44 protein-coding genes and 1 pseudogene are annotated in these 44,355 nt (G+C 64.5%); 26 read left to right on the forward strand and 19 right to left on the reverse strand.

Going from position 1 to position 44,355, the window contains the following annotated elements:
• Positions 1-100 precede the first annotated feature (100 nt).
• The 4 genes and pseudogenes from ACIQ3Q_RS15290 to ACIQ3Q_RS15305 all read right to left on the reverse strand — a co-directional run.
• Positions 101-370, reverse strand: a pseudogene (locus tag ACIQ3Q_RS15290) (solute carrier family 23 protein); the annotation flags it as partial.
• Between the two features lie 13 nt (positions 371-383).
• Positions 384-2,141, reverse strand: a complete 1,758-nt coding sequence (locus ACIQ3Q_RS15295) for an ABC transporter ATP-binding protein (RefSeq protein WP_396270025.1) — start codon at positions 2,139-2,141, stop codon at positions 384-386.
• A gap of 5 nt (positions 2,142-2,146) precedes the next feature.
• Positions 2,147-3,235 carry an ABC transporter permease gene (locus ACIQ3Q_RS15300; protein ID WP_396270026.1) on the reverse strand — a complete coding sequence of 363 codons (1,089 nt, stop codon included), beginning with the start codon at positions 3,233-3,235 and terminating at the stop codon, positions 2,147-2,149.
• On the reverse strand, positions 3,232-4,170 hold the full coding sequence (locus ACIQ3Q_RS15305; protein ID WP_396270027.1) for an ABC transporter permease: 939 nt from the start codon (positions 4,168-4,170) through the stop codon (positions 3,232-3,234). Before ACIQ3Q_RS15305 ends, ACIQ3Q_RS15300 begins: the two co-directional genes overlap by 4 nt.
• Positions 4,171-4,486: 316 nt before the next feature.
• Here ACIQ3Q_RS15305 and ACIQ3Q_RS15310 point away from each other — a divergent pair, with 316 nt between their 5' ends.
• Genes ACIQ3Q_RS15310 through ACIQ3Q_RS15320 form a run of 3 tightly spaced genes read left to right on the forward strand, consistent with a single transcriptional unit; the run spans position 4,487 to position 9,944 of the window.
• On the forward strand, positions 4,487-6,325 hold the full coding sequence (locus ACIQ3Q_RS15310; RefSeq protein WP_396270028.1) for an ABC transporter substrate-binding protein: 1,839 nt from the start codon (positions 4,487-4,489) through the stop codon (positions 6,323-6,325).
• On the forward strand, positions 6,294-8,117 hold the full coding sequence (locus ACIQ3Q_RS15315) for an ABC transporter substrate-binding protein (protein ID WP_396270029.1): 1,824 nt from the start codon (positions 6,294-6,296) through the stop codon (positions 8,115-8,117). The genes ACIQ3Q_RS15310 and ACIQ3Q_RS15315 overlap by 32 nt, the downstream gene beginning before the upstream one ends.
• A gap of 30 nt (positions 8,118-8,147) precedes the next feature.
• On the forward strand, positions 8,148-9,944 hold the full coding sequence (locus ACIQ3Q_RS15320; protein WP_396270030.1) for an ABC transporter substrate-binding protein: 1,797 nt from the start codon (positions 8,148-8,150) through the stop codon (positions 9,942-9,944).
• Between the two features lie 28 nt (positions 9,945-9,972).
• Here ACIQ3Q_RS15320 and ACIQ3Q_RS15325 read toward each other — a convergent pair whose 3' ends face one another.
• The 6 genes from ACIQ3Q_RS15325 to ACIQ3Q_RS15350 form a co-directional block, all read right to left on the reverse strand.
• On the reverse strand, positions 9,973-10,896 hold the full coding sequence (locus tag ACIQ3Q_RS15325) for a LysR substrate-binding domain-containing protein (protein WP_396270031.1): 924 nt from the start codon (positions 10,894-10,896) through the stop codon (positions 9,973-9,975).
• 300 nt (positions 10,897-11,196) lie between these two features.
• Positions 11,197-13,365: an ATP-dependent DNA helicase RecG gene (recG, locus tag ACIQ3Q_RS15330; protein WP_396270032.1), complete on the reverse strand. Its 2,169-nt coding sequence runs from the start codon at positions 13,363-13,365 to the stop codon at positions 11,197-11,199.
• A gap of 186 nt (positions 13,366-13,551) precedes the next feature.
• On the reverse strand, positions 13,552-14,736 hold the full coding sequence (locus ACIQ3Q_RS15335; protein ID WP_396270033.1) for an esterase/lipase family protein: 1,185 nt from the start codon (positions 14,734-14,736) through the stop codon (positions 13,552-13,554).
• Complete coding sequence (locus ACIQ3Q_RS15340) at positions 14,737-15,066, reverse strand: hypothetical protein (protein WP_396270034.1); 330 nt, start codon at positions 15,064-15,066, stop codon at positions 14,737-14,739.
• Positions 15,067-15,077: 11 nt separating this feature from the next.
• Entirely contained in the window at positions 15,078-16,178 is a 1,101-nt protein-coding gene (locus ACIQ3Q_RS15345; protein WP_396270035.1) for an agmatine/peptidylarginine deiminase, read from the reverse strand.
• 13 nt (positions 16,179-16,191) lie between these two features.
• Positions 16,192-17,301 carry an agmatine/peptidylarginine deiminase gene (locus ACIQ3Q_RS15350; protein WP_396270036.1) on the reverse strand — a complete coding sequence of 370 codons (1,110 nt, stop codon included), beginning with the start codon at positions 17,299-17,301 and terminating at the stop codon, positions 16,192-16,194.
• A gap of 75 nt (positions 17,302-17,376) precedes the next feature.
• Between ACIQ3Q_RS15350 and ACIQ3Q_RS15355 the strand changes: the two genes are divergently transcribed.
• On the forward strand, positions 17,377-18,240 hold the full coding sequence (locus tag ACIQ3Q_RS15355; RefSeq protein ID WP_396270037.1) for a LysR family transcriptional regulator: 864 nt from the start codon (positions 17,377-17,379) through the stop codon (positions 18,238-18,240).
• On the opposite strand, the gene ACIQ3Q_RS15360 is transcribed toward ACIQ3Q_RS15355, so the two are convergent.
• From ACIQ3Q_RS15360 to ACIQ3Q_RS15380, 5 genes are all read right to left on the reverse strand, one after another.
• Complete coding sequence (locus ACIQ3Q_RS15360) at positions 18,224-18,808, reverse strand: cytochrome b/b6 domain-containing protein (protein ID WP_396270038.1); 585 nt, start codon at positions 18,806-18,808, stop codon at positions 18,224-18,226. The genes ACIQ3Q_RS15355 and ACIQ3Q_RS15360 overlap by 17 nt on opposite strands.
• Before the next feature lie 16 nt (positions 18,809-18,824).
• Positions 18,825-19,082: a PepSY domain-containing protein gene (locus ACIQ3Q_RS15365; RefSeq protein ID WP_396270040.1), complete on the reverse strand. Its 258-nt coding sequence runs from the start codon at positions 19,080-19,082 to the stop codon at positions 18,825-18,827.
• A gap of 168 nt (positions 19,083-19,250) precedes the next feature.
• Positions 19,251-21,533: a molybdopterin-dependent oxidoreductase gene (locus ACIQ3Q_RS15370; protein WP_396270042.1), complete on the reverse strand. Its 2,283-nt coding sequence runs from the start codon at positions 21,531-21,533 to the stop codon at positions 19,251-19,253.
• A gap of 79 nt (positions 21,534-21,612) precedes the next feature.
• Positions 21,613-22,257 carry a glutathione S-transferase family protein gene (locus ACIQ3Q_RS15375; RefSeq protein WP_396270043.1) on the reverse strand — a complete coding sequence of 215 codons (645 nt, stop codon included), beginning with the start codon at positions 22,255-22,257 and terminating at the stop codon, positions 21,613-21,615.
• Positions 22,258-22,845: 588 nt separating this feature from the next.
• Positions 22,846-23,268 (reverse strand): hypothetical protein, encoded by a 423-nt coding sequence (locus ACIQ3Q_RS15380; protein WP_396270044.1) that lies wholly within the window; start codon positions 23,266-23,268, stop codon positions 22,846-22,848.
• Positions 23,269-23,559: 291 nt separating this feature from the next.
• On the opposite strand from ACIQ3Q_RS15380, the gene queA reads away from it, so the two are divergent.
• From queA to ACIQ3Q_RS15410, 6 genes are all read left to right on the forward strand, one after another.
• Entirely contained in the window at positions 23,560-24,762 is a 1,203-nt protein-coding gene (gene queA, locus ACIQ3Q_RS15385; protein ID WP_396270045.1) for a tRNA preQ1(34) S-adenosylmethionine ribosyltransferase-isomerase QueA, read from the forward strand.
• Positions 24,755-25,564, forward strand: coding sequence for a 2-keto-4-pentenoate hydratase (locus ACIQ3Q_RS15390; RefSeq protein WP_396270046.1), 810 nt, complete (start codon positions 24,755-24,757; stop codon positions 25,562-25,564). The genes queA and ACIQ3Q_RS15390 overlap by 8 nt, the downstream gene beginning before the upstream one ends.
• Before the next feature lie 20 nt (positions 25,565-25,584).
• Positions 25,585-25,941: a DUF1801 domain-containing protein gene (locus tag ACIQ3Q_RS15395; protein ID WP_396270047.1), complete on the forward strand. Its 357-nt coding sequence runs from the start codon at positions 25,585-25,587 to the stop codon at positions 25,939-25,941.
• A 100-nt stretch (positions 25,942-26,041) separates the two neighbouring features.
• Positions 26,042-26,428: a DUF6249 domain-containing protein gene (locus ACIQ3Q_RS15400; RefSeq protein WP_396270048.1), complete on the forward strand. Its 387-nt coding sequence runs from the start codon at positions 26,042-26,044 to the stop codon at positions 26,426-26,428.
• A 16-nt stretch (positions 26,429-26,444) separates the two neighbouring features.
• Complete coding sequence (locus tag ACIQ3Q_RS15405; protein WP_396270049.1) at positions 26,445-27,035, forward strand: RNA polymerase sigma factor; 591 nt, start codon at positions 26,445-26,447, stop codon at positions 27,033-27,035.
• Positions 27,032-27,436, forward strand: coding sequence for a hypothetical protein (locus ACIQ3Q_RS15410; RefSeq protein WP_396270050.1), 405 nt, complete (start codon positions 27,032-27,034; stop codon positions 27,434-27,436). The genes ACIQ3Q_RS15405 and ACIQ3Q_RS15410 overlap by 4 nt, the downstream gene beginning before the upstream one ends.
• A gap of 120 nt (positions 27,437-27,556) precedes the next feature.
• On the opposite strand, the gene ACIQ3Q_RS15415 is transcribed toward ACIQ3Q_RS15410, so the two are convergent.
• From ACIQ3Q_RS15415 to ACIQ3Q_RS15425, 3 genes are read right to left on the reverse strand one after another with little or no spacing between them, the layout of a single operon-like run.
• On the reverse strand, positions 27,557-27,970 hold the full coding sequence (locus tag ACIQ3Q_RS15415; protein WP_396270051.1) for a PaaI family thioesterase: 414 nt from the start codon (positions 27,968-27,970) through the stop codon (positions 27,557-27,559).
• Complete coding sequence (locus ACIQ3Q_RS15420) at positions 27,945-28,826, reverse strand: alpha/beta fold hydrolase (protein ID WP_396270052.1); 882 nt, start codon at positions 28,824-28,826, stop codon at positions 27,945-27,947. Before ACIQ3Q_RS15420 ends, ACIQ3Q_RS15415 begins: the two co-directional genes overlap by 26 nt.
• Positions 28,823-29,413 carry a TetR/AcrR family transcriptional regulator gene (locus tag ACIQ3Q_RS15425; RefSeq protein ID WP_396270053.1) on the reverse strand — a complete coding sequence of 197 codons (591 nt, stop codon included), beginning with the start codon at positions 29,411-29,413 and terminating at the stop codon, positions 28,823-28,825. Before ACIQ3Q_RS15425 ends, ACIQ3Q_RS15420 begins: the two co-directional genes overlap by 4 nt.
• 85 nt (positions 29,414-29,498) lie before the next feature.
• Between ACIQ3Q_RS15425 and ACIQ3Q_RS15430 the strand changes: the two genes are divergently transcribed.
• The 16 genes from ACIQ3Q_RS15430 to tgt all read left to right on the forward strand — a co-directional run bounded on the left by ACIQ3Q_RS15430 (position 29,499) and on the right by tgt (position 43,221).
• On the forward strand, positions 29,499-30,719 hold the full coding sequence (locus ACIQ3Q_RS15430) for a PQQ-dependent sugar dehydrogenase (protein ID WP_396270054.1): 1,221 nt from the start codon (positions 29,499-29,501) through the stop codon (positions 30,717-30,719).
• Between the two features lie 12 nt (positions 30,720-30,731).
• Positions 30,732-31,169, forward strand: coding sequence for an SRPBCC domain-containing protein (locus ACIQ3Q_RS15435; RefSeq protein WP_396270055.1), 438 nt, complete (start codon positions 30,732-30,734; stop codon positions 31,167-31,169).
• Positions 31,157-31,489 (forward strand): DnaJ family domain-containing protein, encoded by a 333-nt coding sequence (locus tag ACIQ3Q_RS15440; RefSeq protein ID WP_396270056.1) that lies wholly within the window; start codon positions 31,157-31,159, stop codon positions 31,487-31,489. Before ACIQ3Q_RS15435 ends, ACIQ3Q_RS15440 begins: the two co-directional genes overlap by 13 nt.
• 161 nt (positions 31,490-31,650) lie before the next feature.
• Entirely contained in the window at positions 31,651-32,043 is a 393-nt protein-coding gene (locus tag ACIQ3Q_RS15445; protein ID WP_396270057.1) for a c-type cytochrome, read from the forward strand.
• A 208-nt stretch (positions 32,044-32,251) separates the two neighbouring features.
• Positions 32,252-32,920 carry an SDR family NAD(P)-dependent oxidoreductase gene (locus tag ACIQ3Q_RS15450; RefSeq protein ID WP_396270058.1) on the forward strand — a complete coding sequence of 223 codons (669 nt, stop codon included), beginning with the start codon at positions 32,252-32,254 and terminating at the stop codon, positions 32,918-32,920.
• A 12-nt stretch (positions 32,921-32,932) separates the two neighbouring features.
• Positions 32,933-34,072, forward strand: a complete 1,140-nt coding sequence (locus ACIQ3Q_RS15455; protein WP_396270059.1) for a flavin monoamine oxidase family protein — start codon at positions 32,933-32,935, stop codon at positions 34,070-34,072.
• Complete coding sequence (locus ACIQ3Q_RS15460) at positions 34,069-34,764, forward strand: cupin domain-containing protein (RefSeq protein WP_396270060.1); 696 nt, start codon at positions 34,069-34,071, stop codon at positions 34,762-34,764. Before ACIQ3Q_RS15455 ends, ACIQ3Q_RS15460 begins: the two co-directional genes overlap by 4 nt.
• Positions 34,761-36,134: a tetratricopeptide repeat protein gene (locus ACIQ3Q_RS15465; RefSeq protein ID WP_396270061.1), complete on the forward strand. Its 1,374-nt coding sequence runs from the start codon at positions 34,761-34,763 to the stop codon at positions 36,132-36,134. The genes ACIQ3Q_RS15460 and ACIQ3Q_RS15465 overlap by 4 nt, the downstream gene beginning before the upstream one ends.
• A 251-nt stretch (positions 36,135-36,385) precedes the next feature.
• Complete coding sequence (locus ACIQ3Q_RS15470) at positions 36,386-37,090, forward strand: type 1 glutamine amidotransferase domain-containing protein (protein ID WP_396270062.1); 705 nt, start codon at positions 36,386-36,388, stop codon at positions 37,088-37,090.
• 92 nt (positions 37,091-37,182) lie between these two features.
• Positions 37,183-39,288, forward strand: a complete 2,106-nt coding sequence (fusA, locus tag ACIQ3Q_RS15475; RefSeq protein WP_396270063.1) for an elongation factor G — start codon at positions 37,183-37,185, stop codon at positions 39,286-39,288.
• Complete coding sequence (locus ACIQ3Q_RS15480) at positions 39,288-39,881, forward strand: hypothetical protein (protein ID WP_396270069.1); 594 nt, start codon at positions 39,288-39,290, stop codon at positions 39,879-39,881. The genes fusA and ACIQ3Q_RS15480 overlap by 1 nt, the downstream gene beginning before the upstream one ends.
• Positions 39,763-40,308 carry a hypothetical protein gene (locus ACIQ3Q_RS15485; RefSeq protein ID WP_396270071.1) on the forward strand — a complete coding sequence of 182 codons (546 nt, stop codon included), beginning with the start codon at positions 39,763-39,765 and terminating at the stop codon, positions 40,306-40,308. Before ACIQ3Q_RS15480 ends, ACIQ3Q_RS15485 begins: the two co-directional genes overlap by 119 nt.
• Before the next feature lie 31 nt (positions 40,309-40,339).
• On the forward strand, positions 40,340-40,801 hold the full coding sequence (locus ACIQ3Q_RS15490; protein ID WP_396270064.1) for a DUF4437 domain-containing protein: 462 nt from the start codon (positions 40,340-40,342) through the stop codon (positions 40,799-40,801).
• 141 nt (positions 40,802-40,942) lie between these two features.
• The gene (locus ACIQ3Q_RS15495) at positions 40,943-41,527 is read left to right on the forward strand and encodes a TetR/AcrR family transcriptional regulator (RefSeq protein WP_396270065.1); all 585 of its coding nucleotides are present in this window, start codon (positions 40,943-40,945) and stop codon (positions 41,525-41,527) included.
• Between the two features lie 44 nt (positions 41,528-41,571).
• Positions 41,572-41,934, forward strand: a complete 363-nt coding sequence (locus tag ACIQ3Q_RS15500; protein ID WP_396270066.1) for a DUF1622 domain-containing protein — start codon at positions 41,572-41,574, stop codon at positions 41,932-41,934.
• Between the two features lie 141 nt (positions 41,935-42,075).
• Positions 42,076-43,221, forward strand: coding sequence for a tRNA guanosine(34) transglycosylase Tgt (gene tgt / locus ACIQ3Q_RS15505; RefSeq protein ID WP_396270067.1), 1,146 nt, complete (start codon positions 42,076-42,078; stop codon positions 43,219-43,221).
• A gap of 94 nt (positions 43,222-43,315) precedes the next feature.
• On the opposite strand, the gene ACIQ3Q_RS15510 is transcribed toward tgt, so the two are convergent.
• On the reverse strand, positions 43,316-44,212 hold the full coding sequence (locus tag ACIQ3Q_RS15510; RefSeq protein ID WP_396270068.1) for a hypothetical protein: 897 nt from the start codon (positions 44,210-44,212) through the stop codon (positions 43,316-43,318).
• Positions 44,213-44,355 lie beyond the last annotated feature (143 nt).

The raw sequence follows: 44,355 nt of genomic DNA on the forward strand, positions 1-44,355 counted from the left end.
ATATGGCTCATGCGATCTGGCTATGATGAACTCTCTGGGATCGAAGCCAGCAACTCGCTCAGGACAGCTCTGGCCTGAAGTAGCGGCCAGCTTCGAATCGGCCAATGATCACATGAGACGTGACACCCAGATAGCTGGGCACCCGGCCCCCCACCACCACAAAGAACAGCAGGGTGCCGATGCCCGACATCAAGATGGCGATGTTGGGGTTGAAGCCCATCAAGATGGGGGCCAGCACCGTCGCGCCAAACATGGCGATCACGTGTTGTACGCCCATGGCGGCGGTCTGCGGCCAGGGCAGGCGCTCGTCCGGAGCCACCACGCGGCCGGGTTCGGCCGTCACTTCGCGCCACGATGTCAACAGTCCCATCCTCAACTCCTGTTTATGCCGCGGCCTGCCAACCCTTGGGCACCGCGCCGATCAGGCGGCGCGTGTAGTCCTGCTTGGGGTTATGCAGGATCTCTTCAGCGCTGGCTTGCTCGACCACTTCGCCGTCTTTCATCACCAGCACTTCGTCGGAGATGAAGCGCACCACGGCCAGGTCGTGGCTGATGAAGATATAGGCCAAGCCCAGCTCGTCTTGCAGGTCTTTGAGCAGGTTCAGCACCTGGGCCTGCACCGACACGTCCAGCGCGCTCACGGCTTCGTCCAGCACCAGCACTTCGGGGTTGAGCGTCAGGCAGCGGGCAATGGCCACGCGCTGGCGCTGGCCGCCGGAGAACTCGTGCGGGTACTTCTGCATCACGGAAGGGTCCAGCCCCACCTTGATCAGCAGCGCTTTGGCACGCTCTTCGCGCTCGGTGTCATTGGCGCCAATGCCGTGGATCTGCATGGGCTCCAACAGCGTTTGGCCGATGGTGAAGCGCGGGTTCAGCGAGGCATAGGGGTTTTGGAACACCACCTGGATGCGCCGCCGCATGGGCAGCCAGCCTTGCTTGCTCAAGGTCATCAAGTCCGTGGCGCCTTCCGCGCCGTGGAAGACGGCCTGGCCGCCGGTGGGGCCGCCGTTAGGCTCATGCAGGCGCAACAGCGCCAAGCCCATGGTGGTTTTGCCCGAGCCCGACTCGCCCACCACGCCCAGGGTGTGGCCCTTGCGCAGCTTGAAGCTCACGCCCCGGCCTTCGCGGCCCACGGCCTTGAACTCTTTGCGGCCAAACACCCCACTCTTGAGCCAGAAGCTCTTGGTCAGGGCGGTGGCTTCGATCACCACCGGGGCGTTCGGATCTTTGGCTTTGGCGACGGCTTCCACGCGCTGCTCACCGCGTTCGGCGGCGGCTTGGGCGGCAATGTGGTCGTCGATCACCATCAGGCGCACCGGGTTCTCGGTGAGGCTGGGGCGGCAGGCCAACAAGGCCTTGGTGTACGGGTCTTGCGGGGCCTGGAAGATTTGGCTGACGGGGCCTTGCTCGCGCACCAAGCCGTGGCGCATCACCACCACGCGGTCGGAGATCTCGCCCACCACGCCCAGGTCATGGCTGATGAACAGCATGCTCATGTGGTGGGTGTCTTTGAGCTTGGCCATCAACTCCATGATCTGGCGTTGAATGGTCACGTCCAGCGCTGTGGTCGGCTCGTCGGCAATCAAGAGCTTGGGCGAGCAAGACAGCGCCATCGCAATCATCACCCGCTGCTGCTGGCCGCCCGACATCTCGTGTGGATAGACACTCAGGCGGCGCTTGGGCTCGGGCATGCCCACCTCGGCCAGCAGCTCTTCAGCGCGGGTCCAGGCCTGGCGCGGGCTCATGCCCATGTGCTTGATCAGCGGCTCGCACAATTGCTGGCCCACGGTGAAGACCGGGTTGAGCGAGGTCATCGGGTCTTGGAAGACGCAGGCGATCTCTTTGCCGCGAATGCCTTGCAGCTCGGGCAGCGAGGCCGCCAGCAGGTCGCGCCCCTGGAAGCTGATGGCGCCATGCCGCTCGGCATTGCTGGGCAGCAGGTTCAAGATGGACATGGCCGTCACGCTCTTGCCCGAGCCCGATTCGCCCACCAGGGCGACGGTGGTGTTCTCGGGCACGTCAAAGCTGACGCCGACTTGTTGGCCATTCACCTCGCGGCCCACGGCCAGCGAGCGTTGCATCACGCCAGCCACAGCGCCCATGCGGAAAGTGACCTTGAGGTCTTTGATACTCAGCAGCATGTTGATCACTCCAATCCGCGCAGCTTGGGGTCCAGCGCGTCGCGCAGGGCATCGGTGAACAGCGAGAACGCCGTCACAAACACGGCCATGAAGGCGGTGGCTGCCGCCAACTGCCACCAGTAGCCCAGGATCAACTCACTTTGGGCTTCCGCCAGCATGGTGCCCCAGGAGACTTGGTCCACGGCCACGCCCAGGCCCAGGTAGCTCAGGATGACCTCGGCCTTGATGGCGCTGACCACATGCAGCGACAACTGCACCAAGATGACGTGGCTGATATTGGGCAGGATGTGGCGGAACATGCGCGAGCTGTTGCTGGCGCCGATGGCCTCGGCCGAGCGCACATAGTCGCGGCTGCGGTGCTTCATGAACTCGGCGCGCACCAGTCGGTAAATGCCTGTCCAGGTGGTCAGGCCCAGGATGATCACAATCGTCCAGATGCCCTTCGGGACGATGGCGTCAGCGCGGTTCAACACCGCCGCAAAGGTGAAGATCAACAAGATGCCCGGAATGGCGGTGAAGACGTTGTAGACCCACTCCAAGAAGTCGCCCATCTTGCCGCCATAAAAGCCGCTCAAAGCGCCCAGCAGGGTGCCAATCACGGTGGCCATCAGCGCGGCCAACACACCGGCCATGATGGAGACTTCTGCACCCTTGATGGCTTTGTCCAGCACATCGCGGCCCAGGCGGTCAGCGCCGAAGGGCAAGGTTTCGGCCTTGACGGTGTCTACCGTCTTGAACTGCTTGGCGCGCTCTTCCCACTCTTGGTAGCGCGGGGCCAGCGGGTCGATGTCGGACAGGTCCACATTGGGGCCGCTCGGCGCGGCAATGGCCGCGATCTGCTCCTTGGGTGCCGGGCCCATGAAGGTGGGGGGCGCATTGGGCACCCCCACCTCTTGCTGCCAGTGCTTGGCCACCAAGCCACTCATAGCTGCGACGACCAGCAGCAAAAAGGCCGCGACGATGACCAGCGAGGTGAGGCCCACTCGGTCGGTCTTGAAGCGCTTCCAGGCCGCGCCCCAGACCCCTTGCGAGGCCCCTGCGCCCACGATGCCGCCGGCGCCGGTTTGCGTGTTGACAGTTGTTGTTGCGCTCATTTCAGCACCACCCGTGGGTCGACCATCTTGTAGAGAACGTCGGTGAGCAGGTTCACCACCATGGTGATGACCGCCAGATACACCGTGACAGCTTGAATGACAGGGTAGTCACTGCGGTTCACCGCGCCCAGCACTTCGCGGCCCAGGCCGGGGATGGAGAAGAAGACTTCAATCAGGAAAGAGCCCACAAAAATCCCCGGCAGCGAGGTGCCGATATTGGTGAGGATGGGGATCATGGCGTTGCGCAACACATGCTTGAGCAACACGGTTTGCTCCGTCATGCCCTTGGCGCGCGCGGTGCGCACATAGTCGTGCCCGATCTCGTCGAGGAAGAAGGTGCGGTAGAGCCGGGTTTGCGGGGCCAAGCCCACCATCACCGCCAACAAAATGGGCAGCGGGCTGTAGACGGCGAGGTTGGTCCAGAAACTGTCGCTCCAGCCCTGCACAGGGAACCAACCCAGTTGGAAGGCGAACACATACTGGCCGACGATGACGTAGACCAAGAAGGAGATGGACAGCGCCACCGTCGAGATGATCATGATGCTGCGGTCGGTCAGCGAGCCGCGCACATAGGCCACACCCAGGGCCAGGGGGATGGCCAGCAGCACGTCCAGGATCAGGATCGGCACCATCACCGTCAGCGTGGCGGGCAGGCGTTTGGCGAAAATGTCGCTCACCGCCTCGTTGGTGGCCCAGCTGCGGCCCCAATCAAAAGTGACGATCTGCTTGATGAAGATCCACAACTGTTCAATCACGGGCTTGTTCAAGCCCAGTTGATCGCGGATCGCGTCGACCTGCTCCTTGGAGGCGTTCAAGCCCCCCAGGATTTCGGCAGGGTCGCCACCAAAGTACTTGAAGAGGAAAAACACCAGCAGGATGACGCCCAACAAAGTGGGGATCATTTGCCACAGGCGTCGTATCAGGTAGGCCGCCATGCCAGAGGCTCCGGTTCTCGGAAGTTCAACAAACAGCAAGCCCTGGCAGCTTGTGGCTCACAGGGCTTGAGAAAACAGGCGCGAGTCTAGTGCAATTGCTGTGCCAATCTCCCCGGGTTTTGCCCTGAACCCCCCAAATACAGTGGCCTTTCAGCGGCTGGGGTTTCGCAGGGTGGGCGCGGGCCTTGGCCCAAAGTAGACTGCGCGCTTATGTCTCACCATGGCGAGGCGCGCGCATACGACTTGCGCGCCTGCCTGCGCCGACGCCCTGCTCACAAAGCGCTCGTCGGCACCTCTTGCACTTGAAAGCACTACCGTGAAGCGTCTTCTGTCTGCGGCCGCACTTGTTGTTGGCCTCTGTGGTTTGAGTGGTTGGGCCTGGGCAGGGCCTGAGGCTGCACCCGCGAAGGGCGGACCCGACGAGAAGGTCCTGCGTTATTCCTTCCGCATTGCCGAAACCGGGTTTGACCCGGTGCAGATCTCCGACCTGTATTCACGCACGGTGGCGGCCAGCATTTTTGATGCCCCCTTGCAGTGGGAGTTCTTGGCGCGGCCCTTCCGATACCGGCTCAACACCCTGTCGGAGATGCCCACCGTCAGTGCCGACTACAAGACGTTTACCTTCAAGGTCAAACCAGGCATTTACTTTGCGCCTGCGCCGGAGTTCAAGGGCGTGAAGCGCGAGCTGGTGGCCGCGGACTATGTCTACAGCTGGAAGCGCCACTACGACCCGCTGTGGAAGAGCACCAACCTCTACATCCTGGAGAACTTCAAGATCCTGGGCCTCTCAGAGCTGCGCAAAGAGCTGATGGCCGCCAAAAAGCCTTTTGACTACGACCGTGAGGTCGAAGGCATCAAGGTCCTCGACAAATACACCTTCCAAGTCAAAACGGCCGAGCCCATGCCGCGCTTGGTGGAGCAGTTCACCGATGGCTCCACCTGGGGCGCGGTGGCGCGCGAGGTCATCGAGGCGCATGGCCTCAAGGCCATGGAGCACCCGGTCGGGACCGGGCCCTTCATGCTGGGCCAATGGCGGCGCTCTTCGCGCATTGAGCTGGTGAAGAACCCGAACTATCGCGAAGAGTTCTACAGTGAAGAAGCCCCGGCGGGTGATGCGCTGGCCGAGGCGGCCGTGGCCCAACTCAAGGGCAAACGCTTGCCCCTGATTGACCGCGTCGAGATCGCCATCATTGAAGAAAACCAGCCGCGCTGGCTGGCGTTTTTGAATGGCGAGCATGACATCCTTGAAGAGGTGCCGGCTGAGTTCGCCACCATGGTCCTGCCCAACAACCAACTGGCCCCCAACCTGAAGAAACAGGGCATTCAGATGGTGCGGTACCCGCGTGCGGATATTGCGTTTACCTATTTCAATATGGAAGACCCTGTGGTGGGCGGCTATGAGCCCGACAAGGTCGCGCTGCGCCGTGCCATCTCGCTGGGGGTCGATCTGGAGACCGAGATCCGCTTGGTGCGCAAAGGCCAGGCCGTGCCCTCGCAGGGGCCTATTGCGCCGGGAACCTGGGGCTTTCAAAAGGACTTCAAGTCCGAGATGAGCGATTACGACCCCGCTCGTGCCAAAGCCCTGCTGGACATGGCGGGCTACGTCGATCAAAACGGCGACGGCTGGCGCGAACAGCCCGATGGCAAGCCGCTGGAGCTGAACATTGCGACCCAGCCCGATCAGCTCTCGCGCCAGTTGGCCGAGCTGTGGAAGAAGAACATGAACCGCCTGGGTATCAAGACCCGCTTCACACCCGCCAAGTGGCCCGAGAACCTCAAGTCGGCGAATGCCGGCAAATTGCAAATGTGGGGCGTGGGCTGGAGTGCGGGCGTGCCCGACGGCGACACCTTCTTGGCCCTGGGCGATGGCAAGAGCAAAGGCCAGGCCAACAAGTCGCGTTTTGACCTACCCGAGTTCAACCGCCTCTATGCCCTGCAAAAGACCTTGCCCAACGGCCCCGAACGCATGGCCGCCATGACTGAGGCTCAGCGCTTGATGGTGGCCTATGCGCCCTACAAGCTGCATGTGCACCGCATCTTCAGCGACCTCTCGCAACCTTGGGTCATTGGCTATCACCGTAACGTGTTCTTGCGCGAGAGCTGGAAGTGGATAGACATTGACCTTGAAAAGCGCCGCCAAGCGCTGGGTCACTGAGATGGACCGCCGGACGTTTTCTGGCCTCGCCCTGGGCTCGGCGGTGGCGGGGCCACTCTGGGCGCAGCCTGCTGCGGGGGGCAAACGGAAGGTCTTGCGGTATGCGTTCAGGGCACCAGAGACCACGCTGGACCCGGCCAAGGCCTCAGACCTCTATTCGCGCACCATTACCGCGCACCTCTTTGAGTCGCTCTACACCTACGACCATCTGGCTCGGCCGGTGAAGTTCAAGCCCTTGCTGGCCGTGGGCATGCCCGAGCATGACGAGGGCTATCGGGTTTGGCGGGTCAAACTGCGTTCGGGCATTTACTTCCCCAGCGACGCGGCCTTCAAAGGTCAGCGCCGCGAGGTGGTGGCCGAAGACCTGGTCTATGCGCTGAAACGCTTTGCCGACCCGCGCAACAAAAGCCCGGTCTGGGGCTTCATCGACAGCTTCAAGTTCCTGGGGCTCGCCGAGATCCGCCAGAAAGCCATCGACCAAAAGGCGGCGTTTGATTACGACACGCCGGTCTTGGGTGTGCGGGCGCTGGATCGCACCACCCTCGAGTACCGCATGGCGCAACCCAGGCCGCGCTTCATTGAGTTTTTGGCCTCCAGCGACCTGTTTGGCGCGGTGGCGCGTGAGGTGGTGGAGCATTACGGCGAGGACATCGACAAGCACCCGGTGGGCACAGGCCCCTTCAAGCTGACCGAATGGCGGCGCGGCTCCTTGATCGTGCTGGAGCGCAACCCCGAGTACCGGGAGCATTTCTACGATGCTGAACCCGCCCCCGATGATGTCGAAGGCCAGGCCATGCTGGCCCAGTTCAAGGGCCGCCGCTTGCCCATGATCGACCGGGTCGAGTTGTCCATCATTCAAGAGAATCAGCCCCGCTGGCTGTCCTTCTTGAACGAAGAGCACAACCTGATCCAAGAGGTGCCGCCGGAGTTCATCAGCCAGGCCATGCCCAATGGGCAGATAGCGCCCCACCTCAAGAAGCGAGGGGTTCGGGGGCAGCGCGTCTTGATGCCCGACAACAGCTACACCATGTTCAATATGGAAGACGCGGTGGTGGGCGGCTACACGCCTGACCGGGTCGCACTGCGCCGCGCCATTGCGCTGGGCATGGACGTGGAGCGCGAGATTCGCCTGACCCAACATGGCCAGGCTGTGATCGCCCAGGCCTCGGTGGCGCCGCAGACCACTTCTTACGACTCCAAATTCCGCTCCGCGATGAGCGAGTACAACCCCACCAAGGCCAAAGCCCTGCTCGACATGTATGGCTATGTGGACCGCAATGGGGATGGTTACCGTGAGCAGCCCAATGGCCAGCCTTTGGTCTTGAACTGGAGCATGGAGGACGACCAGCGCGGCCGCCAACGCTCGGAGATCTGGCTCAAGGACATGAAAGCCATTGGTCTGAAGGTTGAGTTCAAAACCGGCAAGTGGCCTGAACTGCTGAAGGCCTCGCGGGCGGGTAACTTTCAGGTCTGGCATATCGGGGGGCAGTCGGCCTCACCGGACAGCCAAGGCGCTTTGCAACGCTATGACGGCACGCAGATTGGCGGGCAGAACCAAGCCCGTTTCAAGCGACCCGAGATGGATGCGATCTACACCAAGCTGTCCGAGATGCCCGACGGGCCGGAGCGCGACAAGCTCTTTGTGGAAGCCTACCGCATCGGAACTGTCTGGATGCCCTACAAGATCCGCCTGCACACGGTGCGCACCGACCTCTTTCACAAGGGCGTGAAAGGCTACCGTCGCCCTGTGTTCTGGCAAGAGTTCTGGCATTACCTCGACGTCGAGTCCTGAGGCGGGCCTTCAGCGCCCAATGAATTGACCATGGACAGACGTACGTTCTCAGGCCTCGCCTTGGGCACCGCCCTGGTCGGCCCCGGCATGTCACCGGCTTGGGCCCAGGCCCGCACCGGCCAAAAAGTCTTGCGCTATGCCTTCCCGGCGGGCGAGACGGGGTTTGACCCGGTGCAGGTGTCGGACCTGTACTCCCGCACCGTCACCGACCATATTTTTGAAGGCCTGTACCAATACGACTATCTGGCGCGGCCCTTCAAGATCCGGCCTTGTGTGGCGGAGGGCATGCCCGAGGTGTCCGACGATTTCAAGGTCTGGACGGTGCGTATCAAGCCGGGCATCTTCTTTGCAGATGACCCGGTGTTCAAAGGCCAGCGCCGCGAGCTGGTGGCGCAAGACTTTGCTTATGCTTGGCGGCGCTATTACGACCCCAAGACCAAGAGCCCCAATTACTCAGGCTTCAAAGATAACGGCATCTTGGGCTTGGAGGCCCTGCGCGAAGAAGCGCTGAAGAACAAGACGCCGTTCGACTACGACCGGCCGGTCGAGGGGCTGAAGCTGCTCGACAAATACACCTTGCAGATCCGCTTAGCCGAGGGTCGGCCGCGCTTTCTCTACACCCTGGCGTCGGGCGATGTGTACGGCGCCGTGGCCCGCGAGGTGGTCGAGCATTACGGCGCCGACATCATGGCCCACCCGGTCGGCACGGGGCCCTTCCGTTTGGCGCAGTGGCGGCGCAGCTCGCTCATTGTGTTGGAGCGCAACCCCAGCTATCGCGAGGTGTTTTATGACGCTGAACCCAGCGCGGATGATGCCGAGGGCCAAGCGTCCCTGAAGCGCTTCAAAGGCCGTCGCCTGCCCATGATCGACCGCGTGGAGGTGTCGATCATTGAAGAATCTCAGCCCCGCTGGTTGGCGTTTTTGAACCGTCAGTTTGATTTGGCTTTCGCCGTGCCTTTAGAGTTTGCCAATGTGGCGGCCCCCAACGGCAAGCTGGCGCCTAATTTGGCCAATGAAGGCGTGCAGTTGCAGCGGGTCATTAACTCAGACCGCGCGCTCTACTACTTCAATATGGACGACCCGGTGGTCGGCGGCTACACCCCAGAAAGAGTGGCGCTGCGTCGGGCCATCGGCCTGGCCACCGACACTGAGCGGGAGATCCGCATTGTTCGGCGAGGGCAGGCCATCCCCGCTCAGACGGTGGTCTCGCCGCATGTCTGGGGCTACGACCCCACTTTGAAGTTTGAAGAGTCTGACTTCGACTTGGCGCGGGCCAAGGCCTTGCTGGAGATGTATGGCTACCAAGACCTCGATGGCGATGGCTGGCGCGAGATGCCCGATGGGCGGCCGCTGGTGATCGAGTACGGCAGCCAGCCCGATGCCCTTTATCGTGCGTTTGACGAGACCTGGAAGATCGGCCTGACGGCCTTGGGCATCAAGCTGAACATCAAGTATGCCAAGTGGCCCGAGCAGCTCAAGGCGGCACGCGCTGGCCAGTTGCAGATGTGGTCATTGGCGTACACCTCGGCTTCGCCCGATGTGCAGCAAGGCATTGAGATTTTGTATGGCCCGGCAGCAGGCGGCCAAAACTTGTCGCGCTTCAAACAGCCAGAGTTCGACGAGATTTACCGGCGCATGCAAGGCCTGCCCGACGGCCCCGAGCGCTTGACCTTGCTGCGGCGTGCGCAGCGCTTGGTGGCGGCCTATCAGCCCCACATCTACACCGTGCACCGCATCCTCACCGACTTGACCCACGCCCGCTTGAAGGGCTACAAGCGCCCGGTGTTCAGCAAACAGTTCTGGCACTACGTCGATTTGGAGTCTTGAAGGGCGGAAGGCCCAGGCCTTGCCGCCTTCAATCGCTGAGCCGCATCACCCCCGGCAGCTTGCAGGCATAGACCGCATTGCGCAGCGCGGCAATCGCCTCGTAGCGGGTAAAGCTGCGGCGCCAAGCCAGCACCACGCGGCGGGTGGGCACCGGGTCTTCAAAGGGGATGTAGACCACATGGGTCTGTGGCTCACTGGGCACGGAGAGCTGGGGCACCACCGTCAAGCCCATGCCAGCGGCGACCATGTGTTTAATGGTTTCCAGTGAAGAGCCTTCAAAGCTCTTTTTGATGCCCTCGGCGTCGCTGGAGAAGCGCGCAAACTCGGGGCAGACCTCCAGCACTTGGTCGCGGAAGCAATGGCCCGTGCCCAGCAGCAGCATGGTTTCTTGCTTAAGCCGCTCGGCGCTGATGCGGGGCAACTGCGCTAAAGGGTGGGTCTTGGGCACGGCCACCATGAAGGGCTCGTCATAGAGCGGGGCCACAGCCAAGCCCGCGTCGGGAAAGGGCTCAGCCATGATGGCGCAGTCCAGCTCGCCCAGGCGCAGCATGTCCAACAGCCGCACGGTGAATTGCTCCTGCAGCATCAGCGGCATTTGCGGCGTGCGGGCAATGGTGTTGCGCACCAAGTCGGGCAAGAGGTAGGGGCCAATGGTGTAGATCAGCCCTAGGCGCAGCGGGCCAGAGAGGGGGTCTTTGCCGCGCTTGGCGATCTCGCGAATACCCTGGGCCATCTCGATGACCTGTTGGGCTTGGCGCACGATGTCTTCGCCCAAGGGCGTGGCGCTGACTTCATTGCCGCCACGCTCAAAGATTTTCACGTCTAGCTCTTCTTCGAGCTTTTTGATGGCCACCGACAAGGTGGGCTGGGAGACAAAACAGGCTTCAGCGGCGCGCCCAAAGTGGCGCTCGCGGGCCACGGCGACGATGTAACGTAACTCAGTCAGGGTCATGGCTTGGATTGTGCAGTGAATTCTTCATCATCAAGCTTGGCCAGGCCTTGCGCCACCTGTGCTCAGGCTTGTCCCATGGACGCCCGATGTGGGGTTCAATGACACGCACTATCAAAGTTATGTCATGCCAACAGTATCCGAGAGCCGGCCCGGTTTGCCACTCCCCCAGCCTTGGGGCAGGGAATGTCCTTCCCCAAGAGTTGCAACCAGGTGCGCAGCAAGTGGAACGTAGGTATCGCTCAAGACAGCAATGAGCACTCGCGCGGCCCACGGGGCCTGTGCGGCGCAGCCGCTCTGGCCTCAGGCCTGCAGATAGTCCAAGTGCCCACCATGCCAGCGCCGCACTTGCGCCATGGCCGCATGCGGATGGCGTTCCCACATCAGCTTCGCGGCGGCTTGGGCGCGCTGCACCAGGGCCTCGTCCTCGTGCAGGTCGGCGAAGCGCAGCAGGGCATCGCCGGATTGGCGCTCGCCCAAGAACTCGCCAGGGCCGCGAATCTCCAGGTCGCGCCGGGCAATCTCAAAGCCGTCGGTGGTTTCGATCATGGCCTTGAGCCGGGCCTTGCCCGAGACCGACAGCGGCGGCGTGTGCAGCAGCACGCACACGCTGGCCGCCGCGCCGCGCCCCACGCGGCCGCGCAGCTGGTGCAGCTGCGCCAAGCCGAAGCGCTCGGCGTGCTCGATCACCATCAGGCTGGCATTGGGCACGTCCACGCCCACCTCGATCACCGTGGTGGCCACCAGCAAGCCCATGCGACCCTCTTTGAACTCGGCCATCACGGCGGCCTTCTCGGCCGCGGGCATGCGGCCGTGCAGCAGACCCACGTTGACTTGAGGAAGCGCAGCGGCCAGGGCCTCGTGGGTGGCCTGGGCGTTTTGCAGGTCCAGGGTTTCGGACTCTTCAATCAGCGGGCAGACCCAATAGGCTTGGCGGCCTCGCTCAATCTCTTCGGCCACGCGGGCCACCACATCGTCGCGGCGGGCATCGGTAAACACCTTGGTCAAGATGGGTGTGCGGCCTGGGGGCAACTCGTCAATGGTGCTCACGTCCAGGTCGGCAAAGTGGGTCATGGCCAGCGTGCGCGGAATGGGCGTGGCCGTCATCATCAGCAGGTGCGGCTCCAGCACGTCGCCGTCACTCTGCGCGGGGGCTGACAAGTGCTGGCGCAAGGCCAAGCGCTGGGCCACGCCAAAGCGGTGTTGCTCATCGACGATGGCCAGGCCTAAGCGCGCGAACTTCACATCCGATTGAATGACCGCATGCGTGCCCACCACCAGCAGGGCTTGGCCGCTGGCTATCGCGTCCAAGTGAGCTTGGCGGGCCTTGCCTTTGCGGCTGCCGCTGAGCCAGGCCACGGTGATGCCCAGAGGCTCCAGCCACTGCACCAGCTTGGCAAAGTGCTGCTCGGCCAAGATCTCGGTCGGCGCCATCAGTGCACATTGCCAACCCGCGCCCATGGCCACGGTGGCGGCCAGCGCGGCCACCACGGTTTTGCCCGCGCCCACATCGCCTTGCAGCAGGCGGTGCATGGGTTGCGAGCGGCCCAGGTCGGTGGTGATCTCAGCCACCACGCGCTGTTGTGCGGCGGTCAGGCCAAAGGGCAGCACAGCCAGCAGGCGCTGGCTCAAGGGTTGAGCCAGCGTGGCGGTGTCGCCGTGCGCCACAGGGTCGGCGGCAGGCCGGGGCAAGGGCTGGTCGTGCAACTGCGGTGCGCGGCGCGCGGCGCGCTCCAGACGGGCCTGCCATTGCGAGAGCTGCTGGGCCAGCAACTCCTCAAACTTGAGCCGCTGCCAGGCGGGGTGCGTGCGCTCTTCCAGCGCCGCCAAAGGCGTGCGCGGGGGCGGGTGGTGCAGCACCTCCAGCGCGTCGCGCAGCAGCGGCAGGCCATGCGGCACTAACTCGGGCGGAATCACCTCATGCAAGTTCGCCCGCTGCAAACCCGCCGCCACCGCCTTGCGCAAATAGCTCTGCGGCAGTTGCGCCGAAGCGGGGTAGACGGGGGTCAGTGTCTCGGCCAGCGGCGCGCCGTCCATCACCGCTTTGAAGCTGGGGTGCACCATCTCGCGGCCAAAAAAGCCATGCCGCACTTCGCCCCGCACCCGCACTTGCTGGCCTACCGCCAGCGTCTTTTGATGCGAGGGATAAAAATTCACAAAGCGCAGCACCAGCTCGTCGCCCTCGGCATCCATGAGCTTGACCACCAATTGCCGGCGCGGCCGCAGCTCGACCTTGCACTCGCGCACCGTGCCTTCGACTTGCGCGGTGTCGCCGGGGCGCACCTCGGCCAGTGGGGTCAGTCGGGTCTCGTCTTCATAGCGCAGCGGCAAATGCAAGGCCAGCGCCACGGGGTGGGTGAGCCCCAGCTTGTGCAGCGCCTTGGCCGGGGCCGAGAGCGTGCGTGCCGCAGCGTGAGGCGCTGCAGGGGCCGCAGAGGCAGCAGGGGCCGATGGCGTGGGCGCGCGGGGCATGGCGGCGGAAAAGGGGCTGCGCGGGCGGCGCGCAGCGGGCGAAGGATGGTGGCGTTGATTATGCTGGATGAAAACCCAGCCCCATCATTCCATCTCTAAATCATCCGTGTCGTCGTTGCTTTGCCTCGCCGTGCGACAGCACTGTCTTCGGCTTCGCGCCTAGACACGAATGATTTGGACATGGAATCAGCCTAACCACTGAATCATCTGCTGGCTGACGGCGGCCGAGCTGAGCAAGTCCAAGTGCCCTGTCTTCCACACCGTGAGGCAGCGCTCGGGCTCAAACGCCAGGCGCTGGGCTGCACGGCGGTGCCGGCCCAAGGCGCTGTCCAGCGGCACCAGGCCATCGCCCAGCAGCCGGTCTGCCAGCCGCGCGGGCTTGCCTGCGGGCGGCTCGGCGCACAGGCCAGCCGCCACCGCAAAGCAGCGCGGCGCAGGGGGCAAGGGCAGGTGAGCGGGTGGGCGCAGCACCGTGCCGTGGCGCAGGTCCATGATGCCGGCGCTGCGCAGCTTGCCCAAGGTGGCCAGCGGGGCGGTGTAGGGTGTTTGAGCCAAGAGCACATCCAGGCCGTGGCCGGCCTTTTCCAGCGGTGCGCCGTGGTGCGGGCTGCCCAGGCAGATCAGGTCGCTGCAGGGCTGCAGCCAGGCGTGCTGGGCCTGCTGCCCGGCCTGCAGCGCGCTGCGCAGCACCAGCCCACCCATGCTGTGGCCCAGCAGCACCAGGCGCTGCACGGGCTGGGGCCAGGCAGCTTGCAAGGCTTCCAATTGCCGGGCCAGCTCTGCCCCGTTGTGGGCGATCGGCAGGCCAGTGTTGTAACGCAGATAAACGGGGGTGAAGCCCAGGGCTTGGGCCAGCGCGGTGCCGTGGTCATGGCCTTGGCGCAGCCATTGGCCGTCGTTCATGCACAGGCCATGCACCAGCACCAGCACCTTGGGGGTGGTGGTGCGCTCCCTCAAGGTCTGCTGTAATAGGGCCGGGTCTGAGGGCAAGGTCTGGCCCTTCATGCGCCACTGCATGGGTGTGGCCAAAGGGTTGTGGGTGGCCAGCAGATGGTCGCCCAAGACGCCATTCAGCGCAGCCACCAGGGCGTCGCGTGCGGGGCTGTCGGGGGCGGCGGCCTCGCCCTCGGGCAACAGGTGTAACAGCGCGTCCACGCCGCCGCCCACCCAGCGCGTGACGCTGCGCACCGAGCGGTAGACCAAGCCCGTCAGCCCTTGGGTGCGGCCCGGCGTGCTGGGGTGGGAAGGCAAAGGGCTGATGCCCGCGTGCATGGCTTCCACCACGTCGGCCATGCCCGCCGTGGCCGTGGTGGCCAGGCGCGCTGCGCCGCGCAGGTCAGCGGCACGCAGGGGCCAGCGGCGCTTTATCACTCAGAAAAGCAGCGCAACGGCCACCCCCGCAAAGGCGAGGCAAATGGCGGCCATATAACGTTGAAAAGTCTGCTGGTAGTAATGCCCCGCCGTGGCGGTGTCGTAGCGATTGTTCAGCAGCCGATACAACACATGAAGCATGAGCACGATGGCCGCCACAAAGGTGATCAGAATGATCCAGTCTGCCCAGGACTGGACCGTGTGATCTTGGCCGTCATCAATCGCCCACTGACCCAAGAAGTTGAGCAAGAAGCCCAGCACGATGCCCAGCGAGGTCACCATGGGTTGCCGGAAGTCTTTGATGTCTTGCAGTGAGGTGTCATCGCTCAAGGGAGGCTCCATCAACAGAATGGCTCTTGCAGGGTGACGCAGTGTATGCCGCCGCCGCCGCCCGCGATGGCGTCAATGTTCAATGGCACGACGACCCGCCCCGGAAACAAGCTGCGCAACAAATTCTGGGCGTACTGGTCGGCCGCGCGGTCACCAAACTCTGGCAAGAGCACGGCACCGTTGAGCGTGATGTAGTTGACATAGCCCGGTGCGAAATCAGGGTTGCCGCTGGTGAACTTGTTCTTGCGGGGATGGAGTGGCGGGGGCAAGGTGTGGATCTCCAGCAGGCGACCATCCGCGTCGGTGGCACTTTGCAGGATCTCCAGGTGAGTCCGAGTCACGGCGTAGTCATAAGACTTGGGGTCGTTGTCCAGGTTCGCAATGACCACGCCGGGGCGCACAAACCGAGCGTAAAAATCGACATGACCGTCGGTGATGTCTTTGCCGCGAATGCCCGGCAGCCAGATGATCTTTCGCAGGCCGAGTTGCCACTTCAGCTCCGCCTCAATGTCGTCTCGGCTCCAGCCAGGGTTGCGGTTGGGGTTGACCCAACTGCTTTCGCACAAGATGGCGGTGCCTGCGCCATCAACCTCGATGCCACCACCTTCACCCACCAGGGCGCTGCGCATCCAGGTGCTGTCCGAGTCGCGGCTGAGGGTGGCAGCCACCTTGGCATCATTGGCGTGGGCTTGTTTGCCACCCCAACCATTGAAGTTGAGGTCCACCGTGCCCAGGCCACCGGCCTGGCCGTTGAGCACAAACAAGCCGCCGGTGTCGCGCACCCAGATGTCGTCCAAGGGGCTGATCACATAACGGGTGTTTTGCATGCCGCACTTTTTCTGGGCCAGCGCGAGCTGAGAGGCTCGGCACAGCACGGTCACGGGCTGAAATGGGGCCATCGCCCGGGCCAAGCGACCCACTGCGTCTTGGACATCCACGGTCCACGGACCCCAAATGCTTGCTTTGGCCCCGAAGGCCAGGGTCACACTGCGCTGGGGCGCATGTTCATCGGGCATGGTCCAGCCGCTGGTAGGGGCGGCCAAGGCTGAAAAACTGGGCCAAGCGCCCAGGGCCAAGCTGGCCTGGAGCAGGCCGCGTCGAGAAAAGTTCATGAGGAGTCCCTGATTAACGAGGTTCTTGTTGAGTGGCGCAATGGATGCCACCACCGCCCGCCGCGATGCCGTCGATGTTGAGGGCCACAATCTTCCGGCCCGGGAAGTGGGCCGCCAGAATGCGCTGGGCTTCACTGTCGGCGCGTCGATCGCCAAACTCTGGGGTAATGACCGCGCCGTTGCAGACGTAAAAGTTGATGTAGCCCGCCGTGAAGTCTTTGTTGTCAAAAGCAGGGCGGACCCTGGACGGGGCTTCCATGGTGCTGACCTGCAAGCTTCGTCCGGAGGCATCTTTGGCGCGCCGCAGAATCGCCAAATGCTCGCGGGTCACGGCATGGTCAAAGGATTGCGGGTCTGGGTCGAGGTGCGCCAACACCGCACCGGGTTTGCTGAAGCGTGCGTAGAAGTCGGTGTGGCCATCCGTGATGTCTTGGCCCGCGATGCCCGGCAGCCAAATGATGTGCCGGATGCCCAGCAAGCGTTCCAGCTCTTGCGCGACTTCTTTGCGCCCCAGGCCGGGGTTGCGATTGTCATTGAGCACGCAACTCTCGGTGATGATGGCCGTGCCGTGACCATCCACTTCAATGCCCCCGCCTTCCAGCACCAAGTCGGTTTCCAGAACCGTGACGCCCGCTTGACGGCAAACGCGCTCGGCCACCTGGGCATCTTGGGCATGGGCTTGCTTTTCACCCCAGCCATTGAAATTGAAGTCCACGCCCGCGCGCTGTCCTTGGGTGTTGTGCACAAACACCGGGCCCGTGTCGCGAATCCAGAGGTCATCCAGGCCAGCCTCCAGCACGCTGACTTGGGGTTTTAAGCGGGGGGCAACAGCCGCCCGCTCCTCGGGGCGCACCAACAACGTGACGGGCTCAAACTGGGCAATGGTGTTGGCCAGCGTGATGAGGTTGTCCTGTACCACGGGCAACAGGCGCTTGCCCCAGACGTCTCGGCTGGCGCCGTAAGCCATCCACGTGCGGCGGTGCGGCTCGCCCTCGTCGGGCATGCGCCAAGTGCCTTCTGCCGACTTGGCGGTGGCCGCGCCGGTCAGGCTGGCCCAAGCGGCCAACAGAGTGTTGCCAAAGCTGCGTCGCGTCATGCTGGAGTTGTTTTCAGAATTGGTCATGGCTTCATGGTGCCATGAGGTCTATCCATCAAGAAATGGTATATCTAGGCCTGATCCATCTAATTTATTCATACTATGGCCACTCCGATTCCTTCTTTGCGGTGGTTGCAAGGCTTTGAGGCGGTGGCGCGGCACGGCAACGTCACCCGCGCCGCCGAGGCTCTGTTCATCTCGCAGTCAGCGGTCAGCCATCAGATCGCCCAGTTGGAGTCTCAGCTTGGCCAGCCTCTGTTCCGCCGCGTGGGCCGTGGGATGGAATTGACCATGGCGGGCGAGCATTTGCTGGAGACCGTGAGCAAGGCCTTAGATCACATCCGCTGGGGACTGGGTCGCCTGGAGACCTATCTGGATGCGCAGCTGCTCACCATTGTCTGCCCGGCCGATGTGGCACAGGGTTGGTTGCAACCGCGCCTGGATGCCTTGCAAGAGGCGCATCCCACCTTGTGTCCGGTGGTGTCTGTGGACGAGACCGTCCGCTATGTGGACCAAGTGGATGTGGACATCGTCATTGGGCGCAGCCCCTTGCAGCAGGCCGACGTGGCCGAGCGCATCCTGTTTGAGGATGCGCTGGTCGCGGTGCACAGCCCGGCCATGTCTTTGCCGCCCGGCGCGAGCAAGGGCCAAGGGAGATTGCTGTGTTTAGAGGTGGACGCGATGTCGCCGACCTTGGGGCCGACGCTGAAGCAGCACTTTGACGGCTGGGCGAGGCGGGGCCTGTTCGACGATGCCCGCTTGCTGCTGGATGCCGCATTGCGTGGCCGAGGCGTGGCGGTGCTCTCTCGGGTATTGGCCGAAGAGGCCCTGGCGCAGGGCCGCTTGCACCTCTGGAGCGACTTTGCACCCGTGCCCCGAGGTCCGGTATGGTTGGCCTGGGCTCAGCAGCCGCGATCAGCCTTGATCGAGTCGGTGGTGGCCCACTTGCTCAGTGAAACTCCTTGACGCCCGTCACCATGGCCCGCACCAGGCGCACGCGCTCCAGCTTGCCCATCACCAGGGCGGCTGCTGCGTGTAAGCCTGCGGCAGCCAATAAGCTGTTGGCCAAGCCTTCATGCAGGTCTTGCAGCCATTCTTCGCCCCAGAAGGCGTCGGTGCCTTGCAAAAAGCCGGTGAAGCCCAGGGCCAGCACCAAGCCCATCAGTGCCAACATCATCAGCGCGCCAAAGGGGTTGTGGCCCAGGTGGCGCGGCTTCTCGCCCGCCCTTAAGGCTTGCCAATGGGCGCGCAGCCGCTGAGGTGTGGGAAAGAAGTCGGCAAAGCGCGCATGGCGGCTGCCAATGAAGCCCCAGACGATGCGGGCCAGCACCAGCGCGCTGGCCAGATAGCCCGTCCAGGTGTGCGCGGTCTCGCCCGCCTCCAGCACAAACTGGTTGAGCAGCACGCAGCTCACCAGGCTCCAGTGAAAGACGCGCACAAAGCGGTACCACACCTTGACGGGCGTGGGGCCGCTGTCGGGCAAGCCCGCCTCAGGGCCTGCAGGGGAGGCTGACAGGGTGGAGGTCGTGTCCATGGCGGGCCGCTCGTGCTTACTTCTGTTCCAGGATGGCGGCGGTGATGGGGTCGAAATAGATCTCGACCTTTTTGCCGGCCTTGTCAAAGCCATAGATCTCGTAGCACTTACCCTTGCTGACCTTGAAGGTCTTGATGTCGTAGCCCTGCTGTTGCAGCTTGGCCTTGAAGTCCGCTTCTTTCATCCATTGCGCTTCAGGGGCGGTGCAGGTGGGGCCGGCCAGAGTGGCAGTGGCGGCAAGGCACAGGGCGGTGGCGGCGAACAGTGATTTCATGATCTCTTCCTGGGGTTGCATGTGACGGGATGGGACATCCATCTCGTTGCTCCGCATTGGGCCCGGGTGAGATTAAGTACAGATTAATCAAATGGACACTTCGCGCACATCAACAAGGGGCGCCGATGCCCTTGTGTGGGTGTGCGCAAAGACCTTGCAACACGAGGGTTAGGCTGCCGAGACCGCCACCATCTCGATGGGCAAGCCGCTGAGCACCGCCGTGCCCGACAGCGGGTCGCGCTGGGTCTCGTCGAGCAAGGCGTTGAGGTTGGCGCCGGGCCGCTGGGCGGCCAGTTGCAGCTGTGTGCCCGGCAGGTCATGGCCCCAGCCATGCGGCAGGCTGACCACGCCGGGCATCATGTCGCTGCAGAGGCTGACCTGAGCCTCGATGTGCTGCGGCCCTTGCGCGGTGTGGGAGCTGATACGCACCGGTGCCCCGTCGGCCAGGCCTAAGCGCCCAGCATCAGCGGGGTGCACCAGCGCCGTGCAGCGAAACGGCCCCTTGGCCAGCGTGGGCAGGTTGTGCATCCAGCTATTGTTGCTGCGCGCATCGCGCCGTCCGATGATGACCAGATCAGGTGTGGGCTGTTGCAGGTCGGCCAGGGCGCGGGGCAGGTCCGCCAGCATGGGCGGCGGTGCCATCTCGATCTTGCCGCTGGGGGTCATCAGCAGCTCAGGAATGCGGGGCTGCAGGGGGCCCAAGTCAATGCCGCCTGCCGCACTGCGGGCCTTGACGCTGGCCAGGGTCAGGCCACCGGGCCGCTGGCCAAACAGGTCGCCATAAGGGCCGGTGCGCAAGGCCAGCTCCAGCAGGCGATCTGGCCCGCGCAAGCCCGCAGTGGCCGCCAGCACGGCGGGGGCCAGCTCGCCAAAGCGGCGCTGCATGTCTTGGCTAAAGAGCTGGTCGTCCATCTCACCGGCATCCACCGGTGCTGTGGTTTGTCCAGACGCGATGGCGGCCAGCCGCAGCAAGGTCTCCCACTCCATGGGCTGGCCTGCGGCGGGTGCAAACACCGGCGGGCTGTAGCGGGCATGGTTGCGCCAAGAGAGCTGCGGGTAGGGTACGTCGTAGTGCAGGTCTTCCAGCGGCGAGGGGGCGGGCAGGATCACATCGGCATGGCGCGAGGTCTCGTTCAGGTAGATGTCCATGCTGACCATGAAGTCCAACTCGGCAAAAGCGGCCGACAGGCGTGGCCCGTTCGGCGCAGAGAGCACCGGGTTGGTGGCCACGGTGATCAGGGCCTTGATCTGGCCGGTGCCGGGCGTCTCCATCTCCTCGGCCAGGCAGCCTATGGGCAGCTCGCCCATAACCTCGGGGGCTGCGCTGACGCGGCTGCTGAAGCGGCCCAGCGCCACGCCGCGCCCTTTGCCGCCTTGGCCGGGTTGAGCCGCCGGGAGGTGGCCGGTGTTGACCGCAAAGGCAGCGGCCTTGGGGAACATGGCGCCGCCGGGTTCGTCCAGGTGGCCGGTCAGCAGGTTGAGCAGGTCCACCAGCCAAGTGTTGAGGGCGCCGTAGTGCTGGGTGCAGGTGCCAATGCGGGCATAGACGCTGGCGCGCGGTGTCTGCGCCAGCGTGCGGGCCAAGTGACGGATGGTGTCGGCGGCCAGGCCGCAGCGCTGGGCCACCAGCTCGGGCGCAAAGGGCTGCACGGCCTCGCGTACCTGCTCCAAGCCCTGGGTCCAGTCGGCCAGGCGGCCCAGCCGCACCAGCTCTTCCGCAAACAGCGTATGCACCATGCCCAGCAAAAGGAAGACATCGCCCCCAGGGCGGATGAAGTGGTGGGCATCGGCCAGCGCGGCGGTTTCGGTGCGGCGCGGGTCTATCACCACCAGCTGGCCGCCACGGGCTTGCAGGGCTCGGGCCTTGCCTTTGAAGTCGGGCACTGTCCACATGCTGCCATTGCTGACCACCGGGTTGGCGCCCAGCACCAGCAAGAAGTCGCAGCGCTCGATGTCGGGCACCGGCACGCTCATCCACTGGCCAAACAGCAGGCCGCTGCTGAGGTGGCGCGGCATTTGGTCCAGCGTGGCGGCGGTAAAAATCTGGCGGCTGCCCAAGGCCTTGATCAAGCGCCCCAGGTAGAGCATCAGCCCGATCTTGTGCGACGACGGGTTGCCTGCCACCAAGCCCACCGCGTCCCGCCCGTGGGCGGCTTGCACCGCGGGCAGGCGCCGGGCGATCTCGGCCCAGGCTTCGTCCCAAGTCGACTCCACATGCCGGCCATCCCGCTTGATCAGCGGCGTGCGCAGGCGGTCGGGGTCTTCATGCAGGTCTTTGAGCGCCACGCCCTTGGGGCAGATGTAGCCCGCGCTGAAGACATCCTCCTCGTGCCCCCGGATGCTGATGACCCGGCCGCTTTGCACCTTCAGCGTCAGGCCGCAACAGGCCTCACACAGCGGGCAGATGCGGTGGTGCAGCGTGATGGGGGTGTCGGCGGTGGAGCTGTCCATGGCGGGCTTTCAAGCAGCGTGACGGTGAACGCCAGTATTGAAGCGGTGCCGGTGGACTGTCCAGCACCGAGGTGACACCTCAGACCCAAGGCTGCGGCAGGGCCTCGTTGGCAATGGCCCGCTGCACCGCTGGCCGCGCCAGCATGCGTTGCAGGTAAGCGCCCAGGTGCGGCAGGCTGCGTGCCGGGCGGCTGAAGTGGCGCGTCCAGCGGCACAGCATGAAGGCCATGGGGTCGACGGCGCTGTAGGTCTGGCCCAGCAGCCAGGGGCGGCCATCGGCCAGCTGGGCCTCCAATTGGTTCAGCAACTCTCCCACCCGGGCCTCGGCCTGGGCCTTGACCTCGGCAGCCCCGGCCACATTGCCGGGCGCGACCCAGCGCTCGGGATAAAAGTAGACGATCAGGTGGGCTTGCAGCGTGTTGGTCAGCCAGACCAGCCATTTGTAGAACTCACCGCGCTCGGCGCTGCTCATGGGTGGGGCCAGGTGCGCGGCCGCATGGGTGTCGGCCAGGTGCAGCAAGATGGCGGCCGTTTCATACAGCACCAAGTCGCCCTCTTCGAGCACCGGAATCAAGCCGTTCGGGTTGAGCTTGAGGTACTCGGCCGACTTGTGCCGGTTGTTCTCTCGGTCCACCAACACGCGTTCATAGGGCACGCCCAGCTCCTCCAACAGGATGTGGGGAGCGAAGCTGGCGGTGCTGGGGTAATAGTGCAGGCGGAGCATGATGGGCGCAGGGTGGTTGATGACGCGATGATCGCACCCTTGCTGCAGCGCGTCTGGAGGCAAAGCTGCGCACCGGAGCGTGTGCAATGAAACGGCGCTGTGACACTCGCGCCACAGTGGGTGAAAGACTTTGCGTTCTGCGCTTCACCCTGAGCGACAGACAGCAACACGCCACCCACAATCGCGCCCCAGACCACACCTCTCCCGGTGTCCTTCCCCCCAAGCTCTGCTGCTCACCATGACCGCCATGCGCCTCGCTGCCCGAATCGTCACCCTCTTGGTTGTGGTGCTGGGCACCAGCTTTGCACTGGCCTGGGCCTGGGACCACTCTGACCAGCAGCATCGGGCCGAAACGTCGGTGCGCTAAGGTCGGCTGAGGCCTGTGCTCAGGCCGGTCCGGGCTAGCGCGGGCTCGGGCGGTCTGCGGCGTTGCAGTCCTCGCCAATAGCTACGGCTATTGGCGTCAAACAGCGCCTTGCATCCCATCCCGATCCGCACTACCCGGCCTCGTCCCGATTTATGCAGAGCTTCCCTAGAGCTGTGGCAGCCGCCGAAAGGGCAGTGAGGGGGCCACGGAGCCCCAAGGCGTCAGCCCGCCGCTGATAACTCTGCCAGCCGCTGTTGTTCTATCCATTGGCTGCCGGCCCTCAGTTTCTTGGCCAGAGGCGAGCGGGGGTCGACGACCCGCCAAAACGGAGCGACCTCCGCCACCGATCGGCCGCCTTCAAGCTCGTCCCAGGCGGCCTCCGCCACGATGCGAAGGAAGATGGCCGTCGACACCGGACAGGTGGCATCGGCGCCGTGCAGGGAGGCCAACTCCCGGCGCACTTGTTGGATCTCCTTGGTGCTTCCGCTGGGCACGTGCTGGCGCAAATAGTTCTCTAGCTCGACAGGGCAAGAGATCAGCAGCCGCGACCCAGCGGGAACACCGGCAAAGTCCTTGTCCAGGGTCACCACATGCGGCGGCTTCGCCAGCCGTTTCTGAGCCCAGGTTTTGGGGGCTTTGGGCATCTTCACTCCTTGAAGGGGGACATCTGGTGATTGTTCCTCTGGGAGCTTCTCGCACCAATCATCCCCGTAGAAACCCCAGGGCGAGCTTGGGCGTGGGCGGCAGAAATCCAGGCCCACGGCCGCTCACCCTGATGCGGGGCGGGGCATGACTTTTTGCGCTGTGCTTGGACAGCGTCTGTGGGAAAATGAGGCCTTCTCGATACAGGTCGGTCCAGCCTTTCGAGCACCCTGCCGCACGGGCTTTTGAAAGCCCGCTGCGAGGCTTTCGAGGGGTTGGCCGGCAACACCGCTATGCCACGCACCTTGCCGCCCGGCCACGCTTTCACCGTCGCCGACTTTGATTTCACCCTCCCTCAAGAGCTGATCGCTCAGCACCCCGCCGCAGAGCGCAGTGCCTCGCGCTTGCTGGACGGCCGGGGACGCCTGCCTGCAGACTTGGTGTTTCGCCAACTGCCCAGCTTGTTGGCCCCGGGTGACTTGCTGATCTTCAACGACACCCGCGTCATCAAAGCCCGCTTGTTTGGCGAGAAACCGACCGGCGGCAGCGTCGAAGCCTTGGTCGAGCGCGTGCTGCCACCCACCGAGCCGGGCGGCACACCGCGCGAGGTTTGGGCCCATCTGCGGGCCAGTAAGTCCCCCCGGCCGGGCAGCATCGTGCGCTTCTTTGCGGACAAAAAGGCGCCCGGCGGCTCCGACCCCTCCGACGCCCCGGCGGGCGAAGGCCCAGAGCTTGGCGGCGCGCTGGCGAGCCAGGCCCCCACCCCCGGCTTCGACGCCGAGGTGCTGGGCCGCTGTGGGCCGGATGGTGGCTTGTTCCATCTGCGCTTTGAGGGCGACCCCTTTGCGCTGCTGGAGGCCTTTGGCCACGTGCCGCTGCCGCCCTACATCGAACATGCCGACGACGCTGACGACGAGCGCCGCTACCAGACCGTGTTCGCCCGCGCGCCCGGTGCTGTGGCCGCGCCCACCGCTGCCCTGCATTTTGACGAGGCACTCTTGGCCGCGCTGGATGAGCGCGGTGTGCAGCGCGCCAGCGTCACCCTGCATGTGGGGGCGGGCACCTTCCAGCCGGTGCGGGTCGAGCAGATCAGCGAGCACCGCATGCACAGCGAGTGGTTCGAGGTGCCCGAGGCCACGGTGCAGGCCATCCACGCCGCCCGCGCTCGCGGCGGCCGTGTCGTCTCTGTGGGCACCACCGCGCTGCGCGCGCTGGAAAGCGCTGCAGCCATGACCGACCCCCAAGGCCAGGCCCGCCACATTGCCCGCGCCTGCAGCGGCGAGACCGAGATCTTCATCACCCCGGGCTTCAACTTCCGCGTGGTGGACACCTTGGTCACCAACTTCCACTTGCCCAAGAGCACCTTGATGATGCTGGTCAGCGCCTTCGCAGGCTACGAGCAGGTGATGGCCCTCTACCGCCACGCCATCGAAGCCCGCTACCGCTTCTTCAGCTATGGCGATGCGATGGTGTTGAACCGCAGCGTCCATGACTGAGCGCTTGAAGACCCTGGCGGGCGAAGTCTTGGCCGCCGCCCAAACCCGGCGGCCCATCCCGCTGCTGAGCACCCGCCCCGAAGGGCTGAGCCTGGACCAAGCCTATACCGTGGCCCAGCATCTGCATCAGGGGCATCTGGCGCTGGGCCACCACCCGGTGGGCCGCAAGCTGGGGCTGACTTACCCGGCGGGCTGGCCTGCGGGCATCACCGCGCCTTTATGGGCACCGCTCTATGCCCACACGGTGCAGCTCCTATCCAGCCACGAGGCCACGCTGGCGATCGGCGCTTGGGTGGCCCCCAAGCTGGAACCCGAAGTGGTGTTCCGCCTGCGCCATGCACCCCGCAGTGCGGCCCTGGCCGACGTGCTGGCCAGCATTGAGGCGGTGGCCCACGGCCTAGAGATCGTCACCTCCCCCTTCCCCGACTGGACGCATAGCCCCGCCGACAGCATCGCCACCGGCGCCTGCCATGCGGCCTTGCTGGTCGCCCCCTGGCAGCCCTTGGACAGCCTGGGCGCAGACCCGGTGGCTGCGCTGGCCCAGTTCAGCGTGCCGCTGTGCTGCGATGGGCAACTGCGCGCCACCGGCACGCCCGAGCGCGTGATGGGCAGCCCCCTGCAGGCGCTGGCAGCCTTGGTGCTGGTGCTGGCCCAGCAGCCCGACGCGCCCCCCTTGCAGGCGGGCGAGATCATCACCACGGGCACGCTGTGCGCCGCCGAGCCCTTTGAGGCCGGGCAGACTTGGCAAACGCAGTTTGAAGGCCTAGCCTTGCGGGGCTTGGCGCTGACTTGCTCAGCCTGAAGGCATACACTCTGGCCACCATGGCCGCCAAATCCATCCCCACTCTGCTCGAAGACATTCGCCTGCTCAGCGAAGAGGCTCATACCCTGGTGCAGGCCGTCCGCGCCTTGGTGCCCGCCACTTTGGGGGCCACCCAAGAAGAGCTGAAGTACGGTGGCATCCTCTTTGCCGTGGAGGGCACCTCCTTTGCCGGCGTGTTTGCCTACAAGCAGCATGTCTCGGTGGAGTTCGGCAGCGGCGCTGCCATCGTCGACCCTCACGGCTGCCTGGAAGGCGCGGGCAAAGGGCGGCGTCACATCAAGCTTCGCACCATGAGTGATATCGCGGACAAGCATCTGGCGGACTATCTGAAGCTGGCGCTCGACGCAGCGAGATGAACCTGTGGCGCTGCGGCGCCATTTTTTTCGTCAATCTGAATCCAATCGGGTGTCCGCCCGCATCCAAGTCATCATCACCCTACTGACTGAGGAGAAGACCATGGGACCGGACACCTTGAAGCACCTGTTTGGCTTGATGATTCCCATCATTGCGATATGCATTCCCATTGTCGCCATCGTGGCGGGCATCCGCATGAAGATGGCGCGTGAGCAACTGATGCATGAAACCGTGCGCCAACTGGCCGAGCGCGGCCAGCCCATCCCGCCCGAACTGTTGAACGCGCAACTGCGCGAAGCCAAGCCCGGTGGTTGGACACCGGCTGCCAACCTGCGCGGCGGCGCCATCAACACGGCCGTGGGTTTGGGCTTGATCCTGATGTTCTCGGTGATGCAGCCCGGCAGTTGGTTGTGGTCCATCGGCTGCATCCCGCTGTTCATTGGTATTGCGCTGCTCTTGCTGTGGCGCATGGAGCGCGACAAGGCTTGATCGCGGCCAGACGCTGGTGACCCACCGCGACGCCGCCGCCCAGGATTTGGCCTGGGTGCAGCAGGTGCAGCGCCACGGCGACCGCACGGCTTTTGCGCAGCTGATCCGGCGCCACCAAGGTCCGTTGCGCGCGCTGTTGCGGCGGCTGTGTGGCGGCCAAGTGGCCCTGGCTGACGAGCTGGCGCAAGAGGCCTGCCTGCGCGCGTGGCAAGCGCTGCCCGGCTTTCGGGGCGACGCGCAGGTGCGCACCTGGCTCTACCGCTTGGCCTACAACGAATTTCTGCAACACCGTCGGCGGGCCGAAAGCCAGTTGGTGGCCGCCAGCGAGCCGCTGCCAGAACACGACGAGGCGACGGCCTCGGCAGGCGCGCCGCTGGCCCGATCCGTGGCCATGAGCCTGGATGTGCAAAAGGCCTTGATGCAACTCAGCCCGGCCGAGCGCGACGCGGTGGTGTGTTGCTGCATGGCCGAGTTCTCGCACAGCGAGGCGGCCGAAGTGCTGGGCTGGCCCTTGGGCACCGTCAAGACCCATGTGCTGCGCGGCCGTGCCAAACTGCAAACCATCTTGGCCGCCTGGGCGCCCACACCCTCAGGAGATGCGACATGACAAAGCGCGACGATTGGCTAGACGGCCTGCTGCAGCAAGCCGCGCAGGCAGACGAACCCGCTGACGACGGCTTCACCGACGCCGTGCTGCGCACCTTGCCCGCCACGGCGCCGCTGGCCGCTGCGGCCCCCGCTGTGCCGTCGCGCTGGGGCACCGCCTTTTGGCGCCCGGTGCTCAACAGCCTGGGGCTGGCGTTTCTTTTGCTGTGTGTGGCCGCGCTCTGGCCGCAATGGCAAGCGGCAGCGGCTTGGTGGGGTGTGCTGGCTCAGCAGCCTGCGGCTTTGGCCGACCCGCGCTTCACCACCCAGTGGCTGGAGCCGCTGCTGGCGCTGGCCGTGCCCGTGGGCTTGTGGTTGTGGTGGTCCTTGTCCCTGGCGCAAGAGCGCTGGTCGGCCGCCTGATTCCGCTTCTAAATCATCCGGGTCGTTGTTGCGTCGCCTCGCCGTGCTAAAGCACTGTCTTCGGCTCCGCGCCTAGACCCGAATGATTTGGAAACGGAATGAGCCCGTTTCGATGAGTCTTCAGCGCGCTCGCAGCACCATCTGCGTGCAGCGAAACATCACCAGCGTTTTGCCGCTTTCGCGGTGGGTCACGGTGGCGTCCCAGACTTGCGTGCTGCCGCCCAGGTGCACGGCGCGGGCCACGCACTCCACGGTGCCGTCGCGGGCGGTGCCCAGGTGGTTGGACTTCAGCTCAATCGTGGTGAAGCCGGTGGCGCCTTCGGGCAGGTTGGCAGCGCAGCCATAGCCGGCGCAGGTGTCGGCCAAGGTCACCAGTGAGCCGGCATGCAAAAAGCCATTGGGCGCCATCAGTTGCGGGCGCACCGTCAGCTCGCCCCGCACCTCGGGGCCTTCGACGTGGGTGATGACGATGCCCAGATAACCGGGCAGCACTTGGCGGCCGATCTCGTTAAAGCGCTGCAGATCCATGCCCATCTGGTGCTCCGATCAAGTGGTTCAAACAGTCGTCCCACAGGCTTTGCGCCTGCGGGCGGAAGTAGCCCATGTGGCCAATGTGGCCGTGGCTCAGGTGCGGGTCTAGGTCTTGGCCGCGCCAGGGCGCTTGGCTGTAACCCGCCATGAAGGCCTCGCGCGAGCGGGGCAGGGCCCAGAGGTCGTCCAGCGCGTTGTAGGCCAAGATGGGCGTGCGCACTTGCGCAAAGCGCTGGGCCATTTCGGGCCGAGCCGGGTCGTCAAAAAAGTAGCGCGGGAAGTGGCACCAGTGGCGCCAGTCGCGATAGACGCCCAGGGGCAGGTCTTCACCCATGCCCAGCAGGCTCCAGGGCAAATAGCCTTTCCAGCGGGTCATCAGCGGCCCCAGCACATGCCACATCATCCACACCCGCAGGCGCTCCAGGCGCGGCATCCAGCCGTGCCAGCCAGCCCCCACGCCAAAAAAGCAGGCGGCTTGCACCCGCTCGGGCTCGGGCATCAGGCCCAACGCATGGCCGCCAAAGGAATGGCCCACCCAATACAGTGGCGCATCTTTCGGCACCTGGGCTACCAGCGCGGCCAGGTCCTTCTCGGCCCAGTCCAGGTAGTCCATCTCAAAGCCGCGCAGCGTGGCGGGCTTGGAGCCGCCAATGCCCCGGTAGTCCAGCGTCCAGACCTCCAAGCCGCGGGAGGCGGCGTGCTCTGCGAAGCGGCGATAAAAGCGCTGCGGCACGGCGGTGGCGGGGGCCACCACCAAGTGGCCCCGCTTGTGCCCAGTGGCGGGGTAGCGCGTGGCGGCCAGGGCATAGCCGTCGGTGGCTGGGAGGGTAAAGGCTTGCGCCTCAACAGTGCTGCTCATGGGGTGGGTGGTATCAGGGTGTCGAGCAAGTCCAGCAAGGCGGCGGCGCTGTCGGCCATGGGGCCAGCGTGGCCGGCCACGCGGGCTTGCAGCAGTGCGCCTTCATAGGTGGAGACCACCAGCGCGGCCAAGCGCTGGGCCTGGGGCGCGGGCAGACCGCCGCGTGCCAAGAGCAGCGCAATGCGCTCGCGGATGGCAGCAAAGCCTTGGGCCAAGGCCTGGCGCAAGGCGGTGTCTTGGGCGGTGGACTCCAGCGCCACCGTGGCCAGCGGGCAGCCCCGCTCAAACTGGCCGCGCTCTAGTTGCTTGAGCCCGGCCGCAAACCAGCCGCGCAGCATGGGCAGCGGGTCGGCCTGTTGGGCCAAGAGCTCATCCAGCGCGCGGGTGATGTGGGCCACGGTGGCCTCAATGGCCGCCACAGCCAGCTCGGTCTTGCCACCCGGGAAGTGGTGATACAGCACGCCCTTGGGCGCTTGGGCCTGGGCCAGCAGCTCATTGAGCCCCACGCCATGCAGGCCGCGCTGCTGCAACGCCTGGGACATGGCGCGCACCAAGCGGTCTCGGGTTCCCAGGTCGGTGGAGGTCATGGCGCGGCAGTCTATAGACCAGTCGGTCTAGTGTCAAACGCGCAGTGTGTTTTGAATGGGGCGAGGTGGTGCGATCATGGCGGGCATGCAAAACAAGTCTCTCTTGCTGGGGCAAGTGCTTTGTCTGGCTGCGCTTGGAGGCGTGACCGCCGCTCAGGCGGCGCCTACCGCCTATGTCCCCTCCGGCCAATGCGCGGGCTACGCGCGCTTGGCCATCACCGCGCCCAAAGGTTGGTGTGTGGGCCTGGTGGCTGACGCCCGCGACGGCCTGCGCATGCCGCGCAGATTGCTGGAGGTGGCGCCGGGCCGTTTTTGGATCACCGACATGGGCAACTGGGAGCCCCGCCGTGGCCGCTTGCTGGAGCTGCGCACCAGCGGCCAGCCCGGCACCGCAGGGCGTGTCACCGTGCTGGCCGAGGGGCTGGACCGCCCGCATGGCCTGGCCAAGGGGCCGGATGGCCGCATCTATATTGGCGAGGCGGGCAGCCTGTGGCGCACGCCGGTGGGGGCCAAGGTCGAACGTGACAACCTGCTGATGGGTCTGCCCGACCAAGGCGCGCACCCGCTCAAGGAAATCGTCTTCGGGCCGGAGGGCCAGCTCTACGTCAACATGGGCTCAGCCACCGATGCTTGCCGCAACCCTCAAGGCCAGCAGCCCATGTCCTGCCCGGAGCTAGAGGGCGACAAGCCCCGCGCTGCGGTCTACGAAGCCCGGCTCAGCGCCACCGGCGCGCTGCAATCCTTCAAGCCCTTTGCGGTCGGCCTGCGCAATTCATTGGGCCTAGTGGCGCTGCCGGGCGGGCGGGTCTGGCAGGCCGAGAACTCGGTGGACTACAACGACCCCAAAGCGCCGGCTGAGGAGTTGAACCTGCTGCAGAGCGGCTCGCACCACGGCTGGCCCTATTGCGTGACGGACGCCAAAGGCCGCAGCGTGGTGGCCAAGGGCTATGAAGGCCGTGCGCGCTGCGACGCCGCCCCCTACAAAGCCCCGGCCATGGCCTGGCCCGCGCATGTGGCGCCGCTGCAGTTGCTGGCCCCGCCCGCCAGCCCGAACAGCCCCTGGGCGGGCAAGCTGCTGGCCGTGTGGCATGGCTACCGGGCTGAAGGCCACCGCATCGTCGCCTGGCGCTTGGACGCCAAAGGCCATCCACAAGGCGCCCGCGAAGACTTGCTCAGTGACTGGGACGAGCATCCCGGCCTTCGCCCGCGCGGCACCCCCGCCGGGGCCACGGTGGACAGCCAAGGCCGCCTCTGGGTGGTGGAAGACCGCAACCGCACCGTGCTGGTGGTGGCCCCTGAAAACTGAGAGACTGAGCCCATGGACACCTTCACCAACACACGCACCTTGCCTGCAAGGCCCGAGGCCGTGTTTGCGGCCCTCACCACGCCCGAGCGCCTGGCGCGTTGGTGGGGCCCGGCGGGCTTCAGCAACCGTTTTGCCGTGTGTGAGGTCCAGCCCGGCGGGCGTTGGTTGTTTGACATGATCGGGCCGGACGGCACCGTCTATGCCAATGAGTCGGTGTTCCAGCACATCGAGCCCAACCGGCAGGTGGTGGTCCGCCACACCTGCGCCCCGCTGTTCACGCTGAGCATCACGCTGGAGCCCGTGGCGGAGGGCACCTTGCTGCATTGGCAACAGGTGTTTGACGACGCCGCTTTTGCCCAGGCGGCAGCGCACATCTTGGTGCCGGCTAACGAGCAAAATCTGGATCGATTGCAGGCCCTACTTGAAAGGAGCCCCCCATGCCCAGGCTAGAACTGTTGGAAGACGAGATCGGACGCAAGCTGCAAGAAGCGCAGCAGACCGGCGAGCTGGCCGCCGCCAAGGGCTATGGCCAGCCGCTGCAGCACAGCGAAGGCTGGGAGCAAACCCCAGATGAGTGGCGCATGCCTTTCAAGATCTTGAAGGATGCCGGCGTGGTGCCGCACGAGGTGGAGATGATGCAAGAGCGCGCCCTGCTGCGCACCGCCATCGACAGCCTGCCCGCAGGTGCCGACCGTGAAAAAGCGCTGAAGCGCTTGGCAGAGTTGGAGCAAGCCATTGCCCTGAGGCTGGAGGCTTTGCGCCGGGCTTGAGCGAGCAGCCACGGTGCTCCATCCCGCCACACACCGTGGCAGGCAGGCTGTACCGCTTGTTCCATGCTGGCGAAATGGCGCCGGGGCTTGACGCGCATCAAAGCTCGGCCTGCGCAGCGTTCTATGGTGAGTCCATCTCATTGACTCCAAGGAGCCTCACCATGAAGAACGCGCTGTCACTCTCCGCCCTGGTCCTCAGCCTGGCCACATCGGCGGCCTGGGCCGCCCCGGCCAGCCCCAGCGAGGCGATCAAGATCGCCACCAACGCCGGCTGCATGACCTGCCACCACATCGAGCCCGGCGCCAAAGGCCCAGACGGCTTGGCCCCCATCGGCCCGGCATGGCGCGATGTCTCGGCCAAGTACCAGGGCCAGAAAGACGCGCAGAAGAGCCTGACCCACATCGTGCTGACCGGCTCCAACCCTTACGAGAGCCACTGGAAGGGCAAGGTCAGCGGCTTGGCCATGCCGCCCAACAAGGTGGCGATCAGTGAAGCCGATGCCAACAAGGTGGTGGCGTGGATCATGTCGCTGGAAGCGAAGAAGCAGAAGTAAGCGCAGCCCGACACTGCCAACTCTGACCGCAAAGGGGCTTGACAGGCCCCTTTCTCATGCTCACAATACAAACCGACTAGTAGGTTTGTTTGCGTCGCATCCCCTTTTGAACCGCGCAGCTTAATGCGAGAGCACTCAAAAATCGGCAAGCAATTGAATCAAAGAACAAACCTAGTGATAGGTATGTATTCGCTAAGGAGTCACTCGGATGGCAAAGAACAGAACCGTGCTGATCGCAGGCCACGCTGCCGGCCTGGGTGAGGCCTTGCGCGCACGCTTTGAATCTGCGGGCTACGGCGTGGTGTCGGTCTCGCGCAGCGCGCCCTCGCCTTGGGGTGTGGACCTGACGGACGCTGATGCCGTAGAGCGCTTGTTTCAGCACCTAGATCAACACTGCCCGCCCTTGGCCGGGGTGATCCACAACGCCATGCAGTTTCATCGTCAGCCCCTGATGCAGACCAGCCCCCAAACGTTGGAGGCGGTGTGGAAGTCCATGGTGCTGACGGCGTTCAACACCGCGCAGGCTGCCATCCCGCGACTCGCCAAAACAGGCGGCGGCACCTTGATCTTCAGCGGTGCCTCCGGCAGCTTGAAGGCCGGGCCCGGCTTCTCTGCCTTCAGTGCCAGCAAGTTTGCCTTGAGGGGCCTGACGCAGGCCATGGCCCGTGAACATGCAGCAGACGGCATTCATGTGGCCCATGTGGTGATCGACGGACTGATACGCAGTGCCAAAACCACCGAGCGCTTCAAGCCCGACGCTGATAGCGCCCTGATCGAACCCGAGGCCCTGGCCGAGCAATACCTTCATCTCTTCGAGCAGCCACCCAGTGTGTGGACGGAGGAGTTGAACATCCGCCCCACGGCCCACACCCGCTGAAAGGAAAGCAGTATGTCCCTTCCCATCGTCATCATTGGTGCAGGCCTGAGTGGCCTGTACGCCAGCCACTTGCTCAATAAAGCGGGCCACGACACCGTCTTGGTGGAGGCCCGAGCGCGTCTCGGAGGCCGTGTGTTGAGTCACGCGGTGGGCGAGCAAGGCCATCGCCTGGACATGGGCCCGGCCTGGTTCTGGCCCGCCATGAACCCCCGAATGCTGGCACTGATCGAGCGGCTGGGCCTGCGCCACTTTGCGCAGTTCTCAGAGGGCGCCCTGGTCGTCGAAGGGCCTGATGGCAACCCCCAGCGACGGCCCACCACCTGGGAGCAAGCGCCACCCTCGCATCGCATTGCGGGGGGCGTGCAGCAGCTCACAGAGGCCCTGGCGGCGCAGCTGGAAGCGCGCACCCACATCAAACTCAACACCACCTTGTTGGGCATGAAGTTGCGTCCCCACGGGGTCGAGCTGGAACTGCAGGACGATGGTGGGCGTTGGCAGCAACTGGCGCGCCAGGTGATTCTCACCATCCCGCCACGCCTCTTGGCGCAGGACGTTCCGATGATTCCGGAGTGGCCCCAAGCGCTGATGGCGGACATGAAACGCACGTCCACCTGGATGGCGGGGCAGGCCAAGTTCTTGGCGGCCTACGCCACGCCCTTCTGGCGCGAGCAAGGCTTGTCCGGCACGGCGGTCAGTCATCGCGGCCCACTGTCGGAGATCCATGACGCCAGCGACAGCACCGGGAGCCAAGCCGCGCTGTTTGGACTCGTCGGGGCCAGCTCGGACTATCGGCGAGCCATTGGTCCCGAGGAACTCAAGCGTCAAAGCTTGGCACAACTCACACGGATGTTCGGCGCCGCCGCTGCCCACCCCCTCTGGAGCGAGGTGCAGGACTGGGCCTGGGAGCCGCACACCGCCACTGCGGCGGACCAGAGGCCCCTTGCCTACCACCCCAGCTATCGCCGCGCAGAGGTGCCAGCGCCCTGGAGCAGTCGGCTCTGGCTGGCTGGCACCGAACGGTCGCCGAACTTTGGCGGCTACCTCGGGGGCGCCCTAGAGGCCGCTGAGCTGGCGGTCGAAGGGGTGCTCATCAGCACCGAGGGCCAAGCTCTAGAAACCGACCTCACACCGACGATGCAGAGGGACACATGAGGCTCAACGCAGACTTCAGCCAACGGGTGGCGGTGCATGCCGCGACCCTGCCTTGGGTGCCGTCACCCACCGCCGGGGTGTCCAGGCGCATGCTTCACCGTGAGGGTGACGAGGTGGCACGCGCCACCACCATCGTCAAATACGAACCAGGCAGCCAGTTCTCAAGCCATCAGCATGGCGGTGGGGAGGAGTTTCTGGTCTTGGACGGGGTGTTCCACGATGAGTACGGCAGCTACCCCACCGGCACGTATGTGCGCAACCCGCCCGGTAGCTTCCACACGCCGGGCTCTGAAGAGGGCTGCATCCTCTTCGTCAAGCTCTGGCAGTTTGATCCGCAGGACAGAACGGACACCCAACTCAACATTGAACGCATGGCGCGCATTGCCGATGCCAGGCGCCTTGGCGTGCTCGTGTCCCCCTTGTACCGTGACCGACGCGAGGACGTTCGCGTGGAGGTCTGGACCGCCAACGCACAGATTGAGCTGGACTTGCCCCTGGGCGGCGAGATCTTGGTCTTGGAGGGGGGCTTCGCAGAGAGCGGGGAGGTTTTCACGCCGCAGTCTTGGCTGCGGCTGCCGCCCGGCGACGTGCTGCGCGCGAGAACCGGCTGGCGCGGCGCCAAGGTGTGGTTGAAGCAAGGGCATCTGGCGCTGACGCCCGGGCGCGCGCCCGCCAAGGAGGCTGAGGCATGACGGTCGCTAAAGACGTTCGCGGACTGGAGGCCACAGGCATCAGCCGCTCTCAAATGGAGGCCTTCGACCAGCTGCTGGAGGACCTCTACCTGTATCGGCCGGGTGTGCAGTCGCGCTTGGAAGCCCTGCTCGAAGAGGCCCCAGAGTTCATCCTGGGACACATCCTGCGCGGCTACTCCCTCATGACCGACGGTCTGAAGTCCGGTCTGGTGGACGCGCGCCGCTTTCTGAACCGGGCGAATGAGCTGTCGCGCCAGGCCAATCAACGGGAGCTGCTGCACATGCAGGTGCTGCAAGCCTGGGTCGACGGCCGCTCGAAAGACCGAGCCCAACTGCTGGAAGAGATCTTGCTGCGCTGGCCGCTGGATCTGCTGGCCTACCGCCAGCACACCGGACAGCTGTTCTGGACAGGCGACAAGCGCCGACAACTGGCGGCCGCCACGCAAGCCCTGCCGCACTGGAGCCCCAAAACACCGGGCTACAACCTGATGCTCGGCCCGCTGGCCTTTGCGCTGGAAGAGGCCGGTCAGTATGAGTTGGCCACTCACTATGCGCGCCAAGCGCTGGCCGTGCAGCCCATCGACCTCTGGGCATTGCATGCCATGGCCCATGTGCACGAGATGCAAGGCCGCCCCAGAGAGGGCGATCGCATGATCAGTGAGGTGGCGGGCCAACTCAAAGACTTCAATCTGTTCAGGGGCCACCTCTGGTGGCATCTGGCCCTGTTCCGTTTCTCCCAAAGGCGCTATGACGAGGTGCTGACCCTGTGGGATGAACAGATCCTTCCTGGTGCCAGCAGCTTCTATCTGGACATTCAGAACGCGGCCTCGCTGCTCGCGCGTCTGGAGATTCAAGGCATTCAAGTCGGCGACCGATGGGAACGCGTCGCAGACTCGGCCGAGCAGACCCTGGGCCAGCACCTCATTGCCTTCACCGCGCCTCACCAAGCGATGGCGCTGGCGCGCTCCGGGCGCGGTCAAGCCTTGGCCATGTCCTTGGTGGCCATGGGCGCTGACGCCAAGCGAGAAGACCCTCAAAGCCGCCTGGCCTTGGCGGTGGCTGAGGCCATCAGCCTCTACTACAAAGGGGCGCACTTGCAGTTCCTGGGCTTGATGCGACGGCTGCGCTATGACGTGAAGCAGCTCGGGGCCAGCCATGCGCAGCAGGACGTGTTTCACCACCTGATGGTGGATGCAGCGCTCCAACTGCAAGACCTGCCCTTGGCCAAGAGCTTGCTCAAGGAGCGCCTGGCACAACAACTGCACAACGCCACGGACTGGGACCGCTACGCCACCTTGGCTGTGCACATCGAACGAATCTCGGACGTGGATGTGCTGAGGCGCCTACTGCACAGCGGCCTGGCCGCTTGAATTTAAAAGCCCCTAGGCCTTGACAGGCTTTCACAAGGCAGGCAAACTATCTACCTATTGATCGGTAGTAAATCTGCAAAGCGGCAACAGCTCGGAGCCGGGGAAAAGATCCCACAGGCTCCAAGCTTAGCCGCAAAAATTTACCCGCAATACCTACCTTTTGATAGGTTTGTAGCGATTGATTCCAAGGCGACACCGGGGATGCACGGCGTCTGACCTCTTTGAACGCATCCACTCGAAAGGAAACTGAAATGACCCCCACTGGCAACAAACAAAAGCGCGTCCTCTTGGTGATGTCGTCCGTCGACGAAATGGGCCTGAGCGGCAAGCAGACCGGCACCTGGTTCCATGAGCTGGCCGCGCCCTATTACATCCTGACCGAAGCCGGCTACGAAGTGGTCTTCGCCTCGCCTGAGGGCGGCGAAGCTCCCATCGACCTGTTGAGCCTGAAGGTGCCCTTCACCACCGACTACACCGACCGCTTCTTGAAGGACCCGGTGGCCCTGTTCGCCGCCAAGCACACCCGCAAGCTGCGCAATATTGATGCGACGACCTATGACGCGGTCTTCTTCCCTGGCGGCTACGGCCTGCTGTGGGACCTGGCCTCGGACTCGTTCGCCATCAAGCTCATTCGCGACTTCCATGCCGCCAACCGCCCCATCGCCATGGTGTGCCACGCACCGGCCATCCTGCGCGACGTTAAGAAGGCCAACGGCGAGTACCTGGTCAAGGGTGTCAGCCTGACCGGCTTCAAGAACGACGAAGACACCGAGATTGAACTGCTGCATCACCTGCTGTTCTCTCTGGAAGACGAGCTGAAGGGCCGCGGCGCCAACTACGTCAGCAAGGCCAACTGGGAAGCCAACGTCATCGTCGACGGCCCCTTGATGACCGGCCAAAGCCCGGCCTCTGCAGCGCCCCTGGCGCAAGCCCTGGCTGAGCGCCTGAAGGCCTGATGAGCCTCACCCTCCGCCCGCTGTGCCGGCCACCGGCAGGGCGGGCGGAGGGTGTGCGAACCCCGCACTGATCTTTCCCCACGGAGCGTCACATGACCCGCCACACTCCCCTCGAGCGCACCCGCAACTTCGGCATCTCGGCCCACATCGATGCGGGCAAAACCACCATCACGGAACGCATCCTGTTCTACACGGGGGTGAACCACAAGCTCGGCGAAGTGCATGACGGCGCGGCCACGATGGATTGGATGGTGCAAGAGCAGGAGCGCGGCATCACCATCACCTCTGCCGCCACCACCACCTCCTGGCGTGGCATGGACCTCTCTCGCCCGGCACATCAGTTCAACATCATCGACACGCCTGGGCACGTGGACTTCACCATCGAGGTGGAACGCTCCATGCGCGTGCTCGACGGCGCGGTGATGGTCTACGACGCCGTGGGTGGCGTGCAGCCGCAGTCCGAAACCGTGTGGCGGCAGGCCACCAAGTACAAAGTGCCGCGCCTGGCCTTTGTGAACAAGATGGACCGCGTGGGCGCCGACTTCTTTCGGGTGCGCCAGATGATGGTGGAGCGCCTGAAGGCCAACCCCGTTCCCGTCGTGCTGCCCATTGGCGCCGAGGAGGGCTTTCTGGGGCTTGCGGACCTCCTCAGCATGAAGGCCCTGTACTGGGACGACGCCGACCAAGGCACCCGCGTGCGCACTGAAGAGCTGCCGCCCGAGATGCTGGAGTCCGCGCTGCTGTGGCGCGAGCACATGGTCGAAGCCGCCGCCGAAGCCAGCGATGCCCTGACGCAGCGCTACCTGGAGCATGGCACGCTGAGTGAGGCTGACATCGTCAGCGGCCTGCGCCTGCGCACGCTGGCCGGTGAGATCCAGCCCATGCTGGTGGGCTCGGCCTTCAAGAACAAGGGCGTGCAGCGGCTGCTGGACGCCGTGATCGACTTTCTGCCTTCGCCCCAAGACATTGGCGCCGTTCAAGGCCGCAACGAGCAGGCCCACACCGAGAGCCGTCGGGCAGACGACGCCGAGCACTTTGCTGGGCTGGCCTTCAAGCTGATGAGCGACCCGTACGTGGGGCAACTGAGCTTTGTGCGGGTGTACTCGGGTGTGCTGCGCAAAGGCGATGTGGTGCTCAACATGAGCAAGGGGCGGCGCGAGCGCATTGGCCGCATCGTGCGCATGCATGCCAACCAGCGAGAGGACATTGAGGCCATCTACGCCGGAGACATTGCGGCGGTGGTCGGCCTGAAGGACGTGAGCACCGGGGACACCCTCAGCGACCCTGGCGCGCCCATCCTCTTAGAGCAAATGAGCATCCCCGAGCCGGTGATCTCCCAAGCGGTAGAGCCCAAGGCCAAGGCCGACCAGGAAAAGATGGGCCTGGCCCTGAGCCGCCTAGCGGCCGAAGACCCCTCTCTGCAGGTGCGCACCGACGCAGAGTCGGGGCAGACCTTGATCTCTGGCATGGGCGAGCTGCATCTGGAGATCGTGGTCGACCGCTTGCAGCGCGAGTTTGGCGTGGAGGCCCGGGTGGGCATGCCCGAGGTGGCCTACCGCGAAACCATCCGCCAAGCCGTTCAAGACGTGGAAGGCCGCTTTGTACGGCAGTCGGGCGGCAAAGGCCAATACGGCCATGTGGTGCTGACGGTGGAGCCCCAAGCGCCCGGTGCCGGTGTGGCCTTTGTGGACGCCAGCAAGGGCGGGGTGGTGCCACGGGAATTCATTCCTGCTGTGGAGAAGGGCATTCGGGATGCGCTGCCGCAAGGCGTGTTGGCGGGCTACCCCGTGGTGGACCTCAAGGTCACGCTGACCTTTGGCTCCTTCCACGAGGTGGACTCCAACGAACACGCCTTCCGGATGGCGGCCTCCTTGGGCCTGAAGGAGGCGCTGCGACGGGCCGGGCCCGTGCTGCTGGAGCCGCGCATGGCGGTGGAGGTGGAAACCCCCGAAGACTATGCGGGAGCGGTGATGGGAGACCTGGCCAGCAGGCGCGGCCAGGTGCAGGGCATGGACGAGCAAGCCGGCGGCCTGGGCAAGCTCATTCGCGCCGAGGTGCCGCTGTCGCAGATGTTTGGCTATGCCACCGCCCTGCGCTCCATGTCCCAGGGCCGAGCCAGCTATGCCATGGCGTTCCACCACTATGCCCAAGCGCCCCAGGCGGTCGTGCAGACGGTTGCTGAAGGAGCGGCACGGTGATGCAGCCCCAGCAGACCACGGCCATGACACGGCCCGTCACCCGCTACATCCCGCTGTCCTTCTTCAGCATGGCCGTGGGCACCCTGGCCTGGTCGCAGGCGTGGCAGGCGGCGGCGGTCATCTGGCCCATCCCGGCCTGGTGGCCTCTGGGCACCAGCCTGGCAGGGCTGGCCCTGTGGGCCTTGCTCTGGGTGGCCTACCTGCGCAAGTGGCGCGAGCAGCCCTTGGCCGCCAAAGAGGAGCTGCATCACCCCACGCAGTCCGCCATGGCCGCGCTGGTGCCTGTCTCCACACTGCTGGCCGCGCTGTCGCTCAAGCCGCTGTGGCCGCAACTGGCGCAGGTGTTGTGGGTTTTGAGCCTGGGCGGGCAATTGGCCTTGGGCCTCTGGTTGGGGGGGCCGCCTGTGGCAAGGCGGGCGGGCTGCAAGCCCCTTCACGGCGGCCATGTACCTGCCCGCCGTGGCGCAAAACTTTGTGGCCGCCACGGCCTCTGCCGCCTTCGGCATGCCGGCCTTGGGCGCACTGTTCTTTGGTGCCGGTGTGCTGTCTTGGCTGGCACTGGAGTCGGTAATCTTGCAGCGCGCCGCGCATGAGCCCGAACTGGACAAGGCGCTGCGCCCCTTGCAGGGCATTCAGGTGGCGCCGGCTGCGGTCGGCGGACTGAGTTACCTCGCGCTGACCGAGGGCCCGCCAGACTTGGTGGCCCACATGCTGCTGGGTTATGCCCTCTACCAAGCCTTGCTCGCCGTGCGCCTGCTGCCCTGGACCACGCAAATCGGACTGACGCCCGGCTACTGGGCCTTCAGCTTCGGCGTGATGGCCATGGCCACCATGAGCTTGCGCATGTGGGCTCGGGCACCGCAGGAGCCCCTGTGGCAGATCCTGGCACCCCTGCTGTTTGTGGTGGCCAACGTCACGCTGCTGGCCTTGCTGACCACCACGGTGGTGCTGATGCGGCAGGGCCGCCTGCTGCCCATCCCAGGTTCTACCGGCACCGAGCAGTTGGTTGGCTCTCGGTAACTGTTCATCCTCAACCCTCTAGGAGCAACCCATGTCTATCCACACTTTTGTCCGCGCCATTGCACTGGCTGCAATGACCTGTGCCGTGGCATTCAACCCTCTGCGGGCCGACGCGGCTCCTGCCAGCGCGCCCATGATCGTGACGCCCTTTGAGTCCTTGAGCTTCTCGCCCAAGCAAGCGGGCAATCCTCAGATCGCACCCGTCAAGGGTCAGCCCGAGCGGGAAGCCTCCTCCATCGTGATGAAGATGGGTCGAGGAGTCTTCCCCATGCACACCCATACCGCCAGCTACCAATTGGTGGTGATCAAGGGGGTCATGAAGCATTGGGGCGCCCAGGGCAACCAGAAGCTGGCACCCAAGATGGGGCCAGGCAGTTTCTGGTACCAGCCTGCGGGTCAGGCCCATGGCGATGCCTGTGAGTCCGACGAGTGTGTGTGGTTCATCACTTTCGATGGCCCCCGTGACTTTGAGGCAGCAGCCCCGGCCAAGTGACAGTGGCCCGCTGCCACATCGGACTTGACGAACGAGGCCCTGCTCCGCAGAATCTCTCTAACAACTGGTAGGTTCGTTGCTGAAGAGCACGAGGTCGACGAGCCTGCCAGGTCCCCGTCCCGTCCACCGATCCGGCCTCCCATGAAGCGATTTTCCGACCTCTCTCCCTCTGCCGAGCGCATCGTCGATGCTGCCGAAGGCCTGATCCAGACCCTGGGCTACAACGGCTTCTCCTACGAGGATGTGGCCAAGATCGTGGGCATACGCAAGCCCAGCATCCACCACCACTTTCCGTCCAAGATGGAGTTGGGGGCGGTGGTGGCCCAGCGCTACACCCATCGCTTTCGGGAGTCCCTGCTGCGCATCGAAGGCACCGTCAGCAAGGCTCCGGCCCGCCTGCGGGCCTATGCCGACCTGTTTGAAGCCACCTACGAAAAGAGCCGCCGCTTGTGCATCTGCGGCATGTTGGGGGCCGAAGCCGATTCGCTGCCCGAAGACATCATGGTGCAGGTCAAGCGCTTCTTCAGCGTCAACGTCGAGTGGCTGAGCATGGTGTTCACCGAAGGTCTGGCGGAGGGCAGCCTGCGCAGCGAGCGCAGCGCTGCCGAGTTGGCGGAGGCCTTTTTGTGCACGCTGGAAGGTGCCTTGATGGTGGGCCGCGGCCTGCCACAGGCGCACGGCCCGCGCCGCTCGGCCGATGTGCTGCTGGCGTCGCTGAGCGCCTGAGTCAGCCCTCGGTTCGGCCCCCCAGGGCCGCGAAAGAACACATCATGGAATTTGAGTGGGCAGAGCATGTCCTGATGGAGAGCGTCCGATGGCTGCGCCTGCTGATCGAAGCTGCGGGCGTGCTGGTGATCGCCGTCGGCGCCGTCATGGCCCTGCGTAGCGCTTGGGCGCCGGTGTGCCCTCCAGGGGCTGATCGCTTTCTGTGCATCCGCCTGACCCTGGCCCGCTATCTGGCCTTGGCCTTGGAGTTCCAGTTGGCGGCGGATGTGCTCTCCACGGTCTTGTCTCCCACCTGGGAAGACCTGGGAAAGCTGGCCGCCATCGCTGCCATCCGAACCACGCTGAACCACTTCCTGGCCAAAGAGTCGCGGGAGCTGAGTGATGGGGTGGGCGTGTTAGCCCGGTAGCGTAGGCACCAGCAGCCGAAGGCCCTGGCGTCATGCCACATCCAGACCATCACCAGGGTCGGTGCGATCACCAGGTCAGCAAACACCTGGGATCACCTCGCAAGACATTGCGAGGCGGCCACCTCGGCGACAATCGCGCCCATGCTGAAGTTCGACCTGCTCAAGACCGATGGCCACGCGCGACGTGGCCGCCTCACCCTCAACCACGGCGTGGTGGAGACCCCCATCTTCATGCCGGTGGGTACTTACGGCACCGTCAAGGGCGTGCTGCCGCAGTCGCTCTATGACATGGGCGCGCAGATTATTTTAGGCAATACCTTCCACCTCTGGATGCGCCCCGGCCTGGACATCATGCAGAGCTTTGGCGGCCTGCACGGCTTTGAGCGCTGGGACAAACCCATCCTCACCGACAGCGGCGGCTTCCAGGTGTGGAGCCTGGGCGAGATGCGCAAGATCAGCGAAGAGGGCGTCAAGTTCGCCTCGCCCGTTAACGGCGACAAGCTCTTCCTGACGCCCGAGGTCAGCATGCAGATCCAGACGGTGCTCAACTCCGACATCGTCATGCAGTTTGACGAGTGCACGCCCTACGAAACCAAGGGCCACCTCACCACCGAAAAAGAAGCCCGCAGCTCCATGGAGCTGAGCCGCCGTTGGGCCAAGCGTTGCATTACTGAGTTTGAGCGCCTGCAAAACCCCAACGCCTTGTTCGGCATCGTGCAGGGCGGCATGTTCGAGAACCTGCGTGAAGAATCTCTGCAGGCCCTGGTGGAGATGGACCTGCCCGGCTATGCCGTGGGCGGCGTCAGCGTGGGCGAGCCCAAAGACGAAATGCTGCGCATCATGGCGCACACCCCGCACCGCCTACCCGCCCACAAACCCCGTTATCTGATGGGCGTGGGCACGCCCGAAGACTTGGTCGAAGGCGTGCGCTGCGGGGTCGACATGTTCGACTGCGTCATGCCCACCCGCAACGCGCGCAACGGCCACCTCTTCACCCGCTTTGGCGACCTGAAGATCCGCAACGCCCGCCACAAAAGCGACCACCGCCCGATTGATGAGAGCTGCGGCTGCTACACCTGCAAGGGCTCAGGCCACCACGGCGGCTTCAGCCGCGCCTACCTGCACCACCTGGACCGCTGCGGCGAGATGCTCGGCCCCATGCTGGCCACCATCCACAACCTGCACTACTACCTCAACCTGATGCGCGAGGTGCGCGAGTCCCTGGACGCCGGCCGCTTTGCCGAGTTCCGCGCGCAGTTTGCGGCGGACAGGGCGCGGGGGGTGTGACCTTCCACGCAAACGCGCTATTGATCACACCAATGGGCAAGGCGGCGCCATGTCGAGGGCGGTTACCGAGGTAAGAAAGTAATCTGAGGGTTGCTTACTTTGGGGTGCGCCAGCGTTTCGAAGTCACGAAGCTGGCGTTCGGAGCTTGCAAGGAACCGATTTGGGTGAACGTCATCGGCACGGTATTAGTGAATGAAAACATGCCGGGCGATTGAGTCCAGCTACCCACCAGCAGTTTGCCGTCAGGCGTCAAGTTCATCGTGTTCGCGTACCCGAACTGAGTCCTACCCTTGATGACATTTGATGTGCCTTCAAGTGCAATGAGTTGGAAATAGAAGTCTGAGTACCCGAGCATCGTGACAAATGTAGTGTCACTGCGGGGGTCGTAGGTCACGCCACGTACGTTTACAAGCCATGCGCCGGGTGGAGCGAGACGGTGAGGATCAGATAGGGTCGTAACTGAGGACAGGGGCTTGCCGTCGGCAGAGTAACGAGAAATCGAGTAATTCTCTGCCACGAGCAATTCGCCGTTGGGCATAACGGCGACATCGGTTGAGCTCACGTCGATAATCTTCTCGCCAGCGGTTCCAGAAACAGGAAAGCGATACACGCCGTCGAGTGCCGAGACGTAGAAAGTCTTCTTGTCAGGGGCGAAACGCAAGTTGCCGGATGTCACCAAGCCGCTCATCTGACCCGCCATGCTGTAGGTGCGAATCAAAGTGCTCGCTTCATTAAAGACTTCGACTCGGCTCGTCCCCCAGACGCTGGATCGTACAACATACATTCCACCTGGCCCAAACGCGATGCCCTTAGCTGCGCTATCTGCACCAGTCAGTGGATAGGTGCGCTCCAAAGCACCGCTGGTTGAATATTGATCAATAGCATTGCCGCGAGATGCGTAATACTCCACGACAGGTGTCTGAGCAAACGTAATGCCACTCAGCGCGAGTCCAAGCAGGCTCGCAGATATCAGTTTTGCAATGGCTTTCAAGAGTAATCTCCTCTGGCTTAACAGGCTGCTGAAAAACCGCCTTGATCATGCAGCTTTGGCGCCCGACTTAAAGTCTGAGTTGAGTGCGTTTCGTGATGCGGGAAATCGAGCCCGAATTTCATCGATTTAGTGCGGTTTTCATG

This window comes from Ideonella sp. (assembly GCF_044358605.1).
GTDB lineage: Bacteria > Pseudomonadota > Gammaproteobacteria > Burkholderiales > Burkholderiaceae_C > Ideonella.

Coding starts and splice junctions, on each gene's coding strand:
- ACIQ3Q_RS15295 (WP_396270025.1), bottom strand. CDS start 2,141: ATGCTGCTGAGTATCAAAGACCTCAAGGTCACTTTCCGCATGGGCGCT.
- ACIQ3Q_RS15300 (WP_396270026.1), bottom strand. CDS start 3,235: ATGAGCGCAACAACAACTGTCAACACGCAAACCGGCGCCGGCGGCATC.
- ACIQ3Q_RS15305 (WP_396270027.1), bottom strand. CDS start 4,170: ATGGCGGCCTACCTGATACGACGCCTGTGGCAAATGATCCCCACTTTG.
- ACIQ3Q_RS15320 (WP_396270030.1), top strand. CDS start 8,148: ATGGACAGACGTACGTTCTCAGGCCTCGCCTTGGGCACCGCCCTGGTC.
- ACIQ3Q_RS15325 (WP_396270031.1), bottom strand. CDS start 10,896: ATGACCCTGACTGAGTTACGTTACATCGTCGCCGTGGCCCGCGAGCGC.
- recG (WP_396270032.1), bottom strand. CDS start 13,365: ATGCCCCGCGCGCCCACGCCATCGGCCCCTGCTGCCTCTGCGGCCCCT.
- ACIQ3Q_RS15345 (WP_396270035.1), bottom strand. CDS start 16,178: ATGAACTTTTCTCGACGCGGCCTGCTCCAGGCCAGCTTGGCCCTGGGC.
- ACIQ3Q_RS15350 (WP_396270036.1), bottom strand. CDS start 17,301: ATGACCAATTCTGAAAACAACTCCAGCATGACGCGACGCAGCTTTGGC.
- ACIQ3Q_RS15355 (WP_396270037.1), top strand. CDS start 17,377: ATGGCCACTCCGATTCCTTCTTTGCGGTGGTTGCAAGGCTTTGAGGCG.
- ACIQ3Q_RS15360 (WP_396270038.1), bottom strand. CDS start 18,808: ATGGACACGACCTCCACCCTGTCAGCCTCCCCTGCAGGCCCTGAGGCG.
- ACIQ3Q_RS15365 (WP_396270040.1), bottom strand. CDS start 19,082: ATGAAATCACTGTTCGCCGCCACCGCCCTGTGCCTTGCCGCCACTGCC.
- ACIQ3Q_RS15370 (WP_396270042.1), bottom strand. CDS start 21,533: ATGGACAGCTCCACCGCCGACACCCCCATCACGCTGCACCACCGCATC.
- ACIQ3Q_RS15375 (WP_396270043.1), bottom strand. CDS start 22,257: ATGCTCCGCCTGCACTATTACCCCAGCACCGCCAGCTTCGCTCCCCAC.
- ACIQ3Q_RS15380 (WP_396270044.1), bottom strand. CDS start 23,268: ATGCCCAAAGCCCCCAAAACCTGGGCTCAGAAACGGCTGGCGAAGCCG.
- queA (WP_396270045.1), top strand. CDS start 23,560: ATGCCACGCACCTTGCCGCCCGGCCACGCTTTCACCGTCGCCGACTTT.
- ACIQ3Q_RS15390 (WP_396270046.1), top strand. CDS start 24,755: ATGACTGAGCGCTTGAAGACCCTGGCGGGCGAAGTCTTGGCCGCCGCC.
- ACIQ3Q_RS15395 (WP_396270047.1), top strand. CDS start 25,585: ATGGCCGCCAAATCCATCCCCACTCTGCTCGAAGACATTCGCCTGCTC.
- ACIQ3Q_RS15400 (WP_396270048.1), top strand. CDS start 26,042: ATGGGACCGGACACCTTGAAGCACCTGTTTGGCTTGATGATTCCCATC.
- ACIQ3Q_RS15410 (WP_396270050.1), top strand. CDS start 27,032: ATGACAAAGCGCGACGATTGGCTAGACGGCCTGCTGCAGCAAGCCGCG.
- ACIQ3Q_RS15415 (WP_396270051.1), bottom strand. CDS start 27,970: ATGGGCATGGATCTGCAGCGCTTTAACGAGATCGGCCGCCAAGTGCTG.
- ACIQ3Q_RS15420 (WP_396270052.1), bottom strand. CDS start 28,826: ATGAGCAGCACTGTTGAGGCGCAAGCCTTTACCCTCCCAGCCACCGAC.
- ACIQ3Q_RS15425 (WP_396270053.1), bottom strand. CDS start 29,413: ATGACCTCCACCGACCTGGGAACCCGAGACCGCTTGGTGCGCGCCATG.
- ACIQ3Q_RS15430 (WP_396270054.1), top strand. CDS start 29,499: ATGCAAAACAAGTCTCTCTTGCTGGGGCAAGTGCTTTGTCTGGCTGCG.
- ACIQ3Q_RS15435 (WP_396270055.1), top strand. CDS start 30,732: ATGGACACCTTCACCAACACACGCACCTTGCCTGCAAGGCCCGAGGCC.
- ACIQ3Q_RS15440 (WP_396270056.1), top strand. CDS start 31,157: ATGCCCAGGCTAGAACTGTTGGAAGACGAGATCGGACGCAAGCTGCAA.
- ACIQ3Q_RS15445 (WP_396270057.1), top strand. CDS start 31,651: ATGAAGAACGCGCTGTCACTCTCCGCCCTGGTCCTCAGCCTGGCCACA.
- ACIQ3Q_RS15450 (WP_396270058.1), top strand. CDS start 32,252: ATGGCAAAGAACAGAACCGTGCTGATCGCAGGCCACGCTGCCGGCCTG.
- ACIQ3Q_RS15455 (WP_396270059.1), top strand. CDS start 32,933: ATGTCCCTTCCCATCGTCATCATTGGTGCAGGCCTGAGTGGCCTGTAC.
- ACIQ3Q_RS15460 (WP_396270060.1), top strand. CDS start 34,069: ATGAGGCTCAACGCAGACTTCAGCCAACGGGTGGCGGTGCATGCCGCG.
- ACIQ3Q_RS15465 (WP_396270061.1), top strand. CDS start 34,761: ATGACGGTCGCTAAAGACGTTCGCGGACTGGAGGCCACAGGCATCAGC.
- ACIQ3Q_RS15470 (WP_396270062.1), top strand. CDS start 36,386: ATGACCCCCACTGGCAACAAACAAAAGCGCGTCCTCTTGGTGATGTCG.
- fusA (WP_396270063.1), top strand. CDS start 37,183: ATGACCCGCCACACTCCCCTCGAGCGCACCCGCAACTTCGGCATCTCG.
- ACIQ3Q_RS15480 (WP_396270069.1), top strand. CDS start 39,288: ATGCAGCCCCAGCAGACCACGGCCATGACACGGCCCGTCACCCGCTAC.
- ACIQ3Q_RS15490 (WP_396270064.1), top strand. CDS start 40,340: ATGTCTATCCACACTTTTGTCCGCGCCATTGCACTGGCTGCAATGACC.
- ACIQ3Q_RS15495 (WP_396270065.1), top strand. CDS start 40,943: ATGAAGCGATTTTCCGACCTCTCTCCCTCTGCCGAGCGCATCGTCGAT.
- ACIQ3Q_RS15500 (WP_396270066.1), top strand. CDS start 41,572: ATGGAATTTGAGTGGGCAGAGCATGTCCTGATGGAGAGCGTCCGATGG.
- tgt (WP_396270067.1), top strand. CDS start 42,076: ATGCTGAAGTTCGACCTGCTCAAGACCGATGGCCACGCGCGACGTGGC.